We start from the raw sequence: 54,472 nt of genomic DNA, 5'->3' as shown, positions 1-54,472 counted from the left end.
CGATGGGGGCAATCGCGGGATAATCGCCGGCCAGTCCGCCAGGACCGGCGACGCCGGCGGCCTGCACCTCGGCCACCAGTTCGTGTTTCAGGCGGCCTTCGCGAAAGCCTGCGCGCAGGACGTCATGCATATGCGCCGTCAGCACGCCCGCCTTGCGCATCAGCGCCAGTTCGGCCGGGCTCTTGACCGCGCGCTGCCAGTTCACCAGCCCGGTCGCATCCGTCAGCGCATCGCGTCCGAACGCGGCGTCGAGCACCGCATGGGACCTGGCGGAATAATAGTAATTGTCCATCTCGACCCCCAGCGCCCGGGTCCAGCCACGGTCGCGCAGCAGGCTGACCAGCGAATCGACGGGATGGTGATCGGGGTGCTGGACATGCTCCTCGGGCCAATCGAAGAGATCCTCGGGGGTCAGCCATGAGGTCTGCGACGCGCCCGGCTTGTCCTGCGTGCGCCCCCACCAGAGCGGGTTGCCGGTGGCGTGCAGGATCACCATCTGCGGCACGTAGAAGCTCCAGCCGTCATAGCCGGTGAGCCAGGCCATGTTCGACGGGTCGGCGACCAGCAGGGTCTCGATACCCTGCCTGTCCATCGCGGCGCGGGTGCGTTTGAGGCGGTCGGCATATTCGTCGGTCGAGAAATCGCTGGCTGGCATGGAGAGGGTCTTTCCTACAGAGGGTCCTAGCGTCGGGTCAGGCAATGGAGAACATGATCGCCCTCCAGTCCCTTTAGCGCGGTGACGATGGCGTCGGAATAGTCGAAATCGCGCTGCGCCCCTGTCATGGTGCGGGTCGCGTCCGAGGCCAGGATCTCTCCGGCGCCGGCGGTGGCGGCGATACGGGCGGCCTTGTTGACCACGGTGCCGAAGAAATCGCCGCGGTTCTCGACCACCTCGCCGGTATGCAGACCGATGCGGAGGGCAATATCGGGGGTCAGCGCCATTGTCTCGGCACGGATGGCCAGCCCCGCACGGACCGCCCCGGTGGCGGACCGGAACGAGGACATGGTGCCATCGCCCAGCGATTTCACCAGCGTGCCGCCATGTTCCGTCACGATGGTTCCGACGCGTTCGAAATGGTCATCGACAAGGCGCGCCCATTCCAGGTCGCCCAGGGTTGCGGCAAGGGCGGAACTGTCGACGATATCGGTGAACATGATCGTGGCCAGCCCGCCGGTTCCGAACCGGTGCGACCCGGCCTCGGCGGCGGCGATCAACCGCTGAAAGGCGGTGTGTTCTATCCCGAGTTTTTCCTTGTTCGAGGTGGCCTCCGAAATGTGGTGCTGCACCATCTTCCAACCGCCGCGTTCCAGCACGAAGACAAAGGTCGCCCTGTGGGTGCCCTGGCTGCCGGTGCCGGGAAAGGTATAGCGGCACCGATAGGTGGCCCAGCCGGTCTCGCCATGCTCGAATGCCTCGATCTCGATGTCGTCCTCGATGAAATCGGGCACTTCGGCCAGGTGATCGGCAATGCCGTCGCGCACCAGCTGGCCGCGCCAGAATTCGCCATCCGCCGTGCCGATGTAGACCAGCGCGTCGGAATGCGACAGGTAATGCGGCAGGTCGGCCACCTTGTGGTTGCGGATCAGGATCGTCCAGCGTCGGACGATGGCTTCGATCTCGGGCGAGGGCCGGATCATTCGCGCCACTCCAGCCGGTGAACCAGATGTTCGCCGTCGAGCCCCTTGAGCGGCACCGAGACCGTGTCGGTGAACGCAAGGCCGGCTGTTTCGCCCAGCATCTTGCGGGTCGCATCGGAGACGCGAATTTCGCCGGGGTGCGCAAGGGTCGCGATACGCGCGGCCTTGTTGACGACAGTGCCGAAGAAATCGTTTTCGGATTGCACCACGTCGCCGGTGTGAATGCCTATGCGCAGGACGATGGCAGGGCCGTCCGATTGCCTGCTCGCGGCCATGATCCCGCGCGCGGCCTCCAGGGCGTCGCCGGGGGAGGGAAAGCTCGACATGGTGCCGTCGCCCAGAGATTTCACGAACTGTCCGCCGCCTTTCTCGATGATCCGTCGAAGGGCGGCAAAGTGCCGGGCGACCTCGGCAGACCACAGCCGGTCGCCCATGACCTCGGCCAGACGCGAGGAATTGACGATATCGGTGAACATGATCGAGGCAAAGCCGCTGCGCTGATCGAGCGAGAATCCGTTCTGCGCGGCAGCGACAAGATCGGCGATGGCGGTCTGCTCGCTGCCCACGAACTCCAAATTGGAGAATGGCAGCGACCCGTGGCGGTGGACGATCTTCCATGCCCCGTCCTCGAGCGTGAAGATCAGCGTCGAACGAATGGTGAATGACCGGTCGGGTTGGTGCGCAAGAACCAGTTCGTGACACATGCAGGCCCAACCGGTGCCGTCATTCTCATAGGCTTCGGCAAAGGTTTCTTCGTGTTTGAGCAGTTCGGGTATGGCGCCAAAGAAATCTCCGATCCCTTCACGTATGGCCGCACCTGCCCAGAGTTCGTTCTCTCCCGTACCGACAAAGCGCAGGTACGGATGTTCGGTCAACAGGTTGCGAAGCTCGTTCGGCCGCCTGTTGGGGACCGCATCGATCCAGCGGCGCGCGACCGCAAGGAGTTCAGGAGAGGGTTTGACCCCGCTCATTCCCGCCACTCCAGCCGATGGATCACATGCCGTCCCTCAAGCCCCTTGAGGGTGACCTCGACCGGTGGCGAGAACCGGAACTGGCGTCCGGCGCCGACCATGATGCGGGTGGCATCAGACAGGCAGATATCGTCCGGAGCGGCCAGCGCCGCGACCCGCGCGGCCTTGTTGACCACGGTGCCGAACATGTCGCCCTCCTGTTCGACCAGATCGCCGGTATGCAGGCCGATGCGGATTCGCAAGCGCGGTTCCACGTCGGTATCGACCATGGCCTGTTGCAGCCTGGCCGCCGCGGTCAGTGCCGCCGTGGCCGAGGGGAAGGCTGACATGGTGCCGTCCCCCAGCGTCTTGATCAGCGTGCCGCCATGCTCGGTGACAATGGCCTCGACCTGTTTCAGATGGGCGCGGACCGCGATGGACCAGCGGGCGTCGCCCAGGGTCTCGGCCAGAACCGAACTGTCGGCGATATCGGTGAACATGATCGTGGCGATGCCGGTCCGCCCCAATTGGTCAGGGGTGGCAAGCGCGGCCTCCAGAAGGTCTTCGAAGCCGCGCGATTCGTATCCCAGCGCCTCCATGTTCGAGACCGGGTTGGAATTGTGGACATGCACGATGCGCCACACAGCCTGTTCGAGATGCAGGACAAAGGTCGAGCGGAAGGTGATGACCTTGCCGTTGTCCAGCGACACCCGTTCACCGAACCACTCGACCCAGCCCAGGTCACCGCATTCGAAGCCGCGGAACTCGTCCCTGTCCCATGCGAACCGGGGGATGTCATCCATGTATCCCGCCATGCCCCGGCGCAACGTGTCGCCGCGCCAGATCTCGTCATGCGAAGAGCCGATGTACCCCAGCGAGGGATCCGCGGAAAACAGGTTGACCACGGCCGCCTTGTCCCCCGACGCGTAGGATCGGAGCCATCGGCGGATGATGGCGCCAAGTTCGGGCGAGGGGGTGATGGCGGCCACGGACTCAGACCTCGATCGGTATCATCACCTCGGCTTCGATCACATCGACGCCCGGCAGGCCGTCGACCAGCGCCCTGGCCGATTGTTCGAGAATCGGAAAGGTCTTGTAATGGCCGGGAATCACCGTCTTGAAGTCGAAATAGCGTTTGGCGGCCCAGGCCGCGGCCTTCATGTCCATGGTGAAATGGCCGCCCGCGCTGAGGATGCCGATATCGGGTTTGTAGTATTCGCCCATCCAGTCCATGTCGGCCATGATGGCGGTGTCGCCGGAATGATAGATCGTGTGCCCCTCGGCGCTGATCATGTAACCCACTTCCGAGCCGCCGGTGCGCAGCCCTTCGGGCGTGGAAAAGGTCGAACTGTGCGAGGCGGGCACCATCGACACCCGGACGCCGCTCAGGTTGACCGTGCCGCCCTTGTTGAAACCGATGGTCTCGATCCCTTCGGCCTCGCCCCAATAGCCCATCAGGTCGTACTGGCCGGCGACCGGGATCTTGAGCCTTTTCGCCAGTGGCAGCACGTCGATCACATGGTCGAAATGGGTATGGGTCAGCAGGATATGGGTGGCGCCTGCGATGGCGGCGTCGTGCTGGTCCTCGGGCAGGGCGGGATTGCCGCTGAGCCAGGGGTCGATCAGCAGCACGGCCTCGCCGCTTTCGATGCGGAAGCTGCCATGTCCCAGCCAGATGATCTTCATTGGTCTTTCTCCCTGAAATGCGTTTGGAATCACCCTAACACCCGCTAGATGAAAATCCATGGACTGGATGCGCGAAATCGACGGCTATTGCGAAAGGCTGGGACCGGGGTACTGGGCCGAGCCGGTCAACGCAGTAACCAACCTGGCCTTTGTGCTGGCCGCCGGTGCGATGTGGTCGCGCACCCGAGGCGGGCGCGACCGGGTCGAAACGGCGCTGATCGCCGTGCTGGCGGCGATCGGCCTGGGCAGTTTCCTGTTTCATACCCATGCCCAGGTCTGGGCGGCGCTGGCGGACACGGCGCCGATCGCCGCCTTTGTCCTGATCTTTATCTACGCGATCAATCGCAGCGGATGGGGGCTGCGGCGCTGGCCCGCGCTCTTGCTGACAGCCGGTTTCTTTCCCTATGCCGCCGCCACGGTGCCGCTGTTCGGGCTGGTTCCGGGGCTTGGCGGCTCGGCCGGTTATGCGCCGATACCGCTCCTGATCCTGATCTATGCCCTCCTGTTGCGCCGTCGGGCACCCGCATTGGCGCGCGGGCTGGCGGCGGGGGCGGGCATCCTTATTCTCTCGATCACCTTCCGCGCGCTGGACGTGCCGCTCTGCGACAGCTGGCCGCTGGGGACCCATTTCCTGTGGCATCTGCTGAACGCGTTGATGCTGGGCTGGATGATCGAGGTCTATCATCGTCATCGCACCAGGGTCTGAACCTGTCGTGAACGGGACAGAAGCCGCTGCGGCTTGTGCGGGACAAACGGACGAGGTCAACCGGAGGGCGGGGATGCAGGAAATATCGGCGGATGTTCTGGTGATCGGCGGCGGCACTGCCGGTTTCGGTGCAGCGGTGGCGGCGGGTCGACTGGGGCTCGATGTGGTGCTGCTCGAAGCCGGGACCAAGGTCGGCGGCGTTATGGCATTCTGCCCCGGCATGCCCTGGGGCGCGGCCTATCCGCAGGGCGAAAGCATTGGCGGGCTGATGCAGGAGCTCACCGGCCGGCTGATGGCGATGGACCCGCCGATGGCTGAAAAGCGCCCCTGCACGCTGGAAAATTTTGGCCCCGAGATCCAGTACGACCACGACGCCGCCACCACGATGATGTTCGAGATGCTGGAAGAGGCGGGCGTGCGCGTCTTCCTGGGCGCGGTGGCTTTTGCCCCGGTAATGGAAGGTGACCGCATCGCGGCCGTCGACATGTTCGACCGGCGCGGACCGCAGCGGATCGCCGCGCAGATCGTGATCGACTGTTCCGGCGATGGCGACATCTCGGCCAAGGCGGGGGTGCCGTTCACGCTGGGCGACGGGCAGGGCAACATGATGGCGGTGACACTGTCCTTTTTTATGGAAGGCGCCGACTGGGACCGGGTGTTTGCCGAGAACGATCCTTACTTCCGCCGTAATGCCGCCAAGGGCATCGCCGAGGGGCGGCTGCATCCGCATCTGGCGCAGCTCTACCTGATGAAGGGGTTTCACCTCGGCACGGTGTTCTGCAACTCGGTGGCCATTCGCGGGGTGGACGGCACCGACCCTGCCGATGTGACCCGCGCCACGCAGGAGGGACGGCGGCGCTGCCTGCAACTGGCGCAGTTCCTGCGCGTGGATGTGCCCGGTTTCGAGAAGGCGCACGTGTCCCAGCTAGGCCCGACCGTGGGCGTGCGCGAGACCCGCAAGCTGGAGGGCGTGTACCGGGTCACCGGTGCCGATCTGGCGGCGGGCACCAGGTTCGCCGACGGGATCGTCGCCTGTGACAACCCGATCGACGACGTGATGCGCAATTCGGACCAGATGACCCATGACGCCATGGTCGAACGCGGTGGCTATTACACCATCCCGTTCCGCTCGCTGCTGCCGAAAAGGGTCCGCAACCTGATGTTCGCGGGCCGCATCCTGTCGGCCGATCTGGTGGCCTTCGCCTCGGTCCGGCGTATGCCGCAATGCATGGCGATGGGACAGGCCACCGGCACGGCGGCGCATCTGTCGATCCGCGACGGTGTGCCGGTGCAGGCTGTGGATACCGCCGAGCTGGTGAGGATGCTGAGAATGCAGGGGGTGTCGCGGCTGGGTGCTTGACCTTTGGGTCCGGGAGCAGTCATCTGCCCGGATGCAGAGGGAGTGAGCGATGACGGCGGCCGAAATGACCGACAGGGCGCGGCACGCCGGGATCGCCGGGGCGATCGCCTGCACCACCATTTTTGCACTGACAGTGGGGCTCAGTTTTCCGCTGCTCTCGCTGGTCCTGGAACAGCAGGGGACCAGCGAGGCCGCCATTGGCATCAACGCCGCGATGACCCCTCTGGGGATAATGCTGGCCTCGCCCTTCTATCCCCGCCTGATCGAACGGTTCGGCACCTGGCAGGTGGCCACAGGCTCGCTGATCCTGTCGGCGCTGCTGATCCTGTCGCTGGGGCTGACCCGGTCCTTTGGCGCCTTCCTCGTGCTGCGGCTGGCGCTGGGCATGGCCGATGTCGGTATCTTCATCGTCTCCGAGACCTGGATCAACCAGCTTGCGCGCCCCGAGAGCCGGGGCCGGGTGGTGGGCATCTATGCCACTGCGCTGTCGGTGGGGTTCGGGGCCGGGCCGTTCACGCTGGCACTGATCGGGTTTCAGGGCTTTGCCCCTTTCGCCGTTGGGGCAGCGTGCTGCGCGCTGGCCATGGTCGTGGTGCTGGCGGTGCGCGCGCATGCGCCGGATGTCAGGGGCGAGACGCTGGTTTCGCCGCTGGGATTCCTGCGCCGCGCGCCGACCCTGCTGGCGGCGATCTGCATCTACGCCTTCTGGGAAGGCGCCATGCTGTCGCTGTTCCCGGTCTTTGGCCTGGCGGCTGGGCTGACGGTGGCGGTCGCGACCTCGGCCCTGTCGGTGGCGTTCCTCGGCAACACAGTGTTGCAGATCCCCATCGGATGGCTGTCGGATCGCAGCTCGCGCCGGCAGGTGATGGTGTTGTGTGCCCTGTTGACCGCAGCGGGGGCGGTGCTGCTGCCGGGCCTGCCCGACCGGCTGCCGCTGTTCCTGGCGGTCCTCTTCGTCTTTGGCGCCACGGCGGGCGGCATCTACACCATGGCGATGGCGGAACTGGGCGACCGGTTCAGCGGCAGCGACCTGGTGGCGGGCAATGCCGCCTTTGCGGTGGCCTTCGGGCTGGGCGGGCTGCTGGGCGGCCCGATTACGGGGGCCGCGATGCAACTGGCCGGAAATGGCGGCTTTGCCGGCGCGCTGGCGCTGGTTTTTGCGGCAATGGCGGCCCTGGCGAATCTGCGCAGGCATCGTGGCTGAACGCTGCCTGTCCGTTGCCCTTGCGACCGCGCCCGTGGGGCGGTAAATGCGGGCCTGACGCAGATGAGGGAAACCGATGTCGATTGACCAAAACACCGCCGCCAAGGTGGCCAAGCTGGCCCGGATCAAGGTGGAAGAAGAGGCGCTGCCGGCGCTGGCCTCGGAGTTCAACACCATCCTCGGCTTCATCGAACAACTGGCCGAGGTGGATGTCGAGGGCGTCGAGCCCATGGTCTCGGTCACGCCGATGCGGCTGAAGCGCCGCACTGACGTGGTCACCGACGGCAACATGCAGGCCAAGGTCCTGGCCAACGCGCCCGACGCGCGCGAAGGGTTTTTCGCGGTTCCCAAGGTGGTGGAGTAAGACATGAGCGAGTTGAACACGCTGACGCTGGCCCAAGCGCGCGATGCGCTGCGCAAGGGCGAAACCACCTCGGTCGCGCTGACCGAAGCCTGCCTTGCCGCCATCGAGGGGGCAGGGGCGTTGAACGCCTTTGTCCACAAGACCCCCGAGATCGCGCTGGAGCGTGCCCGCGCCGCTGATGCCCGGCTGCAATCGGGTGACGCGCCCAAGATGTGCGGCCTGCCCATCGGCATCAAGGACCTGTTCTGCACCAGGGGTGTACCGAGCCAGGCGGCCAGCCGCATCCTGGAAGGCTTCAAACCCGAATACGAATCCACCGTCAGCCAGCAGCTGGCCGATGCCGGCGCCGTCATGCTGGGCAAGCTCAACATGGACGAGTTCGCCATGGGGAGCAGCAACGAGACGTCGTGCTATGGCAACGCGGTCAACCCCTGGCGGCGCGGCAACGAGGATACGCCGCTGACGCCGGGCGGCTCGTCCGGCGGGTCCGCGGCAGCGGTGGCCGCCGACCTGTGTCTGGCCGCGACCGGCACCGATACCGGCGGTTCGATCCGCCAGCCCGCCGCCTTTACCGGCATCACCGGGATCAAGCCGACCTACGGGCGCTGTTCGCGTTGGGGCATTGTGGCCTTTGCCAGCTCGCTCGACCAGGCCGGGCCGATGACCAAGGATGTGCGCGACGCCGCCATCATGCTCGAGGCGATGTGCGGCCATGACCCCAAGGATTCGACCAGCGCCGATCTGGCTGTGCCCGATTTCGAGGCGATGCTGACCGGCGACATTCGCGGCAAGAAGATCGGTATCCCGAGGGAGTACCGGATGGACGGCATGCCCGCCGAGATCGAGAAGCTCTGGACCGATGGCGCGGCGATGCTGAAGGAAGCGGGCGCTCAGATCGTCGACATCAGCCTGCCGCACACGAAATACGCGCTGCCCACCTATTACGTGATCGCCCCGGCCGAAGCCTCGTCGAACCTCGCCCGCTATGACGGGGTCCGCTATGGCCACCGCGCTAAACTGGCCAAGGGCGACGGCATCACCGAGATGTATGAAAAGACCCGCGCCGAAGGCTTCGGACATGAAGTCCAGCGTCGTGTCATGGTCGGCACCTATGTGTTGTCGGCCGGCTTCTACGACGCCTACTACAACCGCGCCCGCAAGGTGCGAACGCTGATCAAGAAGGATTTCGAGGATGTCTTTGCCGCCGGCATCGACGCGATCCTGACGCCCGCCACCCCCTCGGCCGCTTTCGGCCTCGGCGAGATGACCGATGCCGATCCGGTGCAGATGTATCTCAACGACGTGTTCACCGTCACCGTGAACCTTGCCGGCCTGCCCGGCGTTGCGGTCCCCGCCGGGCTCGACCAGCAGGGCCTGCCGCTGGGCTTGCAGCTGATCGGCCGCCCCTGGGAGGAAGGCGATCTGCTCAACACCGCCTATGCGCTGGAACAGGCGGCCGGGTTTCTGGCCAAACCGGGCAAATGGTGGTAAAAGGCCGCGCAAAGTATAAGCAAGAGAGCAGGACAGCAGCGATGCGCGCATTCTATCTGGTTCCCGTGATAGGGGTGCTGGCAGCCTGTAATCCGGCGATCCCGGATTCGGCGGCCGGCGTCGGTTTCAACACGCCCGAGTATCAGGCTCAGCGCGATGCAATTCTGCAAGGGCAGACCATCAACGGCGACCCGCTGATCCCGCCCTCGGCGGTCTCGACCGAGGGGCTGGCGCCCGCCCAGACGGGCGGGCTGATCCAGCCCAACCCGATCGAGGATCCACTGACAGCGACCGCCACGGCCTACGCGCCGCAGCCAACCGATACCGCCGAGGACATCGCCCGCGAAACTGCGGCGGCGCTGGCGGCGGCAAATGCCAATTCGGGGGTCGCGCCGGTTGAAGCCAACCCGTCGAATCCGGCGCCGGAAATGGTGAACAATCCTTCCATCTCCGATGAACAGGATTTCCAGGCCGTCGCCAGCCGCCAGACCATCCAGAGCGACGCCGAGCGGATTGCCCAGAACCGCGCCAGCTACCAGGTGATCGCGCCCACCGCGCTGCCCGAACGCAGCAGCGACGGCACGCCCAACGTGGTGCAATACGCGCTCAGCACCAGTCATCCCAAGGGCACGCAGATGTACAGCCGCGCGGGGTTCAACCTTGCCGCCAAGGCACAGCGTAACTGCGCGGGCTATGCCTCGCCCGACCAGGCGCAGGTGGACTTCCTGGCCAGCGGCGGCCCGCAGCGCGACCGCAAGGGGCTGGATCCCGACGGCGACGGCTATGCCTGTTCCTGGGATCCGGCGCCGTTCCGCCGCGCGGTGCAGAACTAGGGCCGCGTGACGCCGCTCTGGCATCCCTCGCCAAATTTCGGCCCCCGCCGCGACGGGCTTTCCCCGTCGCTGGTGGTGCTCCACTATACCGCCATGGACGGCGCCGAGGCGGCGCTCGACCGGCTCTGCGATCCGGCGGCCGAGGTCTCGGCCCATTACCTGATCGGCGCGGATGGCAGGCTCTGGCAGATGGTGGACGAGGCCGACCGCGCCTGGCATGCCGGGGCGGGGGAGTGGCAGGGGTTGGACGACATCAACTCCCGCTCCATCGGCATCGAACTCGACAATCGCGGCGATCACCCGTTTTCGGCACCGCTGATGACCGGTCTGGAAATCCTGCTGGCAGATATACTGCGCCGCTGGGCGATTCCGCCCGCCGGTGTGATCGGCCATTCCGATATGGCGCCCGGACGCAAATGCGATCCCGGACCGCGATTCGACTGGGCGCGGCTGGCCCGTGCCGGTCTGGCCGCGGCAACCCTCTGTGATCCCGGGGCCGAAAGCCCCTCGCCGGAAGCGTTCCGCGCCCGCGCCTGTGCCGCTGGCTTCACCGCGCAGGTCGATGACGACACTCTTTTGGCCGCCGTGCGCCTGCGTCACAGGCCCTGGGCGCGCGGGCCGCTCGCGCCCGAGGATTTCGCGCCCTTCGGGCAGGTCGCGCCATGAGTCCGCGCCATGAGAGGCTTCGTCTGGCGTTCTTGAGTATTTGCGGCGGAATGAAGTGTGAGAGGCCATGTCTCTTCATTTCGCTAAAAAATACTCCGGGGTGAATTGGCCGCAGGCCAAGAGGGGCAGCGCCCCTGGCTGTCTCGCCTCTTGACGTCCCCTTCGGCACCGCCTAACTGCATGGCGCGCGGAAGGCCGGATGGCCGCGTGGGGGGCAACCCCCGCGAGGAAAGTCCGGACTCCATGAAGCAGCGGTGCCGGGTAACGCCCGGGCGGGGAAACCCGACGGAAAGCGCCACAGAGAACAGTCCGCCGCGCAGGTCGCGGCAAGGGTGAAACGGTGGGGTAAGAGCCCACCGCGCCCCTGGCAACAGGGGCGGCACGGCAAGCCCCACCGGGAGCAATGCCAAATAGGACCCCCGCGCGGGACGCGTCGGTTTCGGCCGATACCTCCGCTAGGCCGCTTCAGCCGAGAGGGGTCGGGTTGGCAGCTAGAGGCGCCTGGCAACAGGCGCCGCAGAGGAATGGTCATCCAAGGGGGCGACCCCTGGACAGAATCCGGCTTACAGGCCCTCCGCGCGCTTTGCTCCACTTATCCCGGCGGCGTGTAGGCGCCCGTCAGGGTACCGGCCTTCTTGGCGATGGCCACGAAGTCCGCCCCGGTCCAGGCCCGGACCGTCTCGACCTTCGAGACCGAGCCCGAGGCCGCCACCGCCATGCCTACCGCCACGGTATCGGCGCCGTCCGGGGCCTCGCTGACCAGCACGACATCGTTGGTCCCCGTCGTCATGTAGAGCGCGACGACACGCCCGCCGACCTTGTCCAGTAGCGCCTGTATGGCGCCGGTGCGGTCCTCGGGCTTTTTCATCAGCCCCTGGATGCCGGATTGGGAATAGGAGGCGTAGGTGATGAAAAGGGCCATGGTTTTCTCCTTTGACCTGTCTGGCTGCGGACCCATCGGCTTGGACCGGGTCCGGGGGTCCCTGTTGGTTCACCCGGCCGGGACCCGCAGTCCGGCCAGCACGAGACCGCCGGCCACGATCAGGATGACGCCGAGCGCGGGCGCAAACCAGCGGCGGCCCGGCAGGAGCTTTTCGGCGGCCACATAGGCCGCGATCCCGATGATCCAGTAGAGGTTCATGATGCCGCCGACAAAGAGCAGCGTCATCAGCGCCCAGCAGCAGCCAAGGCAATAGAGGCCGTGATGCGCCCCCAGGACGAACGCGCCCCTTTGCCCCGCCCGGTTGTGCTGCACCAGGAATCGCGCCGGGCTGGAACACTGTTTCAGGCAGGCCTGCTTGAGGTTCGAGAATTGGTAGAGACCCGCCGCGACCAGCAGCGCGCCGGACAGCCAGCCCGCGGCCAGGGCCATCATCGGCCCGTTCATCAGGCCGAAACCGTCCAGTCCCCATTGCAGCCCCGTGGCGGCCAGGCCGAACCCGGCCCAGACCAGCAGGTAGCCGGACAGGAACAGGCCGCTCAGTCGGCCGGAGATGGCGCGATCCGGGCCCATCGCCTTGATTCGCGAGAACAGCAGCACCGCGGGTGTGGCGCTGGGCGTCATCATGGCGATCATCATCACCCACCACATCAGGAACAAGAGCAAAGCGCGGCCGGGCGTCCAGTCGGCGCCCGGCCCCATCTGCATCGGCTCGCCGATCGGACGGGCCATGCGGGTCATCTCGACTGCGCTCATCGGCATGCCGATTCCCGCGACCGTGTACCAGGCCGCGAGACCGACGACGACCGCCAGGCCGGCAAGAACGATCCGGGCATCATGCCGAAAAAGGCGTTCAACCGTGGGCGCACCCGGGGGGCGGGTTTGACCTGCCATCCCTCTGGCCGCCTATGCGCCGATGACGCCGTGACCCGAGATGTTCAGATGCGCAAGATGGGCATGGGTCGCGTCGAACGCCAGGCTGATCGCCCCGCCGGTGGTCCTGGCGGTGCCGGACGCGGCTTCGGCGCTGCGATATTCGAAGCCGTTGGGCAACTGGATCATCGCGCGGTGCGGCAGCCCGGAAACGATGTTGGGGATCGGCCCGACCTCGACGTCGAAGACTCCCTTGACCCTGGCGTGACCCGTGCGCTCTTCGCGGTCCCAGTCAAGCTCGATGGGCACGAACAGCGTTTCGAACTTCTTCGGGGCCATCGCGCTGTAGACATACCACATGGTGGCCATCTCGTCGGTGTCCTCGCCCTTCATGATCGCTTCGAGTGCTGCGCGCTGTTCCGCGTCGGCCCGTTCGTCGATGATGATCTGCATCTGGCCGTTGCCCTCGTGAATCGGGCCGGGCCAGTAATAGACGCCGGCAGCACGCAGGCCATCCAGTCTGGTGTTCCCGTAGTGGCCCTTTTCGATGTCGTAAACGACAACCGCCTCGCAATTGCCGGTGGTTGGCAGAACGCTGAACTGGCACGGGCAACCGAAGTTGCAATTGCAATTGGCAAGCTCTTCGCCTTCGATCTTCCATTCTGTCATGATGCCCCCCAATGGACTGACCCGCAAACGAAACCCGCTCGGGGTCCCTTGCCGGTCTGCTGCCTCGTGCCGATATGATCCGGCTTGGCATTTCAGGGCGTTAATCACCGACAATATCACGAATCGGCGAAGCTTCCAAACGGCGGCGCGGGGCGCTTTCTTTCCGCGTGGGTTGGAATATTGAAAAATACCGCAAGGAATCCGGTTGACTTGGCCCGCCAGCCGGGTAAAAGCGCAGCCTCAAGACAGAATTCAACCGAAAGGCCCCTGCCTTTTCGGACGCAGGAGATAACCATGGCGAAGCCGACGACCATCAAGATCCGTCTGAACTCGACCGCGGGCACGGGCCACTTCTATGTGACCAAGAAGAACGCACGCACCATGACCGAAAAGATGACCGTGCGTAAATACGATCCGGTCGTCCGCAAGCATGTCGAGTACAAGGAAGGCAAGATCAAGTAATCTTGCAACTGAACACCTCGTAGAAGGGCCGTGCCGCAGGGCGCGGCCTTTTCTGTCGTGTTCCGACGATGCGGGAAAGGTCCTGCTTGCCATAGCGGCCCTTGCGGGGCTAGGTTGGGGGAACCGCCAACAACGCACCTGCAAGCTCAAGCCCGCCATGAAAAATTTTCTGCTGCCCGTCGCCGCCCTGATGTCCTTGTCCGCCTGCGCCAGCTGGTTCCAGCGTGAAGGCGTTGGCTTTACCGGCATCGACGGCGAACCCAAGTCAGTTACTGCCGAGAAAGGCTCGGCGGATTTCGTCGCCCGCCGCCTGAGCCTGCCTGCCGAACTGGCCGGCAAACCGACGCCGCGCCTGCAAAGCGACAAGGGGGATCTCGACAGTCTTGCGGGGGTCGCCATCTCCAATGGCGGGCGCAACCCGACCACCGCGGTCGAGGTGGGCGCTGGCAGCACGGATGCGTATCTCAGTACGGTAGAGGTGAACGGGGTCCTGTTTGCGGTTCTGCGCACACCCGAGGACGGTATCGACAGGCTGCCGGAAGGGGCAGGGGCCGGTTTCGCCCGGTCGGTGCCGCGCCTGACCGGCTGTCTTGCCGGCGGGCAGGTCTACCAGGCCGGAACGGCCAAACGTCCTACGGGGCTGGCGGTGCCGCTCAACTGCAGCTGAGACCTTCGGTCATGTCACAACAGAAAAGGGCGGGGAATTCCCCGCCCTTGGATTTTTTGGGCTGTCACCCGATTTATTCCCGGTTGCCCAGGAACTGCAGAAGGAACATGAACAGGTTGATGAAGTCCAGGTACAGGCTCAGCGCGCCCATGATGGCGGCTTTGCCCAGCCATTCCTGGTCGCCCGAATGGGCCATCTCCAGATAGGTGTTCTTGATGTTCTGCGTGTCATAGGCGGTGAGGCCCGAAAAGATCAGCACGCCGATCGCCGAGATCGCAAATGCCATGGCCGAGGACGCCAGGAAGATGTTGATGACCGAGGCGACGATCAGGCCGATCAGACCCATCACCAGGAAGGTGCCCATCGCGCTCAGGTCTTTCTTGGTGGTATAACCATAGAGCGACAGACCGGCAAAGGCGATGGCGGTAATCAGGAACACCTGAACGATCGACTCACCGGTGAAAACCAGGAAAATCGAGCTGATCGACAGGCCCATCACCAGGGCGAAAGTATAGAACACCAACTGTGCGGCTGATGCCGACAGGCGGTTGATCGCGGCGCTGAAACCGAAGACAAAGGCCAGCGGGGCGAACATGATCACCCATTTCAGCGGCGAGGCGTAGATCGAATAGCCGAACTGCGTCAGGTACTTGTCCGCGCTCAACTGAGCGGCTGCGGCAGCGGGATCGGTCGTCACCGCCAGGCCCGAAATAGCCCAGGCGGCGGCGAACGTGATCAGCATGCCGACGGACATGGTGCCATAGACTTTGTTCATATGGGCGCGCAGGCCTTCGTCGATCTGGACGGCGCGCGAACCGGCTGCGGACCGGATCGTGTCGAATTGAGCCATTTGGGTCTCCCTAAGAAACATTTTCCGGCCGCCGGGTTCACCCCGACGGCGGTCAGATCGAATATCGGAAAGCTCGCCCATCAATTCAAGATGTTCCACCGGATTTACCCGGTTTTTCGAGTCAAAAATTGTATTCGAAATGCATGAAAATGGCGGCCCGCCCTCAAGGCGGGCCGAGTCAGGGGAGGCGGGCGTCTCATCGCGATCGGTCAGCAACGCCAGAAATCGGGTGCATCCCAGAACGGCCGGCGCGCTTCGGCATCGGCTTGCGCGCGGCTCAGACCGATATCCTCAAGTGCGCGGTCATCGAGATTTGCCAATGCCCGGCGCTGCCGCCAGAGTGCGGCAAGACGCCTTGGATAGCCCCGCCAGGAAGCGCGGACGGGGTGGCAGGGGCGAGTGGCGGTGAAAGCGGTCATGACCTGTTCCTTTCCACATTGTGATGATTGGTCACTCGTTGATCAATTTTCTTGATGTATATGGCGAGATTTGTCATTATGAAAACGAATGTTTTTGAACCAATCCATCAAGGTTTGTCATGATTCGAAATCTCGACATCACCACCCTGCGCAGTTTCGTCGCCGTCGCCGACAGCGGCGGAGTCACCCGGGCGGCCGGTTTCCTGCACCTGACCCAATCGGCGGTCTCGATGCAGCTCAAACGGCTGGAGGACTTGCTGGGGCTTGAACTGCTGGACCGGTCCGGCCGCGGAATTGCCCTGACAGCGTCGGGGGAACAGTTGCTCGCCCATGCCCGGCGCATGGTGGCCCTGAACGACGAGGTGATCGCCCGGCTGACCGACCAGGCCTTCGAGGGCGAGGTGGTTCTGGGGGTGCCGCATGACATCGTCTATCCGGCGATCCCAAGGGTGTTGCAACAGTTCAACGCCGCCTTTCCGCGGGTCCGGGTGCAGCTTCTGTCTTCTTACACATCCCGGTTGAAGGAACTCTATGGCCGGGGAGAATGCGACGTGATCCTGACCACCGAGGCCGGCGGCGGCGACCATTGCGAAACCATTGCGGAATTGCCCCTGCGCTGGGTCGGCGCGACCGGCGGCTCGGCCTGGCGGCAACGTCCGCTGCGGCTGGCTCTGGGACGGCGGTGCCTGTTCCGCCCCAAGGTTATCGCCGCGCTGGATGCTGCCGGCATCCCCTGGGACCTTGCGGTCGAGACCGAGAACGACCGCACCATAGAGGCGACCGTATCGGCCGACCTCGCGGTTCATGCCATGCTGGACGGTACTGAAGCCAAGCATCTCGTGCAGATCGAGCCGGGCGCACTGCCGGATCTGCCGGTGCACAAGATCAATCTTTACGGCAGCGCCGATGGCAAGGGACAGATCGTCGAGGAACTGGCTGCGCTTGTCCGCGAGAATTTCAAGACCGTCGGCAGCGGGCACCTGCGCGCCGTCGGTTAACGGAACCGGCTGCGCCGGCCGCCTCCGGCGGGAGTATTTTTGACCAGAAAGAAGCCGGATCGCGGGTTCTTGCTTCTTTCTGGTTCCAATTGCTCCGGGGGCGCCATTGTTGCGCCATTGGTCCGAGCGGCAATGGCGGCCGGGCTGGCCCTCGGCCTGGATTGTTTCAGGGGGTGATCACCACCTTGCCGGTCGAGGCGCGACTGCGCAGCAATTCCATCCCCTCTTCCACGCGCTCCAGCGGCAGGACATGGCTGACATGCGGTTTCAGCCTGCCCTGTTCGTACCAATAGAACAAGGTGGCAAAGCTGTCCCGCACGACTTCGGGCCGAAACCTCAGGTACCCGCCGATATAGAAGCCGATCACCGTCAGGTTCTTGACCAGCAGGTGATTGGCCGGGATCTGCGGCACCTCGCCACCGGCAAAGCCGATCGGCAGCAGTCGGCCTTCGGGCTTGGCGGCGCGAAAAGCCGCCTTGAAGACATCGCCGCCGATTGCGTCATAGACGACATCGACGCCGCCGAGGGCGAGCAGGCGCGCCCGCAGATCCTCGCCCGCATCGATCAGGACATCGGCCCCGGCCTGCCGGGCGATCTCGAGTTTTTCGGCGCCGCGGGCATGGGCTATCACGCGGGCTCCCATCAGCTTGCCGATCTCGACGGCGGTCAGGCCGACGCCGCCTGCCGCTCCGGTGACCAGCAAGGTCTCGCCGGGCAGCAACCGGGCCCGGTGATCCAGCGCCATATGCGCGGTTCCATAGGCGATCTGGAACGCCGCCGCATGTTCGAAGCTCATGCAATCGGGAATCCTTACCGCACGGTTTGCCGGGAATACGCCCTGTTCAGCCAAGCCGCCCTGACCCGAGTAGATGGCGATTCGGTCTCCTATCCCGAAATCCGTGACGCCGGGCCCCACCGCGTTGACCACGCCGGACACTTCCAGGCCCGGAGTGAAGGGGGCAGGCGGCGTATCCTGGTAGGTACCCTTCTGCATCAGAAGATCGGCGAAATTCAGCCCGCAGGCGCGAATATCGAGCCGCAATTCGCCGGGCCCGGGCACGGGTACTGGCACCTCGGTCAGCACTGCGGGTGTCGCGTCTTTCAGAACGCGGAATGAACGCATATCCACTTCCTCATTATTTTTCAGCCATTAAGGCCAGCGGCCGCGATACTGTCAAACGGTCCTCGGGTTCGATTTCCGAGCGCATCGCTTGCCTTGGGACCTTGCCTCGGGACCATGTGCGGCCTGGCTACTCCATGGCAGTTGTGCAAATGAAAGCAGCTCACAACCACAGGTTTTTCCATGAGCAGGTAGATTCAACCAACTTGAATTCAACCGAAAATTTTGTCATATTCCAAAGTGGCGAGGTTCGGGCGACCCGATGTCGTTAGGGAAAGTCGATAAGGAAACCCTGGGCGACCATGTCGGAAGATGTCGGTCACCGCATTGCCGCAGGACTTTGCCCAGGCCGTTGTCCGTGTATCAAGGGAGAAAATCAATGACACATCCTGTTGACGTCCACGTGGGCAAGCGCGTGCGGCATCGCCGATGGCTGATTGGAATGACCCAGCAGCAACTGGCCGAACAGGTCGGCATCAAGTTCCAGCAGATACAGAAGTACGAAACCGGCGCCAACCGGATCAGCGCCTCGCGCCTTTGGGATATCGCGGAAGCTCTGGATGTGCCGGTCAGCTTCTTTTTCGAAGGGCTCGACGAGTCCCAGAAAAACAGCCCCGAAAAGCCTGGCGTGCCCGCCGATCTGATGGGCGACAAGGAAGCGCTGGATCTGGTCCGCTCCTATTACGCGATTCCGGAGAACCAGCGCCGCCGCCTGTTCGAACTTGCCCGTGTTCTAAGCGACGTCGCCTGACGCTAAAGGCAGGTTGCTTTTCCCCGCACGGGATGGCAATTCAGCGGCATGAAGCCCGCCGACATGACTGATATCCAGGTCGCCGAATTGCTCGCCGATGCGGCGAGAAAGGTTATTCTGCCTTTTTTTCGCCGTACGGATCTTGATGCGGAAAACAAGTTCGCCTCCGGGTTCGATCCGGTGACCGAGGCGGATCGCGCCGCGGAATTGGCAATGCGCGCGATTCTGGCCGATCTGCGCCCCAGGGACGGCATACATGGGGAAGAATTCGATGCGGTACAGGGCCGGTCCGGCCGGACCTGGGTTCTCGACCCCATCGACGGAACCCGCGGGTTCATTTCGGGCACCCCGACCTGGGGGGTGCTGATTGCGCTGTCGGATGAAAACGGCCCTTTCCTCGGCATCGTCGACCAGCCCTATATCGGCGAACGTTTCATCGGCACGCCCGACGGCGCGTACATGGTCGGGCCGATGGGGCAGCGCGAGCTGGCCACTCGGCGCGACGCCGCGCTGGGCGATGCGATACTGTTCACCACCTTTCCGGAACTGGGCCACCCTGACGAGGCAGCGGCCTTTCGCGCGGTTTCGCAACGGGTGAAACTCACCCGGTATGGCATGGATTGCTACGCCTATGCGCTGCTGGCAGCCGGGCTTGTCGACCTGGTGATCGAGGCGGGGCTCAAGGAGGTCGACATTCACGCGCCCATCGCCCTGATCCGCGCCGCAGGCGGCATCGTCACCGATTGGCGGGGCGGTCCCGCGCATGGCGGCGGCCGTGCCCTGGCGGCTGCAAACCCGCAGGTGCATGCCGCGGCGCTGGACATACTGGGCAGGATCTGAACCGGTTGAACCCGGCAACCCGTCGGGGTACTGTCCCACTGTCGGTTCTTGCCCCCGTTTTCCGCCGACGCATCACACACCTCCCTGAAACGGGTGAACCAGGAGAAGTGTGAAACCATGTCCGAAATCCTCATCCGTAATGCCGATTGCATCCTGACCATGGATGCCGGGCGCCGCGAATTGTCGGGCGCCGATATCCTGCTCCGCGACGGGGTCGTGGCCGGTATCGGCCGCAACCTGTCCACCGCCGGCGAGGTGCATGACGCGCGCGGCTGTGTTGTCACCCCGGGGCTGGTGAACACGCATCACCATCTCTACCAGAGCCTGACCCGCGCTGTACCGGGTGGGCAGGATGCGCTGCTCTTCGGCTGGCTCAAGACGCTCTATCCGATCTGGGCGCGCTTCGGGCCCGAGGAGATGTTTGTCTCGGCCCAGATCGGCCTGGCGGAACTGGCGCTGTCTGGCTGCACTCTCAGTTCCGACCAACTCTACCTCTATCCCAACGGGGCGCGGCTCGACGACACCATCGCCGCCGCCGCCGAATTGGGCCTGCGGTTCCACCCCACCCGCGGCGCCATGAGCATCGGCGAAAGCGCGGGCGGACTGCCGCCCGATGCCCTGGTCGAAGGTGAGGCCGCCATCCTGGACGACATGATCCGCGTAGTCGATGCCTTCCACGACACGGGCGAAGGCAGCATGTGTCGGGTGGGTCTCGCCCCCTGTTCGCCCTTTTCGGTCAGCCGCGAACTGATGCGCGACGCGGCGCTGCTGGCGCGCGACAAGGGCGTGATGCTGCACACCCATCTGGCCGAGAATGACGAGGATATCGCCTACAGCCTGGCGCAGTTCGGTTGCCGCCCCGGCCAATATGCCGAGGATCTGGGCTGGACCGGCCCGGATGTCTGGCATGCCCATTGCGTCAAGCTCGACGGGCCCGAGATCGACCTCTTTTCCCGCTCGCGCACCGGCGTGGCCCATTGCCCCTGTTCCAACTGCCGGCTCGGCAGCGGTATCGCCCCGGTCCGCGCGATGCGCGACGCGGGCGTGCCGGTGGGCCTGGGCGTCGACGGCTCGGCCAGCAACGACAGCGGCAACCTGATGGCCGAGGCGCGTCAGGCGATGCTGCTGCAACGGGTGGCGCGCGGCGCCGACGCCATGTCCGCCCGCGAGGCGCTGGAGATCGCCACGCGTGGCGGCGCCGATGTGCTTGGCCGTCCCGATTGCGGCCGGCTGGAGCTGGGCAAACGCGCCGATGTCGCGGTCTGGGATGTCTCGGGCATCGACAGCGCCGGCAGTTGGGATCCGGCCGCGCTGCTGCTGGCCGGACCGACCCGGGTCAAACATCTCTTTGTCGAAGGCCGCCAGATCGTGCGCAACGGCCAGATCACCACCATCGACCTGCCGCGCATGGTCGAACGGCAAAACAGCTTGGCCCGTGCCCTGATGGGCTGAGCCCCTTCATTTCGCTGAAAATACTCCCGCCGGAGGCAAAGATTTTTCGTCGAAAAATCTTTCGCCCGCTCGCGGACGATCAGACCCGCCTGCCGCCGATCCATACCTCGGCAATGGCGCGGTCGTCGCCCATCATGATGGTCGGGAACAGGGCCTCCCACAGGTCTTCGGCCATGGCGCTGCGCTGCGCGATGGCCGGGGTCGAGGCGAGGTCGAGCACCACCAGGTCCGCTTCCATCCCCGCCGCGATATTGCCGATCAGATGATCCATCCGCAGCGCCCGGGCCGAGCCCTGGGTGGCCAGCCAGATGAGCTGCGCCGCGTGCAGCGGCACGCCGCGCAACTGGCCGATCTCATAGGCCGCCGCCATGGTGCGCAGCATCGAGAAACTCGACCCGCCGCCGGTGTCGGTGGCCAGCCCGATCCGCTGCCCTTCGGCCATCAGCCCCGCCATATCAAACAGGCCCGATCCGATGAACGTGTTCGAGGTCGGGCAATGGATCAGCCCCGCCCCGTGTTCGCGCAGCCGGTCGCGCTCGCGCTCCTCCAGGTGGATGGCATGGCCATAAAGCCCGCGCCCGCCCAACAGCCCGTGCTGCTCGTAGGTGTCCAGATAATCCCGCGCCTCGGGGAAGAGGCCCTTTACCCATGCGATCTCGTCGGTCTGTTCGCTTAGATGGGTCTGCATCAGGCAGTCGGGATGCTCGGCCCAGAGCGCGCCCATCGCCTCCAGCTGTTCCGGCGTCGAGGTGGGCGAGAACCGCGGCGTGATCGCATAGGAGATCCGGCCCACCCCGTGCCATTTTTCCAAGAGCGCCCTGGACTGGTCATAGGCGCTCTGCGCCGTGTCGCGCAGGAACTCGGGCGCGTTGCGGTCCATACAGGTCTTGCCCGCGACCACCCGCTGCCCGCGCGCCTGCGCTTGCGTGAAAAACGCCTCCACGCTCTCGGGATGGATGGTGCAGAAACTGCACATGGTGGTGGTGCCATGCGCCGCCGTCAGGTCCAGATACCGCGAAGCGATTTCGGCGGCATAGGCCGGATCGGCAAACTTGCGCTCCTCGGGAAAGGTATAGGTGTTCAGCCAGTCGATCAGCCGCTTGCCCCAGCTCGCGATCATCGCGGTCTGCGGATAATGCACATGCGCATCGACGAATCCAGCCAGGATGACATGCGCTCCATGGTCGATCTCGACCGCGCCCGGAACTGCCGCGCGCAACTCGGCCAGCGGTCCGACCGCGGCGATATGCGAACCGTCGATCAACACCGCCTCGTCAATCCGTGCCGCGTCCTCTGGCGCGCCATCGAACGGGGTACGGACAAAGGACAGCACCTGTCCCCTGAGGATTGTCTTGCCGGTCATCGTCCGGTTCTCCTTCGCGCATTTCAAAACGGACGCTACCCTAGAACATCCGCGGCACGGCGGTAAATTCCGCCATTGCCATTGTTTTCTGATAGCTGCTTCTTCTATTTTGCGGCCAATTCGCATAGGGGGCTACCATGGATACAGGTACCGACACACCCGATCAGGAAAAGCCCCGCGACGAGGACGCCTACGAGCTGGACCGGCGCCAGGTCGCCGCGATTCTCGAGGCGGTCGAGATCGCGGACCAGCAGAAGCTGGTCGAACTCATGGAGCCGCTGCACGCGGCGGATATCGCGGACCTTCTGGAGCAGATCGACAGCGAGGATCGTTCCCGCCTGATCCATCTCTATGGGCGCGAGTTCGACGGCGAAATCCTGTCAGAGCTCGACGAGGGCATCCGCGAGGAGGTCATTCGTCAACTCAATCCCGAGGTTCTGGCCGAGGCGGTGCGCGAACTTGACAGCGACGATGTGGTCGATCTGATCGAGTACCTGGAGGAGACCGAGCAGGAAGCGATCCTTGAGGCGCTCGACGATGCCGATCGGGTGGCGGTCGAACAGTCGCTGACCTATCCCGAAGGCTCCGCCGGCCGCCTGATGCAGCGCGAGGTGGTGATGGCCCCCGAGCACTGGACGGTGGGCGAGGTGATCGACTTCATGCGCAACTCGGACGAGTTGCCTGACCAGTTCTATCACGTGGTTCTGGTCGACCCGCGCCTGCATCCGGTCGGCAACGTGACCCTTGGCCGGATCATGGCGGCGCGGCGCGACGTCCGGCTCGCCGATCTGGCCGAGGACACCTTTCAGGTCATCCCCGCCGATCAGGACGAAGAGGACGTGGCCTATGCCTTCAACCAGTATCACCTGATCTCGGCCCCCGTGGTCGATGCCGAAGGGCGGCTGGTCGGCGTGATCACCATCGACGATGCGATGATCGTGCTGGACGAGGGGCATGAAGAGGACATCCTGCGCCTCGCCGGCGTGGGCGAGGAAAGCAGCCTGTCGGACACGGTTGCCGAGACGACGCGCCAGCGCCTGCCCTGGCTGGCGGTCAATCTGGCGACCGCGATCCTGGCCTCGCTGGTGATCTCGATCTTCGAGGACACCATCGCCAGCGTCGTGGCGCTGGCGGTCTTGATGCCGATCGTCGCCTCGATGGGCGGCAACGCAGGCACCCAGAGCCTGACGGTGGCGGTGCGGGCGCTGGCCACCCGCGACCTGACTGGCTCGAACCTCGGCCGGGTGATCCGTCGCGAGGTGGTCGTGGGCCTGGCCAACGGGCTGGTCTTTGCCGTGGTGATGGGGCTGGTGGGGTATGTCTGGTTCGGGCTGCCGATGCTGGGTCTGGTGATCGCTGCCGCAATGGTGGTCAATCTGGTCGTGGCCGGGCTGGCAGGAACCGGGATTCCGGTGCTTCTTGAAAAGGCCGGGGTCGACCCGGCGCTGGCCTCGGGCACCTTCGTCACAACGGTCACCGACGTGGTGGGGTTCTTCGCTTTCCTTGGGCTGGCTTCCGTCTTTCTGTTGTGAAAGGTGCCGCATGGACGACCTGACCGAGATCAAGGCTGCCGCCCGCAAGGCCGCCTTTGCCCGCCGCAAGGCGGCTTTCGACACGCGGCCCGCCGGCGCGGCGGGGCGGTTGTCGGAAATCCTGGCCGGATATCGCGGGGTGCCGCTGTCGGGCTACATGTCGATCCGTACCGAGATCGACCCGCTGCCCGCCATGGCCGAAGCGGCGGCGCATGGCCCTGTCGGTGTGCCGGTGATCCAGGGCGCGGGCCTTCCGCTGCGGTTCTCGCGCTGGGATCCCGATGGTCCGCTGCGCGAAGGGCCGTTCGGGGCGATGGTGCCGGAAATCGACGACTGGATGGAGCCCGAGATCCTGATCGTGCCACTGGTGGCCTTCGACGCACGCGGCGGCCGGCTGGGTTATGGGGGCGGCTTCTACGATCGCACGCTGGAACTGCTGCGGGCAAAACGCGCCACGCTCGCCATCGGCTTTGCCTTCGACGCGCAAGAGGCCGAGGTGCTGCCGCTCGAACCCACCGATCAACCGCTTGACATGGTGGTCACCGAAAGCCGGGTGCTGAGTTTTTGAGCATTTTGCGAGGCTCTGCCTCGAGCTCCGGAGTATTTTTCACCAGAAAGAAGCCCAATTCCGCTTCTGCTTCTTTCTGGTTGAAAATACTCCGGGGGAGGCGCCGAAGGCGACGGGGGCAGCGCCCCCTGCATTTCCCGCTTGCCCGAAGGCGCGCCGCCGCCTAGGACCGGGACCATGAAGATACTGTTTCTTGGCGATGTGATGGGCCGCGCCGGGCGCGCGGCCGTGGTTGAGCACCTGCCGCGGCTGCGGGCGGAGTGGAAGCTCGATTTTGTGGTGGTCAATGGCGAGAATGCCTCGAACGGCATGGGCCTGTCGGGCGAGCATGCCAAGGTGCTGCTCGATGCCGGGGCCGATTGCCTGACGCTGGGCGATCATGCCTTCGACCAGAAGGACATGCTGCAATACATCGAAGGCGAGAGCCGCATCGTCCGGCCGATCAACTTTGCCAAGGGCGCGCCGGGGCGGGGGCATCGGCTGTTCAACGCGCCGGGCGGGCGCAAGGTGCTGGTGGCGCAGGTGCTGGGACAGGTTTTCATGAAACGTCCCTATGACGATCCGTTCTCGGCGATCGAGCCGGTGCTCAAGACGCATCCGCGCGGCAGGCTGGCCAATGCGGTGATCGTCGACATGCATTGCGAGGCGACATCGGAGAAGATGGCGATGGGTCATTTCTGCGACGGGCGCGCCAGCTTGGTGGTGGGCACCCATACCCATGTGCCCACGGCGGATGCCATGGTGATGCCGGGCGGCACCGGGTACCTGAGCGATGCCGGCATGTGCGGCGATTACCACTCGGTCATCGGGATGGACAAGGCCGAGCCGATGCGCCGCTTCATCACCGGCATGGCCAGGACCCGCTTTACCCCGGCGCTGGGCGCTGCGACCGTCTCGGGCGTCTATATCGAGACTGATGACCGCACCGGTGCGGCGACCCGCATCGCGATGGTGCGCGTGGGTGGCCGGCTGGAGCAGGCCGGTCCATGACCCGACAGGCGCTGGCCCTGAATGTCGGTCTCTTGCTGCTCTTCGGGGCGGGCTGGGGGCTGACCCAGCCGCTGACCAAGATCGCGGTCAGCACCGGGCATCAGCCGCTGGGCCTGATCTTCTGGCAACTGGTGATCGGGGCGGGCGTCATGGCTGGCGTGTCCGTCATGCGCGGGCGCGGCCTGCCTGTGACCCGGCGGACCCTGGCGGTTTGCCTGATCATCGCGCTGGTGGGCACGCTGGTGCCGAACGCGGCCTCTTACCGGGCCATTACGCACCTGCCCGCCGGGTTGATGTCGATCCTGATGTCGCTCATCCCGATGATGGCCTTTCCCATCGCCCTGGGCCTGGGGTTGGAGCCGTTCAGTTCGCGCCGTTTCGGCGGCCTGGCTGCCGGGCTGGCCGGCGTCCTGCTGCTGGTGCTGCCCGAAGCGAGCCTGCCCGACCGGTCGATGCTGGCCTGGCTGCCGCTGGCGCTGGTGGCGCCGCTCTGCTACGCGGTCGAGGGCAATTATGTCGCGCGCTGGGGCACGGCGGGGCTAGACGCGATCCAGGTGCTGTTCGGCGCCTCACTCGTGGGCGCTGCGATTGCCCTGCCGTTGGCGCTGACCTCGGGCCAGTTCATCTCGCCGCTGGCGCCCTGGGGCGCGCCCGAATGGGCGCTGATCGCCTCGTCGTTGATCCATGTCTTTGCCTATGCGGGCTATGTCTGGCTGGTGGGGCAGGCCGGCGCCGTCTTTGCGGTTCAGGTCAGCTATGTCGTCACCGCGACCGGGGTGCTCTGGGCGATGGCGCTGCTGGGCGAGAGCTATTCGCCTTATATCTGGGCGGCCATGGGCCTGATTCTGCTGGGCGTGTTCCTGGTACAGCCACGGCCCAAGGATGGGCTTGCCCAGACGGGAACGATACGGGAAACTTGACGCCGGCACTGATGCCAGGCCCGATTGGATCATAACAGTTCGAAATGCAATTCCTGACATTGAGTGAAACCGGCAGCGCCATCCTGACCCTGGGGATTGTGGTGGCCATGTTCGTGCTGTTCCTGCGCGAGGTGTTCCCGACCGAGGTGGTGGCCATTCTGGGCGTCTCGGTAATGCTGGTGACCGGGGTTCTGCCCTATGACGCAGCGCTGCCGGTGCTGTCGAACCCGGCGCCCTGGACCATCGCGGCCATGTTCATCATCATGGGGGCGCTTGTGCGCACCGGCGCGCTCGATGCCTTCACCTCGATCGCACAGCGGCAGGCACAGACCAATGCCCGCTTTGCCATCGGTCTGTTGATGGCCTTTGTCGTGGTCGCCTCGGCCTTCGTCTCGAACACGCCGGTCGTGGTGGTGATGATCCCGGTCTTCGTGCAGATCGCCCGCACGCTGGATGTCGCCGCCTCCAAGCTGCTGATCCCGCTCAGCTATGGCGCGATCATGGGCGGCACGCTGACGCTGATCGGAACCTCGACCAACCTGCTGGTCGATGGCGTGGCGCGGGTGCAGGGGTTGGAGGCGTTCTCGATCTTCGAGGTCACGCCGCTGGGCATCGCGGTGGTGGCCTGGGGCATGATCTATCTGCGCTTCGTTGCCCCCCGCCTGTTGCCCGTGCGCGACAGCATGGCCATGCTGCTCTCGGACAAGTCCAAGATGAAATTCTTCACCGAGGCGGTGATCCCCCCCGAAAGCAACCTGATCGGGCGCGAGGTGACGGGTGTACAGCTGTTCAAGCGCCCCGGCGTCCGGCTGATCGACGTGATCCGGGGCGATCTGTCGCTCAGGCGCAATCTCAAGGGGGTCGAGTTGCAGGTGGGCGACCGGGTCGTGCTGCGCACCCAGATGACCGAGCTGCTGAGCCTGCAACGCAACAAGGAACTGAAGCGTGTCGATCAGGTCTCGGCGGTCGAGACGACGACGGTCGAGGTGCTGATCACCCCAGGCTGCCGCATGGTGGGTCGCTCGCTGGGCGAGATGCGCCTGCGTCGGCGTTACGGCGTCTATGTGCTGGCGGTACACCGCCGCAACCAGAACATCGGCCGCCAGCTGGAACAGCTGATCGTCAAGGTGGGCGATACGCTCCTGCTCGAAGGCGCACCCGCCGATATCCAGCGGCTGGCGGCGGACATGGAGATGGTCGATGTCTCGCATCCCTCGGCGCGCGCCTATCGGCGCGGTCATGCGCCGATAGCGGTGGCCTCGCTGGTGGGGATCGTGGCGCTGGCGGGGCTGGGGGTTGCGCCGATCCTGATGCTGTCCATCGTGGCCGTGGCGCTGGTTCTGGCCACCCGCTGCATCGACGCGGACGAGGCGTTCTCCTTTGTCGACGGGCGGCTGCTGGCGCTGATCTTTTCCATGCTGGCCATCGGCGCGGCGCTGGAAAGCTCGGGTGCGGTTCGGTTGATCGTCGAGGCCATCGCGCCGGGGCTGAGCAACCTGCCGCCCTTCTTGATAATCTGGGCGATTTACTTGCTCACATCGGTGTTGACAGAGTTGGTTTCGAACAACGCGGTGGCCGTCGTCGTGACCCCGATTGCCATCGGTCTGGCACAGGCGACCGGGCTCGATCCGCGCCCGTTGGTGGTGGCGGTCATGATCGCGGCCTCAGCCTCTTTCGCCACGCCGATCGGGTATCAGACAAACATGCTGGTCTACGGGCCGGGCGGCTATCGCTTTACCGATTTCATGAAGGTCGGAATTCCGCTGAACCTGACCATGGGCCTGTTGGTCTCGGCGCTGATCCCGTTCATCTGGCCGCTGTAGGACTGTGAACGCAGCGTTTTGTAGCGCTTGACTTGAATGTGCGATCTTTGCTCCGATCTGTCTGACACGATCGCATTCATTTTCGAAAGGTCTTGGCATGATGAAACGGTTTGCTGGGTGGGTGGCGCTTTGCATGGCCGCCACAATTGGAGGCAGCGCAATGGCTGGAACCGTGACCGGAACCGCCGGGTATCGCGAACGGATCGCCCTGCCGCCCGAGGCGGTGCTTGAGGTCCAGTTGCTCGACGTCTCGCGGATGGATGTGGCCGCCACCGTCCTGTCGGCGCGCCGCTTCGCGATGACCGGCGTGCCGCAGGCGTTCGAACTGGCCTATGACGATGCGCTGATCGAACCGGCGATGAGCTATTCGGTCTCGGCCCGGATCCTGCTGGGCGACAAGCTGCTTTTCATCACCGACACGAAGAATGCGGTGCTGACCCGCGGCGCGGGCGATCGCGTGGACCTGATGCTGGTCCGGGTCCCGCAGGCGGACCCGAATTCTCTTGAAAACACCAGCTGGCGCGTGTCGCATCTCGACGGCGCTGCGGTCGAGGCGGAACGGATGCCCGAAATCGCCTTTGCCGCCGGTGGCGGTTTTGGCCTGCGCGGGGCCTGCAACAGTTTCCGGGGCACGGCCGAGGTTGCCGGCGACAAGCTGACGCTGCCTGCCAACATGGCCGGCACCCTTATGGCCTGTTCCGAACAGGCCGAGACGCTGGACCGGGCGCTTCTTGCGGCCTTCCCGCGTGTTGCGGGCTTCACCATCGACGGTGAAACACTGGTCATGAACGACGCGCAAGGCGGCGAGGTCCTGCGTCTGACGCGGCTGCCGTAACCCCTTGGCCGCAGGCCCGGCTTGTGCCTATGCTGCCGCAAACGCAGGAGGGCAGGCATGACCAGACAGGACATCCGCGTGGCGCTGACCATCGCCGGCGTGGTGCTGTTTCTGGGCTGGGCCATCGGTTATGGCGTTGGATTGCTGACCCGGCCCGTCTCGGTGGTGCCGCTCAATCCCCCCGCCGAAGCCGTGAAGATCGAAGACGAAAAGTCACCGCGTACCGTCACCGGGACGGATGGGCTTGCCTATCCCGGCTATGAAGATGTCTATGTAAACGACTATGCCGACCTGCTCGATGACGCGGCCGAAGACCGCATTCGCGCCACGCTGATCGACCTTTACGATTTCTCCGGCATCGAGATGACCGTGCTGACCATCGACAGCATGGGGCAGTACGGCCACCAAGGCGAGATCGAGCCCTTCGCCACCGGCCTTTTCAACGCATGGGGCATTGGCAACGCGACCCGCAACGACGGGTTGCTGGTGCTGATCGCCCGCTTTGACCGGCGGATGCGGATCGAGATCGGCGCCGGTTACGACAGCAGCTGGGACGCCCGGATGCAGCGGGTGATCGACGTGGGCTTCCTGCCGTATTTCCGCCGCGACGCATACCAGCAGGGGATCGAGGCCGGGGTGGACGAAACCGTGCGTGAACTGACCGGCAGCTATCCCGGAGACTGGGACATGGGCACAGCACAGCGCGGCTGGTCCTGGATCGCGCGCGCGGTCGACCGGATCGGCGAATGGGTGCTGGCGCTGGTGCTGGTGCCGCTGGGCGGGTTGGCCCTGTGGGTGCGCCGTTATCTGCGCAACCGCCCGCGCCCTTGCCCGCAATGCCGCGCGATGATGGTCCGGGCCGGGGAAGAGGCCGATGACGAGCATCTCGACGGCGGCCAGCGGCTGGAAGAGTTCCTCAAATCCGTCGACTACGACGTCTGGCACTGCCCCGGTTGCGGCCATATCGACATTCACCGCTATAAAAGCTGGATGTCCGGCTATGGCGCCTGCCCTCAGTGCAACTATCGCACGCTTTCAACCACTTCGACCGTGCTGACCTCGGCCACCAAGTCCCGTGAGGGACGCAAACGAGTGGACTACGATTGCAGGCACTGCGCCTATCATGACAGCGAAATACGCACGATCCCCAAGGTCAGCGACAGCAGCAGCGGTGGCTCTGGCAGGTCATCCTTTGGCGGTGGCTCCTCCTCGGGCGGCGGCGCCTCGGGCAGCTGGTAGGAGCGGCGCCGCCCCTCTGCGGCTGCGCCGCATTCACCCCGGAGTATTTCGGAAAAGATGAAGCCCGGAGCCTGTTCGGCAAGGTGGGATCGTGCGCGTTCCCGAACGCGGAGCGGCCGTGATTGCCGATGGGTGCGATTTCGGGGATGTGGCGCGCGGCGTTTCCCGATAGGGAGTGCAAGGTGGAGGACGTGATCGTCAGTCGATGCGGCGAATGGGCGACCATCGAATTCCCCAGCAGCGGAACTCATACAAGTGTTCTGCGGTTGCGCTTTGGCGATGCGGGGTATTCCCTGAAGGTCAGGCAATCGCCCGCGAGCGTCCGGCATTGCGGCCCGAGAAGATGCAGCCGCCCAGGAAGGTACCTTCGAGCGCGTTGTAGCCATGATAGCCGCCGCCGCCGAATCCCGAGACCTCGCCCGCAGCAAAAAGGCCCGGCACCACCTGGCCGCCCGTGCCCAGCATCTGGCCATCGAGATTGGTGTGCAGCCCGCCCAGCGTCTTGCGCGTCAGCACATGCAGCCTGACCGCGATCAGCGGGCCGTTGGCCGGGTCAAGGAACTTGTGCGGCTTGGCGGTGCGGATCAGCCGGTCGCCGCGATAGTTGCGCGCGGCATGGATCGCCATGATCTGCGCATCCTTGGTAAAGGGGTTGTCCATCTGCGCATCGCGCGCCTCGATCTGGGCGCGCAGATGGGCCTCGTCGATCGGCACCTCGCCCAGCTGGTTCATGCCGCGCACCAGTTCGCTCAGGCTGTGGGCGACGACAAAATCCTCGCCATGCTGTTTGAAGGCCTCGACCGGGGCGGTGGCGGATTTGCCCGACAGGATGCGCTGGCGGATCACCTCGGACCATTTGGCCGAGGTGAAATCGGGGTTCTGCTCGGATCCCGACAGCGCGAATTCCTTCTTGATCACCGTCTGGGTCAGCACGAACCAGCTGTATTCAAATCCGGTCTTCAGGATCTCGCGCAGGGTCGACAGCGTGTCGAACCCCGGCAGGCAGGGCGGCGGCAACCGGTTGCCGCGCGCGTCGAACCACATCGACGATGGGCCGGGCAGGATGCGGATGCCATGGTCGGGCCAGATCGGATCCCAGTTGCGCACGCCTTCGGTGTAATGCCACATCCGGTCGCCGTTGATGACATGGCCGCCCGCCCGTTCCGAGATCCCGATCATCCGGCCGTCCACGTGAAAGGGCACGCCCGCCACCATATGCTGCGGCGGCTCACCCAGCCGGTCGCGCGGCCAGGCCTTGCGCACCAGGTCGAAATTGCCGCCGATCCCGCCCGAGGTGACCAGGATCGAGGGTGCATAGACCTCGAACTCGCCCACCTCGTCGCGGTTGGTCTTTTGCCCGCGTTGGGCGGTGTCGGCGGCCAGAACCTCGCCCGACACCCCGGTCGCGGCACCGTGCTGCATGATGATATGGCTGACCTGGTGGCGAAACCGCATCTCGATCCGGCCCGCCGTCACATGCTCCTGCACCCGGCGCAGGAACTGCGCCAGCACCCCCGGCCCGGTGCCCCAGGTGATGTGAAAGCGAGGCACCGAATTGCCGTGCCCGTCGGCATAGGACCCGCCGCGCTCGGCCCAGCCCACCACCGGGAACCACCTGAGGCCCATAGCATGCAGCCAGGGCCGCATCTCGCCAGCGGCGAATTCCACATAGGCCTCGGCCCATTTGCGCGGCCAGGCATCCTCGGGCCGGTCGAACCGGGCGCTGCCCAGCCAGTCGCGCAGGGCCAGGTCGGCGCTGTCGCGGATGCCCATGCGGCGCTGTTCAGGGGTGTCGACCATGAAGAGCCCGCCCAGCGACCAGAACGCCTGACCGCCCAGGAAACTCTCGGGCTCCTGGTCCAGCAGGATCACCCGCTTGCCCCGGTCGCCCAGTTCGGCGGCGGCGACCAGCCCGGCCAGCCCGCTGCCCACGATGATCGCATCGGCAGTATTCGCGCCCATATCCATCCTCCCTTGTCCCGGCGTCAGCCTAGGACGGGGGCAGGGCAACAGGCAACGGCGCCGTTGGGTCAGCCGTAGCGCCGGGCGAACCGGCGCAGGATCTCGCCGGGAGCCGTGACCTCCGCCGAATGGCAGAGGGCGATCAATCGCTCGGCATCCTCGGGCGGAAAATAGCCGTGATCCTTGTAGATATGGATGCGCTGCTCGAAGTCATGCGCATCCGCCTCCGGGTGGAACTGGGTGGCATAGACATTGTCGCCCCAGCGGATCATCTGATAGGGGCAAGCCCCGGAGGCGACCAGATGGGTGCAGCCCGGCGGCAGATCCTGCACTGCCTCCTTATGGCCCACATAGGCGTCAAAGACAGGCGGCAGGTCGGCGGTCAGCGGATCGGCGCGCCCGGCCTCGGTCAGCGTGCAGGTGCTGGGGCCGACCGGCTCGCCATAGCGCGCCTTGCTGACCGCGCCGCCCAGATGCGCCGCCAGCACGCCCAGCCCATAGCAACAGCCCATGAAGGGATGATCGGCACCGGTGATCTGCGGCATCAGGCCCAGGATCGCCGCCTCGACCCGCGCCTCGGCGGCGGGCTTGGTGGCGGGATCGTCGCTGACACAGCCGGGGCCGCCACCGACGATGACGCCCGCGTAATCGGTGACAGTCAGCCCCTCGGGCAGGTCTTCGCAATCCAGCCGGATTCTGTGTGCCCGCTCCGACCCGATTCCGCATTTGTCGAGGATCGAGGCGAACTCGGCGTCAGCAGCGTCGGTTTCGGGCCGCAGTTGCAGGATCAGAAAGCGTTTCATGGCGCTTCGTCTAACGTGCCGCGCCCGACCGGGCAAGCGCGCCTGCCGCAAGCGGCGAAGCGAGGCTCTGCCAAGCACTCCGGAGTATTTTCGACGAAAGGGAGAGAGCAGGCCCTCCTGCTTCTTTCTGGTCCAAAATACTCCGGGGGAGTCGCCCGGAACGGGCGGCGGGGGCAGCGCCCCCAGCCGCGGCCGGGCTCAGAGCGCCGCCATCACCTCGTCGGAGGCTTCGAAATTGGTGGTCACGCGCTGCACGTCGTCGTCGTCCTCCAGCGCATCGACCAGCTTCATCAGCTTCTGCATCGACTCGAGGTTTAGCTCGGTCGTCGTGGTGGGTTTCCACACCAGCTTGGTCGAGTCGGATTCGCCCAGTTCCGCTTCCAGCGCCGTCGACACCTCGTTCAGGTCGGTATCGGCACACCAGATCACGTGGCCGTCCTCGGAGCTTTCGACGTCCTCAGCGCCGGCCTCGATCGCGGCCATCATCACCGTGTCCGCATCGCCCACCGAGGCGGGATAGATCACCTCGCCCTTGCGTTCGAACATGAAGCCCACAGACCCGGTCTCGCCCAGGTTGCCGCCATGCTTGGTAAAGGTCGAGCGCACGTTCGACGCGGTGCGGTTGCGGTTGTCGGTCATCGCCTCGACGATCACTGCCACGCCGTTGGGGCCATAGCCCTCGTAGCGGATTTCCTCATAGGCGTCGCCATCGCCGCCGATCGCCTTCTTGATCGCGCGCTCGATATTGTCCTTGGGCATCGACTGCGACTTGGCTTCCTTGATCGCCAGGCGCAGGCGCGGGTTCTTGTCCGGGTCCGGGTCGCCCATCTTGGCTGCAACCGTGATCTCCTTGGAGAACTTCGAGAACAGCTTCGACCGCGCGGCGTCCTGACGGCCCTTGCGGTGCTGGATGTTTGCCCATTTGGAATGGCCGGCCATGTGGAACTCCCGACGTGTTTGGCTTGACCGCGCTTCTATAAACGAAGGGTCGGGGGGGCTTCAATCCCCGTTGCGCACCCCGCTGCGGTCGGGAAAATTTGTGGGCTTGTTAAGTAATCCATGCTTTACTCGGGGCAGAGCCTACGACGATGCGACGCGGGCGCTCCCGTGGACGCAGGCCATGTTCAGGGAGGAACAGAACCATGACATTGCGCAGGACACTCGCCGCAATCGCGGCTGCGGCCGGTCTATTCGTGGCCGGGGTCGCCCAGGCCGAATGGGCGCCCAAGGGCAACCTGACACTTCAGATCGGGTTCGGTGCCGGTGGCTCGACCGACACCATCGGCCGGGTCGTGGCCAAGGTGATGAAGGAACAGACCGGTTGGAACGTGATTGCCGAGAACAAGCCGGGCGGCGGCGGCGTCGCCATGTTCGCCGGTATCGCCAACCGCCCCGCCGATGGCTCGGTGGTTGGGCTTGGGGTCAACATGCCGATCCTGGTCAACCTGGTGAACAAGCCCGGCGATCTGGGCTTCGATCTGGACAGTTTCGACTATCTCGGCACCGCGGCGCGGGCGCAGCTGGGCCTCTTTGCCCGGGCCGACGCGCCGTTTGACGACGTGGCGGGGCTGATCGAATATGCCAAGACCAGTGGCGCAGCACCGCTCGCCTTCGACGCCAAGCCGCAGGAACTGGCGATGCGCCAGGTGATGGCGAAATCGGGGGCCGAGTTCCAGTTCCTTTCCACCAAGGGCGGGGCCGAGAACCTGAAACTGGTGCTGGGCGGCCAGGCCATCGCCGGGTTCGAGGCGGGCGAGCACCTGCCGTTCCTGGAAAGCGGCGAGATCAAGATGATCGCCAGCATGAACAACACCCGCCACAACTATGCCCCCGACACGCCGACACTGCCGGAACAGGGTTATGACATCTATGTCGATCCGGTGTTCTTCTTTGCCGCCGCCAAGGGCACGCCCGAGGATGCCCGCATGGCGATCACCGAGGCGCTGGCCACAGCGCTCGACAGCGAAGAGGTCAAGACGGTGGTGATGAATTCGCTGAAATCCCCGATCGAGAACATGGGCCCCGAGGGCACCGAAAAGATGCTGCGCGACGGGCTTGTGAACGTGGGCGCGCTGTTCGGCAAGTGATGCGCTGGTGATGTCCGCCAAGACAAGCGACCGGCTGCTGGGCCTGTTCCTGATCCTGCTGGGGGTGGCGTTTTTCGCCGCCATCATCCCCTGGCAGGCGCAGGCGGCCGATTATGGCTGGCTCAAGCCCCGGACCTTGCCCCGCATTCTGGCGGTGATGCTGGGCCTGTGTGGCCTGGCGCTGCTCATCCGCCCACCGGGCGATGTGCGCCCGGGGCGGTTTCACTGGGCACGGGCCATGCTCTTTGCCGGGGTTCTGGTCCTGGGGCTGGCGGCGATGTCGTGGCTGGGCTTTGCCCTGATCGCGCCGCCCATGGCGCTGGTGCTGATGTGGCTTGCGCATGAACGGCGGCCGCTCTGGCTGGTGCTGGGGGCCGCCGGAATGCCCGCCGTGATCTGGTTCACGGTGGCGGTGCTGCTCGACCGCCCGCTGCCGTAACCCCTCCCTCATGACGAAAGGCCAAAGATGCCCGAACTGAGCGTCATCCTCGCCGGGTTCGGCGATGCCCTTGCTCCGATCAACCTGCTCTTCATCCTGTTCGGCGTGGCGCTGGGGCAGTTCGTCGGCGCGGTGCCGGGGATCGGGCCGGTGATGGCGACAGCCATCGCTATCCCCTTTACCTTTGGCATGGACCCGCTGACCGGCATCGCCTTTTTGGTGGGCGTGAACAAGGGCGGGCTGGTGGGCGGTGCGATCCCGGCGGTTCTGCTTAATACCCCCGGTACGCCCGACGCGGCGGCAACCGCGCTTGACGGCTATCCGCTGGCCAAGCAGGGCAAGCCGCTCAAGGCGACCAAGATGGCGCTCTTCGCCTCGATCACCGGCGACACGTTCAGCGACATCGTGCTGATCACCGTCTCGGCGCCGATGGCGATCCTGGCGCTGCGCATGGGCCCGGCCGAGGTTCTGGGTCTGATGCTGCTCGCCTTTGCCGTCATCGCCGGGCTGATGGGCCAATCGTTGGTCAAGGGCCTGGTGGCGATTGCGTTGGGCCTGATGGCGGCGATGGTGGGCACCGATCCCGAACATGGCTCGCCCCGGCTGATCTTTGGCAATTACGAGCTTTACGACGGCCTGCCGCTGGCCTCGGTCGCCATCGGCATGCTGGCGATCTCGGAACTCCTCAAACGGCTGAGCGAGACCCGGGGCACCGTGCGCGCGGCAATCATCCTGCCACGCCACCAGCCGCGCGCCGACCGAAGCGTCAGTTGGATCGAATACTGGGGCTGCCGCTTCACCATGCTGCGCGGAGCGGTGATTGGCACCATACTGGGCGCGCTTCCCGGCATCGGCTCGACGGCGGCGGCCTTCATGTCCTATGCCTCGGCCCGGCAGGCGTCCAAGGAGCCCGAGAGCTTCGGCAAGGGAAGCCTGCACGGCATCGCCGCCTCGGAATCGGCCAATTCCTCGGTCATGGGCGCCAACATGATCCCGATGCTGACGCTCGGCATCCCCGGCAGCGTCAGCGCCGCGCTGATCATCAGCGCCTTCATGATCCACGGCATCCAGCCCGGCCCCTTCCTGTTCTCGCAGCAGGGACAGCTGGTCTATGGCTTGTTCGGCGCGATGATCATCGCCAACCTGATCAACCTCTGGGTCGGGCAGCTTGGCTTGCGGTTCTGGGTGCGGGTGGTCTCGGCGCCCGAGCCCTTCATCTTCGCCTCGGCGCTCCTGATGTGCTTCGTGGGCGTGGCGCTGGCCTCGGGCGGGCTTTTCGGCATTGGCGTCATGCTGGTCTTCGCGCTGCTGGCCTATGTGATGTCGGCCTTCGGCATCTCGGTCGTGGTGTTCATCATTGCCTTCTTCCTCGGCCCCCGGCTCGAGGTCTCTTTGTCTCAGACGCTGGCGCTGCTGAACGGCCAGCCGCAAAAGCTGTTCGACTATCCGTTCGCGCTGGCCCTGATGGCGCTGGCGGCGGTCACCGCAGTGGCGCTGGCACGACGCCGCGACACCGAAAGCGAAACGCGCTGAGCCTGTGGCCCTTCTCTCCGGCGCGGGTTAAGCTGCTTTGAATGCCGGAGTTTTCGCCCATGACCCTCGACCAGATCCTGCTCTTTGCCCTCTTCGTGGCGGTCTTTGCCCTGCTGCTCTGGGGGCGTTTCCGCTACGATCTGGTGGCCTTCTCGGCGCTGATGCTGGGCATTGTGCTGGGCCTGGTTCCGGTCAAGGACGCGTTCTCCGGTTTCGGCCATCCCGCCACCATCGTGGTGGCGCTGGTGCTGGTGGTGTCGGCCGGGCTGGTGCGCTCGGGCGCGGTGTTCCTGATCACCCGCACGCTGGTCGATGCCTCACGCGGACTGGGCGCGCATATCGCGCTGATGGGCGGCATTGGCGCGGTGCTCTCGGCCTTCATGAACAACGTGGCGGCGCTGGCCCTGCTCATGCCGGTCGATATCCAGACCGCGCGCAAGGCGGGGCGGGCGGCGGCGCTGACGCTGATGCCGCTGTCCTTTGCCACCATCCTCGGCGGCATGGCCACCCTGATCGGCACGCCGCCCAACATCATCATCGCCTCGATCCGGGCCGAGGCGCTGGGCGAGCCCTATCACATGTTCGATTTCGCCCCCGTGGGGGGCGCGGCGGCGCTGGCGGGGCTGGTGTTCGTGGCGCTGATCGGCTGGCGGCTGATCCCGGCGCGCGGCGGCGGCGCCGCCGAGGCGGCCGAGGCGCTGGCCGAATATATCGCCGAACTGACCATACCCGAAGAGTCCCCCCATATCGGCAAGCGCCTGGCCGAACTGGATGCCGACGCGGAAAAGGCCGACGTCGCGCTCCTGGGCCTGATCCGCGACGGCAAACGCCGCTATGGCCGTGCCGCGAATAGCATTCTTGCGGCCGGCGATACGCTGGTGATCGAGGCCACGCCCGAGGCCCTGGACGAGTTCCGCGCCGCGCTCAATCTCAATTTCTCGGACAAGGATCGCCAGCAGTCGCTGACCGCCGCCGGCGAAGGATTCGACGTGATCGAGGTGGTGGCAACCGAAGGCGCCCGCATTGCCGGGCGCACCGCGCAGGGGCTGGGGCTCAGCTGGCGGCAGAACACGGTGCTGATGGGCATCTCGCGCCAGGGCAAGCGGATCACCGAGCAAGTGCGCCGGACCGTGGTGCAGCCGGGCGATATCCTGCTCCTGCTCTGCCCGCGCGACCGGGGGCCGGACGTGACAGACTGGCTGGGTTGCCTGCCGCTGGCCACGCGCGGCTTGAGCGTGACCGCCAATGACAAGACCTGGCTGGCCATCGGCCTTTTTGGCGCGGCGGTGCTGGCGGCTTCGGTGGGGCTTCTCTACCTGCCGGTCGCCTTGGGGCTGGTGGTGGTGGCCTATGTGCTGACCGGCATCCTGCCGATCGCCGAGCTTTACGACCATATCGAGTGGCCGGTGGTGGTGCTCCTGGGCTCGATGATCCCGCTGGGCGCGGCGCTCGAGGCGTCGGGCGGCACCCAGCTGATCGCGGGCGGATTGGTCACGCTGACTGAAGGCTGGCCCGCCTGGGCCATCCTGACGGTGCTGATGGTGGTGACGATGACGCTGTCGGACGTGCTCAACAACACCGCGACCACCATCGTCGCCGCTCCGGTCGGCATCCAGATGGCCACCACGCTGGGCGTCTCTCCCGACCCGTTCCTGATGGCGGTGGCTGTGGCGGCCTCGGCGGCGTTCCTCACCCCCATCGGGCACAAGAACAACACGCTGATTCTCGGCCCGGGCGGCTATCAATTCGGTGACTACTGGCGCATGGGCCTGCCGCTCGAGGTGCTGATCGTCGCCGTCACCATCCCCGCGATCCTGCTGTTCTGGCCGATGTAACGGTCAATCGGCGAAACTCGCGATCTCACTCAGCGGCTTCTTGATCTTGGCCACCTCCGGCACGGTGGCATCCGCCGCCGGATGCCCCGCCGCGATGATCATCGTGGGCTTTTCCGAGGCAGGACGCCCCAGCGCATCGTTCAAGAACCGCATCGGGTTGGGCGTATGGGTCAGCGCGCACAGCCCCGCGTGATGCAGCGCCGCCAGCAGGAACCCGGTGGCGATATTGACGCTCTCGGGCACGTAATAGTTCTTGTAGCGGGTGCCGTCGTCGAACTGGCCCCAGCGCTGGGCAAAGACCACGATCAGCCAGGGTGCAACGGTCAGATGCTCTTTCACCGCATTGGTGCCGATGGGTTCCAGCGCCTTGATCCACTCGTCGCCCGCGCCACCGGCATAGAACCGCCGCTCCTCCTCCTCGGCCTCCTGCCGGATCCGCGCCTTCAGCGCCGGATCGGCCACCGCCACAAAATGCCAGGGCTGGTGATTGGCGCCCGAGGGCGCAGTGCCCGCCGTGCCGATGCACGCCTCGATGACCGCGCGCGGCACCGGGCGCTCCGAGTAGTCACGCACCGTGTGGCGTCGGCGCATGGTTTCGTGGAACGCCTCTGCCGCTGCCAGCATCTCGGCATCGGTCATCTCGGCCCGGTCGGGCAGGGGCAGGGCGGTATAGCTCAGTGTGTCGCGGGCGAACATGGCGGATCCTCCAAGGCTATACCGATCTTATCCGGCAGTCTCACAGCGGGTTCAAGCCCAGCACAGCGGCCTGCTTCACGGCGCGCGTCAGCGGGGTCAGCGCCGGGGTCAGCACCCGGCTCACCTGCCAGGTCAGCGGCACGTCCAGCGGCCGGTGCGGGATCAACGGCACCAGCTCGCCCCGGTCGAACTGCCCGCTTACCAGGGCGCGCGGGTTCATGCCCCAACCGATCCCGGCCAGCGCGGCATCGACAAACCCCTGCGAGGACGGCAGGTAATGGCAGGGCGGGGTCAGCCGCGCGCCGGTCTGCGCCTCGATCCAGCGCTGTTGCAGCCGATCCTTGGCGTTGAAGGTCAGGCAGGGCGCGCGCGCCAGTGCCTCGGCCGTGACTCCCTCGGCAAACCAGCGTTGCATAAAGGCGGGGCTGGCGGTCGCGATATAGCGCAGCGCGCCCAGTGAATGCGCGTCACAGCCCGGCACCGGCTTGTCATGGGCGGTGATGGCGGCCGCCACCTCGCCACGCCGCAGCCAGTCGGCGGAATGATCCTGATCGTCGATCACCAGATCGAACAGCACATCCTCTGCCCCGGTCATTGCCTCCAGAAACCAGGTGGCCAGACTGTCGGCATTGACCGCGATCCGCACCCGCACCGGTCCAGGCCCCTGGTCCAGCGCAAGATCCCGGCTCACCTGCGCCTCCAAGAGGCCCACGTCCTCGGCATGCCGGGCCAGCCGCAACCCGGCGGCGGTGCCGGTGCAGGGCGTACCGCGATGGATCAGCGGCAGGCCCGTGCGCTCCTCCAGCGCGCGGATCCGTTGCGAAATGGCCGAAGGCGTCACCGACAGGGCGCTCGCGGCGGCCTCGAAACTGCCAAGCCGCAGGATGGTGGTCAGCGCTGCCAGATGCTGGGGATCGAACTGCATTAGAAAAACTGAACCATCCTTAAAACCTTTAACTGGATTAAGGTGCGGGGGCCGTCTAGTCAAATCCCGACACAATCAAGGATCGCCACTAATGTCGCCTGCTTTCTTCGCCGGATACGCGCTCAGCCTTGGGCTGATCCTCGCCATCGGTGCGCAGAACGCCTTTGTCCTGCGGCAGGGGATCCGGCGCGAGCATGTGTTTGTCGTCTGCCTGACTTGCGCCCTCTCCGATGCGCTGCTGATCACACTGGGCGTGGCAGGCTTCGGCAGCCTGACACAGGCGGCGGACTGGTTCGAGCCGCTGATGCGCTATGGCGGCGCGGCGTTCCTGATCTGGTACGGCGCGCGCAGCCTGCATGCGGCCTTCACCAAGGTCGAGGCGCTGGACGCAGGCCCCGCAAACGGCAAAAGCATGCCGCTGCGCCCGGTCCTGCTGACCGTGCTGGCCTTTACCTGGCTCAACCCGCATGTCTATCTCGACACCGTGGTGCTGATCGGCTCGATCTCGGCACAATATCCCGATCGGCTGGGGTTTGGCATCGGCGCGGCGCTGGCCAGCCTGACCTTCTTCTTCGCGTTGGGCTATGGCGCGCGGCTCTTGGCACCGCTCTTTGCCCGGCCTCGCGCCTGGCAGGCGCTCGACACTTTGGTGGGTCTGACCATGTGGACCATCGCCGCGAAACTGCTGTTGATGTAACCCGCGCCGGAACTTGTTGCGATGTGAAGGGTTGCCCCCGCCCGTGATTGGGTGTTCAACCTCTGGCATGACCCCGGATCTGACACTCGACTCCCGCCCTGTTGCCGGCATCCTCTGGATGCTTGCGGCGGGGCTCTGCTTCGTGGTGATGACCGCGCTGGTCAAGTCGATGGGGCAGGGCATGCACCCGATCCAGTCGGCCTTTCTGCGCTATCTCTTCGGCATCGTCTTCCTGCTGCCGGCGCTGCGCCAGATCCTCTCGGCCCGGCTGACCCGCCGCCACTGGACCATCTTCGGCGTGCGCGGCGCCATCCATTCGGTGGGCGTGATGCTGTGGTTCTTCGCCATGACCCAGATCCCGCTGGCCGAGGTCACCGCGATGAACTACCTCACCCCGGTCTATGTCAGCCTGGGCGCCGCCTTGTTTCTGGGCGAGAAGCTGGCCGCGCGCCGGATCACCGCCATCTTTGTGGCGCTGGTGGGCGCCGCCATCATCCTGCGCCCCGGCTTTCGCGAGGTCTCGCCCGGCCATCTGGCGATGCTCGGCACAACGCTGACGCTGGGTGGCTCCTACCTGCTGGCCAAGGTCGCGGTCGACGATCTCAGCCCGGCGGTGGTCGTCGCGCATCTGTCGGTCTGGGTCACGGTGGCGATGATCCCCTTTGCCGTGGCGGTCTGGCAGACGCCCACCTGGCATCAGGTGGCGGTGCTGTTCACCATCGCCTGTTTCGCCACAGCCGGGCACTACTTCATGACCCTCGCCCTCAAGGCCGCGCCGGTGGCGGTAACCCAGCCGGTGACCTTCCTGCAACTGATCTGGGCCACATTGCTGGGCGCGCTGGTCTTTGGCGAGGGGATCGATCCCTGGGTGATCGCGGGCGGCACGCTGATCCTCGCTTCGGTCAGTTTCATCACCTGGCGCGAGGCGGTGCTCAAGCGCCGCCAGATCACCCCGCCCAGCATCGCGCCAAAGCTCTGAGCGCTTGCCAGCGGCCCATCGCGAGACTTAGATTTGCGAGATGAGAACGAGACGCATTTTTTCGCGACTTGCCCTTTCGATCCTGCTGGCAGGCGCCCCCGTCGCGGCGCTGGCCGGGCTTGAGATCTGCAATGACACCGCGGCCACGCAATCGGTGGCGCTGGGCTACAAGAAGGATGGCCAATGGGTCAGCGAGGGCTGGTACGTCTTCGACCCGGGCCAATGCCTCACGGTGCTCAGCGGCGACCTGAAGAACCGCTACTACTATGTCAACGCCATCGCCGACGGCTGGGAGTTCGATCACCAAGACATTGCGTTCTGTGTCGCGCCAGAGGCATTTGACATTGCCGGCGACAAGAATTGCCAGGCGCGCGGCTATGTCACCCACCTGTTCCGCAAGATCGACACCGGCGAGACCGCCAGGGAGTTCCGCTATCACCTCGGCGCTTACACCCGGCCCATCGCGCCTTTGGACTGATGCCGACGCTCCGCACGGTGACGACCGGATCAGACTGCTTTGGCTGACGCGCGTCAGGTCGTAATGCCCTGCTGCGCGCGGAACTCCTTGCTGCTGTTGGTGTTCGGATAGGGCTCTTCCGGCGCCGGCACACCCAGGAAAGCACAGAGCGGCTCCCAGCCGCTGCCGGTCTCGTAAACCAGCAGCCGGTCGGCGGGAATGGTGTCGCGCACCTCGTCCACATGCGACGCGAAAACGCCGGTCGCATGGGCGCGATCGTCCAGCCGGTTGTCGAAGATGTCGCGCGCGATGAAATCGGCGCACATCTCGGATATCGCGTTCATGTGATCATTTGGGTGCTTGCCGCGCATCACCGTCATGAACGGACCGACCGTCGCCTGCACGCTGTCGAACCATGCGTCGGGATCGCGTACGCTCAGGATCACCTTAGCTTCGGGGTAATGCGCCGCCAGTTGCCGCCAATAGGCCGCGCCGGGCCAGTCGACCTGTGACCGGTAGCCCTGAAACATCGCGTCCCAGTCGACGTTTTCGCCTCGCGCGGCGGCTTCCCACGCCGGCAGTTGTTCGGGATTGTCCCGCACCTCGAACATGTGGTGACAGGGGCCAAAGCCCAGTTTCTCCAGCGCCAGCCGCAACGAATTGGTCCCCGTGCGGCCGAACCCGGCCCCGATGATTTCCAGCGTCATATATCTTCCCCCTCGAGACATGCAGACAACGGATAAGCGAGGGTACCGCAAAATCGCGTTCCTGTCGCGTGTTGTCCGGCAGGGCGCGCCGGGCGGGGCTCAGCCCTTGGGCCTGACGATCTCCTGCCAGGGTTTCGCGCTGCGGCCCCGGTATTTCACCGTCAGTTCCGGGGCGGTGTCGTTCTCGTCATAGACGCCGAGGACAATACCGCGCCGTCCGGACTTGCCGCGCATCCCGATCAGCTGCGCCTCGGAGCGCGTGGTGCGCTGCGACGGCCGCCGCGCCCATTGGAACAGCTTGTCGTACATCTGCGCGATCACCTCCGCGTGCGCGGCGCTCTCGCCCAGGTCCACCAATTCCTGCGGATCGTTCTCCAGGTCGAACAGCAGCGGCCGGAACCCGCCTTCGCAATGGATCAGTTTCCAGCGCTTGTCGGCGATCATGAACATCACCGCGTCGCGGACCGAGACATTCAGCAGCTTCGCCAGCGGCGAGGCGGAATAGTCGTATTCGCAGATCACATAGTCGCGCCGCGTTTCCGCCCGCTCGCCGCGCAGGATCGGCATCAGGCTTTCGCCCTCCAGGATGTGGTCCGCCACCGCGCCGCCGGCGATCTCGACAAAGGTTGGCGCCAGGTCGATCGATTCTACCAGCGCGTCACAGACCGTGCCGCGCGTCGCGTCCGCCTCCGGGCTGGGGTCGTAGATGATCAGCGGCACCCGGGTCGAGGTGTCGTGAAAGAACGTCTTTTCCCCCATCCAGTGATCGCCCAGAAAATCGCCGTGGTCGCTGGTCAGCACGATCACCGTATCCTTGTCGCGCCCGGTCTCCTCAAGCCACGCAAACAGCCGCCCCATCTGGTCGTCGGCCTGCTTGATCAGCCCCATATAGGCCGGGATCACCGCCTCGCGCACATCCTGCCGCGAGAAGGTCTGGCCGATCTTCGTGTCCATGAACCCCTTCAGCACCGGATGCGCGTTCTGCCGTTCCGCGTCCGAGCGCACCACCGGCAGCACATGCTCCGGCCCGTACATGCTGGCATAGGGTTCGGGCACGATATAGGGCCAGTGCGGCTTGATATAGCTCAGATGACAGCACCATGGCCCTTCGGCCTGCTGCATGAACTCGATGCCGCGCCCGGTCAGATAGGGGGTCTCGCTGTCCTCTTCGGCGATATTGGCCGCCTCGGGAGAGTTCTTCAGGAACCAGCCCGACAGCACGTTGCCCTCGGCATCCAGCCCCGAGTTGGCAAAATCGTGCCAGGGGTTGTCGGTGTCATAGCCCTTGTCGCGCAGCCATTCGTTATAGGTCTTGGCGCCGTCCGGGTCATAGGCGCCATCCGGCCCCTCGGGAAACATGCCGTCGTCGCGCTCGAACACGTCGAACCCGCATTCCGCCACGCGTGCCCCGATCAGGCTGTCGGGTTCCAGCCCCAGCCGGGCCATGCCCTCGGCATCGGCGCGCATATGTGTCTTGCCCACCAGCCAGCAGCCCATGCCGGCCTTGCGCAGGTGATCGCCCAGGGTGATCTCGCCCACCTTCAGCGGGATGCCGTTCCCGGTGGCCCCGTGGGAATGCACGTAGCGCCCCGTATAGGTCGACATCCGGGACGAGCCGCAGATCGGCGACTGGATATAGGCGCGGTCAAACCGCACCCCGCGCGCCGCCAGCCGGTCGATATGAGGCGTGTGCAGATGCGGGTGTCCATAACAGCTCAGGTAATCCCACCTCAGCTGGTCGAACATGATGAAAAGGATGTTCCGGGTCATCTGCCTGCTCCTGTCCGTGCCGGTCTGCGTGGAATGTACTTTAACATGTTAATATATTCCACCAAAAGACGCATCGGCACCGATCGATCGCCGAACCGGAAAGCCAGGGATCATGCTACAGTTCCTGCGAGATCGTATAAGGAGAGCGCCAATGTCCTTCAAACGTCAACTCATCTCGAATGGTAACCCGATGGAAGAGATCGTTGGCTTCAGCCGCGCGGTCAGGGTGGGGCCCTATATCTCGGTCGGAGGCACGGCGCCTGTAGGGCCGGACGGCAAGACCGTCGGCATAGGCGATGTCTACGCCCAGACGCGGCAGTGTTTCGAAATCATCAAGGCCGCGCTGGAACAGGCCGGATCCGGCCTGCACGACATCGTCAGGACGCGCGTCATCCTGACCGATATCGACAACTGGAAACAGGCAATCGAGGCGCGCAAGGAATATTGCCGAGACACCCGTCCGGTGGACACGATCATGGCGATAAACCGGTTCGTGAACCCCGAATGGTTGGTCGAGATCGAGGTCGATGCGGTGGTCGCCGATTGACCTCGATTGACCGGTGGGTGGGGGCGGGTCGCCTCAGATCTGTTCGACCTTGACCGTGTCCCCGACCACGAAAGCCAGATAGCCCTTGATCCGCTCCATTGCCGGCAGCGGATCCTCATAGCTCCAGGCCGCGTCCCTGGTCACCGACGAGCGGTTGACGATCGAGTAATAGCTCGCGTCGCCCTTGTGCGGGCAACGGGTGGTCTTGTCCGAGCGGTCGAGGAACGCCATGGCGATATCCTCGCGCGGGAAATAGATCACCGGATCGTAATCGCCTTCACTCAGCTCCAGCGCATTGGCGCTTTCTCCCAGCACCGCGCCGCCCGAGCGTACGCTCCATTTGCCCGGCGCCTTGCGGATGGTGATATGGTCGCTCATCTTCGGTTCCTTCCTGTCCATCTTTCGTGCGGGGTTCTGTTGCCCCCGTGGTGTAACATCTTTGTGTCGGTCAAATCGGTGCGGTTGCGGCATCCAGCCACTTGCGTGCGTCCCCACCCACTCGGGGTCCGATCCTGGCCGCAACCTCGGCATGATAGGCGTTCAGCCAGCGGCGTTCCTCTGCCGTCAGCATCTCCGCGACGATCAGCCGCCGGTCGATCGGGGCATAGGTCAGTGTGCGCCAGCACAACATGGCGCGTTCGCCGTCGCCGCCGGGCAGGGTGGGGGCCTCTTCCACCACAACCAGGTTCTCTATGCGGATGCCGAATGCACCCTCGCGGTAATAGCCCGGCTCGTTCGACAGGATCATCCCCGGCTCCAGCGGCACATGGCTGACGCGAGCCAGCCGCTGCGGCCCTTCATGCACGCTCAGATAGGCACCGACTCCGTGGCCGACCCCGTGGTTGAAATCCTGCCCCGCAGCCCAGAGCGGCAGGCGCGCAACGCATTCAATGTCGCGCCCGGCCAGCCCCACCGGCCAGCGCAGCATGGACATGGCGATCATGCCCTTCAGCACCCGGGTGAAACAGGACCGCTCCTCCTGCCCCACGGTGCCGATGGCGATGGTGCGGGTAATGTCGGTGGTCCCGTCCAGGTATTGCCCACCACTGTCGAGCACCAGGAGATGCCCATCCTCCAGCCGGCTGTCGGTCTCCTCGGTGACCCGGTAATGCATGATCGCCCCGTTCGGCCCGGTGCCCGCGATGGTCTCGAAACTGATGTCCTGCAGCGCGTTGTCGCGGCGGCGGCATTCCTCCAGCCGGGTCACCACCTGCGTCTCGGTCAGGCTGCCGGGCGTCTGCGCGTCGAGCCAGGCCAGAAGTTCCACCATCGCCGCCCCGTCGCGCAGATGCGCCTCGGCCGCACCCGCGATCTCGGCCGCGTTCTTGCGCGCCTTGGGCAGGGCGCAGGGATCGCCCCCCTCGGCCAGCCGGTCGCCCAGCCGGTCGGCCACGATCTGCGGCACGGTGTTCAGGTCGACCCGCACCGGGCCGCTGAGCGCCGCCACAGCATCAAGGAACCCGTCCGGCTCATGCTGCGCCACCATTGGGCCCAGATGGTCACCAAGGCCCGAGAGCTTGGCCGCCGCCATGAAAAGATCGACCCGTCCGTCGTCATGCAGGATGGCAAAGCCATGCGCCACCGGGTTGCGCGGAATGTCCGCGCCCCGGATGTTCAAGAGCCACATGATCGAATCGGGCAGGGTGATCACCGCCGCCTTCTGTCCCGCCTTGCGCAGTTCCCCGGCCAGCCGCGCCGCCTTGTCGGCGGCACTTTCGCCCGCGAACTCCAGCGGATGCGCCTTGACCGGCTCCATCGGCGGCGGCGGCTGATCCTGCCAGATCCGGTCCACCAGGTTGTCGCAACGTATCAGTTCGACGCCGCTGCCCTGCAACTCGGCTTCTGCCGAACGGATCTGGCCCGCCGCATGCAGCCAGGGATCGAAACCCACGCGCCCGCCCTGGGGTAGCTTCTCCTTCAGCCAGGCGGTCAGGGTCACATCGGGCCAGGGCACAGGCGTATAGACATCGGCCACCTGCGCCTTGACCTGGGTGCGATAGCGCCCGTCGATGAACACCCCCGCCACATCCGTCAGCGCGGCGCAGAACCCGGCCGAGCCGGTGAACCCGGTCAGCCAGGCCAGCCGCTCGTCATGGGCGGCGACATATTCGCCCTGATGCGCATCCGCCCGCGGCACCAGGAACCCGCTCAGCCCCTCGGCCTGCATCTCGGCGCGCAACCGCGCCAGCCGCGGCGGACCCTGATCCGGGCGGGCAGTCACCTCGAAGCTCTGGTACATGCGGCGGACTCCTTCTGTGTTCGTGGCGAAAGGTGCGGCGCGGCGGCGGAAATGTCCAGCGCCTGCGAGACTGCACTTGTCGCGCGCTCCCCATCGCCTATCATGCCCCCATGATCCGTTACGCCGCATCCCTGTTGCTCGTCTGCCTCGCCCTGCCGCTTGCCGCGCAGGAAGAGGAGCGCCCGACCGCAGAAACAGCCCGGCGCAGCGCCGCCGAGGCGATCGGCAAACACCTCGCCGACCCGACAAACCCCGGACAGGCGCGGATATCGCCGATGGCCCGCGAAGGCGAGACGATAAAATTCTGCGCCACCTCCGACGCCCGCAATTCCAGCGGTACCTATATCGGCCGTGACTATTGGGAGGTCACGCTCAGCGCCGACGGCAAGACCGTGCTGGAGACCCGCAATGTGACGGGCCTCCTGTCGCCCTGCTACGGGGCGGCCTACAAACCCTTCAAGGAAATGCTGGGCGAGTAGCGGGCCTCAGGACGATGCAGCCTCGTCGCCCAGGAAATCCAGCAGGAGTCGTTGGTATTCGCCCCAGACCGCGTTGCCCGGAATGGGGATGTGATTGGCGGTTTCCAGCACCATCAGCTCGGCCCCGGGAATGCCCGCCGCCAGTTTCTGCGCCTCGGACAGCGGGTGCACGTTGTCATGCCGGGCATGGATGATCAGCGTCGGGCATTGCACCCGGGGCAACAACGGCACAAGCGACACATCGTGGATCGCCGCCCGCACTTTCAGCATGTTCTCGCGCGACGACGCGTTGATCATGTTGCGCGCCATGTCGTGGATCGCTTCCAGCGGGCCTTCGGGGAAATAGCTCAGCATCATCGCCGAGACGAAACTGATCTCCTGCGCGGTCCAGCCCTCGCTCACCAGCGACTGCATGACATCGGCCTTCAGCTCGGGATTGCGCCGCCCGCGCCCCTCGGCATAGCCGCCGACAATGGCCAGACGGCTGACCCGCTCGGGGTATTTCACCGCAAAGCGCAGCGCTGACAGCACGCCGCCGGATTCGCTGTAGAGCGCGAACCGCTCGAACCCGGCCGCGTCCGCCGCCAGCTTCAGGTTCTCGGCCAGGGTATCGAACGAGAACTCCTCCAGCGCCCGATCCGACCGCCCGAAGCCGATCGGATCGAAGCGCAACAGGCTGTGGCGCGCGGCGATGGCGTCGAACATCACCCGTTCCGAGGGCGTGTTCCACTCCGCCTCCAGATCGGTCGTGTTGTACCCGCCGCGCACCACCGGCGGGCCGGAGCCGGTCACCGCATAGGCAAGCGATTTCCCCTCCGCGGTCCGCGTGTACCGGATGCGCTGGGCGATGGGGGCGGGCCGGGACGAGGCAGGCGGCCTGTCCGTCGCCACCTCGGCCACGAATTTCAGCCCCCGCCGGGTCACCGTCTGAATGATCCGCTGCGCCTTGCCGTCGTCGCCCACCGCCTTGCGCGCCGCCGCGATGCGGGCGCCGATCGCGCTTTCCGACACGATCCGCCCGTTCCAGACCTCGGCCAGGATCTCGTCGCGGCTGACCAGCCGCCCCGGGTTGCGCACCAGCAGGTGCAGCAGGTCGAACACCTGCGGTTCGACGGCGACAGGCTGCCCGGCCCGCACCAGCGTCAGGTCTTCGCTATCCAGAAGGCAATTGGCGAAAACATACCGCATGGAGACCTACTGCGCCTCCGCTGCAAGGAACCGGGTCAGCGTTTCCAGGTAGGTGTCATAGGCCGCATTGCCCTGCCAGGGAACGTGATTGGCGCATTCCAGCACCACCATCTCGGCGCCCGCGATGCCGGCGGCCAGCTTGCGGGCCTCCGAAAGCGGATGCACCGCATCGTGGCGGGAATGCAGGATCAGCGTCGGGCATGTGATCCGCGGCAGGAATTGCAGACTGGAATGATGATTGATCACGTCGCGGTGGCGCAGGTCATGCTCCCTGGACGCCGCGTCCAGCATCATCCGGGCATAGGCCCGGACGGAGTCGAGCGGTCCCTCCGGCTGATACGCCAGCAGGAAGGCTTCGAAAAAGGTACTGTCCGGACGCGACCGCGCGGTTTGCAGCATGGCGCGCAGGGGTTCGGCCTCCTTGCCCTGCGCGCCGTCGCGCACCGCGCGGCCCTCGGCATAGGCGCCCATCATTGCCAGGCGGGTCACGCGCTCCGGGTATTGCGCTGCAATGCAAAGGGCCTGGGCACAACCACCGGACTGGGAATAGAGCGCGAACCGGTCCAGCCCCAGCGCGTCGGCAAGGCGAAGGGTGTCGTCGGCCTGTTCACTGATTGCCGAACGATCGGGTCGGGGATCCGATTGTCCCGCTCCGATGGTGTCGAACCGGATCAGCGTGTTCCGGCGCGACAAGGCTTCGAACCGGTGGCGTTCGAAAGGCAGGCGCCACTCGGCCGCAATATCCGAGCGGGTCTGGCCGATCAGGATCACCGGGGCTCCGGCACCCGACACCGAATAGGCCCTGGAATGTCCCGTGGGCAGAGTGAGGTACCGAATGCGCGGCGCGTCGGTGCTTTCCGCAGGTGCCGAGAGGGGGGCGCCGTCCGGTTGTACTGCGACCTCGGTCACAATCTGCAACCCGCGCCGGGCGACGGTGCGGATAATCGCTTGGCGTTTGCCATCGTCGCCCACCGCCTTGCGCGCCGCCGCGATGCGGGCGCCGATCGCGCTTTCCGACACGATCCGCCCGTTCCAGACCTCGGCCAGGATTTCGTCGCGGCTGACCAGCCGCCCCGGGTTGCGCACCAGCAGGTGCAGCAGGTCGAACACCTGCGGCTCAGTCGCAACCGGCGCGCCGCCCCGCATCAGAACGTGCCGCCCGGCATCCAGAACGCAATCGGAAAACGCGTAACGCATGCTGAATTAACACCCCGCTTTCCGCCTCTCGGCAAGCCCCGAGTGGAAAATAGGGCGTTTCCCAAGGGTTTCTCAACACCGTCTGAAAGCGCGGCGCGCCCGGCCCTGCCATGCTGGGGACACATCAAGGAGGCCCGACATGATCCTGCATACCGATACCGCGCTGCTGAACCATCGCCCCGCCCATCTGCGGCCCCAATCGAAGGAAGAACGGATCGCAGCCCGGCTGCCCGCGCGGCAGTGCGCCCCGAAATCTCGATTAGCAGACCGCGTCGCCCGCCTGTTCGCCTTCCGGCCTTGGGCAAGGGTTTCCTGAGGTGAAAGTCGAAGGGCGCCCCTCATCACCATCGTCTCGCGGGTCAAATGGTTCCGCCATGAGTATTTGTGACCAGAAAGAAGCAGAAACCCTCGCGCTTCTTTCTGGTCACAAATACTCCCGCCGGAGGCGTCCGAACCCGCGGCCGGCGCCATCGCCCGAGGTCAGCTCGCGCGCCTGATCCCCATCACCCGGGCGCGGGCGCGCGGGTCGCTGTCGAACAGCGCCGCCAGCTGTTCGGTCATGGCGCCCGCCAGCTGCTCGACATCGGTGATCGTCACCGCGCGCTGGTAATAGCGGGTCACGTCATGGCCGATGCCGATGGCCAGCAACTCGACCTGCTTGCGCTTCTCCACCATGGCGATCACGTCGCGCAGGTGTTTTTCCAGGTAATTGGCCGGGTTCACGCTGAGGGTGGAATCGTCCACCGGCGCCCCGTCCGAGATCACCATCAGGATCTTGCGCTGCTCGCGCCGCGCGCACATCCGCCGGTGCGCCCATTCCAGCGCCTCGCCGTCGATGTTTTCCTTCAGCAGCCCCTCCTTCATCATCAGGCCCAGGTTCTGCCTCGTGCGCCGCATCGGCGCGTCGGCGGCCTTGTAGATGATGTGGCGCAGGTCGTTCAGGCGGCCGGGCTGCTGCGGCCGGCCCTCGTTCAGCCAGGCCTCGCGCGCCTGCCCGCCCTTCCAGGCGCGGGTGGTGAAGCCCAGGATCTCGACCTTGACGTTGCAGCGTTCCAGCGTGCGCGCCAGCACGTCGGCGCAGATCGCCGCGATCGAGATCGGGCGGCCCCGCATCGAGCCGGAATTGTCCAGCAGCAGCGTCACCACCGTGTCGCGGAACTCGGTATCCTTTTCCACCTTGAAGCTCAGCGGCGTGGTCGGGTTGGCCACAACCCGCGCCAGCCGACCAGCATCCAGGATGCCTTCCTCGCGGTCGAACTCCCAGCTGCGGTTCTGCTGTGCCTGCAACCGGCGTTGCAGCTTGTTGGCCAGCCGGCTGACCGCGCCCTTCAGCGGTTCCAGTTGCTGGTCGAGATAGGCGCGCAGCCGCTCCAGCTCGGCCGGTTCGGCCAGTTCCTCGGCAGCAATCTCCTCGTCATAGGTGTCGAGATAGACCTTGTAATTCGGATCGGCCTCCGAGGCGGGCGGCGGCGGCGGCGGCTCCAGCGGCGCCTCGCCATCGGGCATCTCGGTTTCTTCGGCCAGTTCCTCGTCTGCCAGCTCGTCCATCGAGACCTGGGCCTGGCTTTCGTCCTGCTGCTGTTCCTGGCTCTGCTCTGGATCGGCGTCGGCGTCCTGCTCGTCCTGGTCGTCCTGGCCGGTGCTGTCGGGATCGGGCTGCTCGTCGGCATCGTCCTCGGCCTGATCCTCCTGATCCTCGTCCATTTCGTCCGGGTCATCGCCCAGCTGGTCGCCGTATCCAAGGTCCTTGATCACCTGGCGGGCGAATTTGGCGAATTCGGTCTGGTTGGACAGGATATCGTTCAGGTTCTCCAGCGTGCCGCCAGCCTGTTCCTCGATAAATCCGCGCCACAGGTTCATCACATTGGCCGCCGCCGCGGGCAGGTCGCGCCCGGTCGCCAGGTGCCGCACCAGATAGCCCGCCGCCACCGCAAGCGGCGCTTCCGAGGGCTGCTTGCACTGGTCGTAACCGCGCCGCAGCGCTTCATGGGTGATCTTGACGTTGATGTTCGATGCGGTGCCGGGCATGTCGCGGGCGCCCATCGCCTCGCAGCGGGCGGTCTCCATCGCCTCGTAAAGATCGCGTGCCATGTCGCCCGGCGGCGCATAGCGGCTGTGGGTCGCGTCGTCGTGATAGCGGCGATACAGCGCCAGCGCATCCGCCGTGCCGCGCGCCAGCAGCACCTCGTCGCGGGTCAGCCGGCGGCTGACCTGCGGCAGGCGCATGGTGTCGCCCGAAACGCCCGAGGGATCGACCGAATAGCTGACCGTCAGCTCCGGGTCATGCGCCATGACCTTGGTCGCCTCGGCCAACGCCTTCTTGAACGGATCGGCGGGGTTGTCGGTGGGTTTGCTCATGGCGCCCTGCATCTCTTCGGTTCCGAGGTGGCAACCTAGAACCAAACCTCGGGCTTGGCCATAGGGCGCGGGGGATTTTCCGGGACCGCCCCGCCGGTCAGAGCAGGACCTTGCGGCAATCCGATATCTGGAGGGTCATGTCGTGCCAGGCCCAGGCAGCCTTGGTCCGGTCGGGGTTGTAATCCGCCGTGGCCATCAGATATGCGACCTCGCGCCAGCCACGGTGGCGCCAGCTCCGCGCCTGCACCTCGACCACTCCGGCCTCTTGAGCCATCGGCATCACCGCGTCCAGCAGCATCTCGAATTCGGCCCGCAGGCGGTCGCTGTCCCCGGCATCCGGTTCCAACCGCGCCCGCTGCCGGGTGGCCAGCGCATCCAGCCGGCCGGAACAGGTTGCAAACAGCTCGGCCCGTTCATCGGGGCGGTCGGGCAGGGCAAGGGCGGCCGCGCTCATGGCGAACAGAACCGCGCCGCATACCGAAAGGGGGCCTGATCCAGTCATGTAACGATTCTATGACGGAATCGCCTTTCGAAATAGTGTATATACAAATGATAGCAATTTGCTGTCACCAGAAGGTCACGGTTCCCGTCCCGCGCCCCGGAAAATCAAAAGGGCGCCGGATGGCGCCCCTTTCACATTGTGATGCAGGACTTAGCCGAGGCTGGCGCTCGCCGCGCTTTCGGGCAGTTCCTCGTCGAAACAGCGCTGGTAGAACTCGGCCACCGTCTGGCGCTCCAGTTCGTCGCACTTGTTCAGGAACGACAGCCGGAAGGCATAGCCCACGTTGCGGAAGATCTCGGCATTCTGCGCCCAGTTGATCACGGTCCGGGGCGACATCACGGTCGAGAGATCCCCGTTCATGAACGCGGTCCGGGTCAGGTCGGCCACGGTCACCATCTGGCTGATGGTCTTGCGGCCCTTCTCGGTGTTGTAATGCGGCGCCTTCGACAGCACGATCGCGGTTTCCGCGTCGTGGGACAGGTAGTTCAGCGTCGCCACCAGCGACCAGCGGTCCATCTGTGCCTGGTTGATCTGCTGGGTGCCATGATAAAGACCGGTGGTATCGCCCAGACCCACGGTGTTCGAGGTGGCGAACAGGCGGAAATACTTGTTCGGCGTGATGATCTCGTTCTGGTCCAGCAGGGTCAGCTTGCCGTCATGCTCCAGCACCCGCTGGATCACGAACATAACATCGGCGCGGCCAGCGTCGTATTCGTCGAACACGATGGCCACCGGGTTGCGCAGCGCCCAGGGCAGGATGCCCTCGTGGAACTCGGTCACCTGCTTGCCGTCGCGCAGCTTGATAGCGTCCTTGCCGATCAGGTCGATCCGGCTGATGTGGCTGTCGAGGTTGACGCGCACAC

56 protein-coding genes and 1 other RNA gene (2 of these 57 only partly in view) are annotated in these 54,472 nt (G+C 65.4%); 31 read left to right on the top strand and 26 right to left on the bottom strand.

All coding sequences use genetic code 11. The annotated features are described in order from the left end of the window. The 5 genes in view from BLT75_RS18330 to BLT75_RS18310 are tightly spaced (at most 26 nt apart) and all read right to left on the bottom strand, a layout consistent with a single transcriptional unit that may run on beyond the window. Window positions 1–655: the 5' portion of a M24 family metallopeptidase gene (locus tag BLT75_RS18330; protein WP_093035244.1), read on the bottom strand. Its footprint begins 518 nt before the window's first position; only the first 655 of its 1,173 coding nucleotides appear in the window; its start codon is at window positions 653–655; its stop codon lies off the left edge, out of view. A gap of 26 nt (window positions 656–681) precedes the next feature. Then, on the bottom strand, window positions 682–1,638 hold the full coding sequence (locus BLT75_RS18325) for a nuclear transport factor 2 family protein (protein WP_093035241.1): 957 nt from the start codon (window positions 1,636–1,638) through the stop codon (window positions 682–684). Then, window positions 1,635–2,609 carry an adenylate/guanylate cyclase domain-containing protein gene (locus BLT75_RS18320; RefSeq protein WP_093035238.1) on the bottom strand — a complete coding sequence of 325 codons (975 nt, stop codon included), beginning with the start codon at window positions 2,607–2,609 and terminating at the stop codon, window positions 1,635–1,637. The genes BLT75_RS18325 and BLT75_RS18320 overlap by 4 nt, the downstream gene beginning before the upstream one ends. Then, window positions 2,606–3,577: a nuclear transport factor 2 family protein gene (locus tag BLT75_RS18315; protein WP_093035235.1), complete on the bottom strand. Its 972-nt coding sequence runs from the start codon at window positions 3,575–3,577 to the stop codon at window positions 2,606–2,608. The genes BLT75_RS18320 and BLT75_RS18315 overlap by 4 nt, the downstream gene beginning before the upstream one ends. A gap of 4 nt (window positions 3,578–3,581) precedes the next feature. Beyond that, window positions 3,582–4,274, bottom strand: coding sequence for a metal-dependent hydrolase (locus BLT75_RS18310; protein ID WP_093035232.1), 693 nt, complete (start codon window positions 4,272–4,274; stop codon window positions 3,582–3,584). Window positions 4,275–4,332: 58 nt separating this feature from the next. Here BLT75_RS18310 and BLT75_RS18305 point away from each other — a divergent pair, with 58 nt between their 5' ends. The 8 genes from BLT75_RS18305 (at window position 4,333) to rnpB (ending at window position 11,480) form a co-directional block, all read left to right on the top strand. Beyond that, on the top strand, window positions 4,333–4,980 hold the full coding sequence (locus BLT75_RS18305) for a ceramidase domain-containing protein (protein ID WP_093035229.1): 648 nt from the start codon (window positions 4,333–4,335) through the stop codon (window positions 4,978–4,980). Window positions 4,981–5,053: 73 nt separating this feature from the next. Further along, entirely contained in the window at window positions 5,054–6,340 is a 1,287-nt protein-coding gene (locus BLT75_RS18300; protein ID WP_093035226.1) for an FAD-dependent oxidoreductase, read from the top strand. A gap of 49 nt (window positions 6,341–6,389) precedes the next feature. Continuing rightward, window positions 6,390–7,544: an MFS transporter gene (locus BLT75_RS18295; RefSeq protein WP_093035223.1), complete on the top strand. Its 1,155-nt coding sequence runs from the start codon at window positions 6,390–6,392 to the stop codon at window positions 7,542–7,544. Between the two features lie 76 nt (window positions 7,545–7,620). Continuing rightward, a complete protein-coding gene (gene gatC / locus BLT75_RS18290; RefSeq protein WP_093035220.1) occupies window positions 7,621–7,908 on the top strand; it encodes an Asp-tRNA(Asn)/Glu-tRNA(Gln) amidotransferase subunit GatC in 288 nt (95 codons plus the stop codon). Between the two features lie 3 nt (window positions 7,909–7,911). After that, window positions 7,912–9,399, top strand: coding sequence for an Asp-tRNA(Asn)/Glu-tRNA(Gln) amidotransferase subunit GatA (gene gatA, locus BLT75_RS18285; RefSeq protein WP_093035217.1), 1,488 nt, complete (start codon window positions 7,912–7,914; stop codon window positions 9,397–9,399). 41 nt (window positions 9,400–9,440) lie between these two features. Then, the gene (locus BLT75_RS18280; RefSeq protein WP_093035215.1) at window positions 9,441–10,232 is read left to right on the top strand and encodes a hypothetical protein; all 792 of its coding nucleotides are present in this window, start codon (window positions 9,441–9,443) and stop codon (window positions 10,230–10,232) included. A 6-nt stretch (window positions 10,233–10,238) separates the two neighbouring features. After that, entirely contained in the window at window positions 10,239–10,898 is a 660-nt protein-coding gene (locus BLT75_RS18275) for an N-acetylmuramoyl-L-alanine amidase (RefSeq protein ID WP_093035212.1), read from the top strand. Window positions 10,899–11,085: 187 nt separating this feature from the next. Continuing rightward, window positions 11,086–11,480: RNase P RNA component class A (gene rnpB, locus BLT75_RS18270), an RNA gene on the top strand. A 10-nt stretch (window positions 11,481–11,490) separates the two neighbouring features. Here rnpB and BLT75_RS18265 read toward each other — a convergent pair. From BLT75_RS18265 to BLT75_RS18255, 3 genes are all read right to left on the bottom strand, one after another. After that, window positions 11,491–11,820 carry a GYD domain-containing protein gene (locus tag BLT75_RS18265; RefSeq protein ID WP_093035320.1) on the bottom strand — a complete coding sequence of 110 codons (330 nt, stop codon included), beginning with the start codon at window positions 11,818–11,820 and terminating at the stop codon, window positions 11,491–11,493. 69 nt (window positions 11,821–11,889) lie between these two features. Next, window positions 11,890–12,732: a DUF2182 domain-containing protein gene (locus BLT75_RS18260; RefSeq protein ID WP_093035208.1), complete on the bottom strand. Its 843-nt coding sequence runs from the start codon at window positions 12,730–12,732 to the stop codon at window positions 11,890–11,892. Between the two features lie 12 nt (window positions 12,733–12,744). Beyond that, window positions 12,745–13,380 (bottom strand): DUF1326 domain-containing protein, encoded by a 636-nt coding sequence (locus BLT75_RS18255; protein WP_093035206.1) that lies wholly within the window; start codon window positions 13,378–13,380, stop codon window positions 12,745–12,747. Between the two features lie 294 nt (window positions 13,381–13,674). Here BLT75_RS18255 and rpmG point away from each other — a divergent pair, with 294 nt between their 5' ends. Together rpmG and BLT75_RS18245 are read left to right on the top strand one after the other, a co-directional pair. Next, the gene (gene rpmG / locus BLT75_RS18250; protein WP_007799108.1) at window positions 13,675–13,842 is read left to right on the top strand and encodes a 50S ribosomal protein L33; all 168 of its coding nucleotides are present in this window, start codon (window positions 13,675–13,677) and stop codon (window positions 13,840–13,842) included. A gap of 157 nt (window positions 13,843–13,999) precedes the next feature. Further along, a complete protein-coding gene (locus BLT75_RS18245; RefSeq protein ID WP_093035203.1) occupies window positions 14,000–14,509 on the top strand; it encodes a hypothetical protein in 510 nt (169 codons plus the stop codon). Between the two features lie 73 nt (window positions 14,510–14,582). Here BLT75_RS18245 and BLT75_RS18240 read toward each other — a convergent pair whose 3' ends face one another. Beyond that, window positions 14,583–15,359 carry a Bax inhibitor-1/YccA family protein gene (locus BLT75_RS18240; protein WP_093035200.1) on the bottom strand — a complete coding sequence of 259 codons (777 nt, stop codon included), beginning with the start codon at window positions 15,357–15,359 and terminating at the stop codon, window positions 14,583–14,585. Between the two features lie 209 nt (window positions 15,360–15,568). Next, a complete protein-coding gene (locus BLT75_RS18235; protein ID WP_093035197.1) occupies window positions 15,569–15,778 on the bottom strand; it encodes a DUF1127 domain-containing protein in 210 nt (69 codons plus the stop codon). Window positions 15,779–15,897: 119 nt separating this feature from the next. Here BLT75_RS18235 and BLT75_RS18230 point away from each other — a divergent pair, with 119 nt between their 5' ends. Beyond that, entirely contained in the window at window positions 15,898–16,776 is an 879-nt protein-coding gene (locus BLT75_RS18230) for a LysR family transcriptional regulator (RefSeq protein ID WP_176828112.1), read from the top strand. 166 nt (window positions 16,777–16,942) lie between these two features. Here the strand turns inward: BLT75_RS18230 and BLT75_RS18225 are convergent, their stop codons facing one another. After that, entirely contained in the window at window positions 16,943–17,899 is a 957-nt protein-coding gene (locus tag BLT75_RS18225) for an NADPH:quinone oxidoreductase family protein (RefSeq protein ID WP_093035194.1), read from the bottom strand. Between the two features lie 376 nt (window positions 17,900–18,275). On the opposite strand from BLT75_RS18225, the gene BLT75_RS18220 reads away from it, so the two are divergent. The 3 genes from BLT75_RS18220 (at window position 18,276) to BLT75_RS18210 (ending at window position 20,939) form a co-directional block, all read left to right on the top strand. Next, a complete protein-coding gene (locus BLT75_RS18220) occupies window positions 18,276–18,647 on the top strand; it encodes a helix-turn-helix domain-containing protein (RefSeq protein WP_093035191.1) in 372 nt (123 codons plus the stop codon). 63 nt (window positions 18,648–18,710) lie between these two features. After that, window positions 18,711–19,487 (top strand): inositol monophosphatase family protein, encoded by a 777-nt coding sequence (locus BLT75_RS18215; protein WP_425441148.1) that lies wholly within the window; start codon window positions 18,711–18,713, stop codon window positions 19,485–19,487. Between the two features lie 117 nt (window positions 19,488–19,604). Then, window positions 19,605–20,939: an 8-oxoguanine deaminase gene (locus tag BLT75_RS18210; protein WP_093035315.1), complete on the top strand. Its 1,335-nt coding sequence runs from the start codon at window positions 19,605–19,607 to the stop codon at window positions 20,937–20,939. Window positions 20,940–21,018: 79 nt separating this feature from the next. On the opposite strand, the gene guaD is transcribed toward BLT75_RS18210, so the two are convergent. Next, window positions 21,019–22,302 carry a guanine deaminase gene (guaD, locus tag BLT75_RS18205; protein WP_093035185.1) on the bottom strand — a complete coding sequence of 428 codons (1,284 nt, stop codon included), beginning with the start codon at window positions 22,300–22,302 and terminating at the stop codon, window positions 21,019–21,021. A 137-nt stretch (window positions 22,303–22,439) separates the two neighbouring features. Between guaD and mgtE the strand changes: the two genes are divergently transcribed. From mgtE to BLT75_RS18170, 7 genes are all read left to right on the top strand, one after another. Next, window positions 22,440–23,834: a magnesium transporter gene (gene mgtE / locus BLT75_RS18200; RefSeq protein WP_093035181.1), complete on the top strand. Its 1,395-nt coding sequence runs from the start codon at window positions 22,440–22,442 to the stop codon at window positions 23,832–23,834. A gap of 10 nt (window positions 23,835–23,844) precedes the next feature. Beyond that, a complete protein-coding gene (locus tag BLT75_RS18195) occupies window positions 23,845–24,402 on the top strand; it encodes a 5-formyltetrahydrofolate cyclo-ligase (protein ID WP_093035178.1) in 558 nt (185 codons plus the stop codon). Between the two features lie 177 nt (window positions 24,403–24,579). Further along, a complete protein-coding gene (locus tag BLT75_RS18190) occupies window positions 24,580–25,392 on the top strand; it encodes a TIGR00282 family metallophosphoesterase (protein ID WP_093035175.1) in 813 nt (270 codons plus the stop codon). After that, on the top strand, window positions 25,389–26,312 hold the full coding sequence (locus BLT75_RS18185) for a DMT family transporter (RefSeq protein WP_093035173.1): 924 nt from the start codon (window positions 25,389–25,391) through the stop codon (window positions 26,310–26,312). The genes BLT75_RS18190 and BLT75_RS18185 overlap by 4 nt, the downstream gene beginning before the upstream one ends. 44 nt (window positions 26,313–26,356) lie before the next feature. Next, entirely contained in the window at window positions 26,357–28,135 is a 1,779-nt protein-coding gene (locus BLT75_RS18180; protein ID WP_093035170.1) for an SLC13 family permease, read from the top strand. Window positions 28,136–28,295: 160 nt separating this feature from the next. Beyond that, complete coding sequence (locus BLT75_RS18175; RefSeq protein ID WP_176828110.1) at window positions 28,296–28,970, top strand: YbaY family lipoprotein; 675 nt, start codon at window positions 28,296–28,298, stop codon at window positions 28,968–28,970. A gap of 57 nt (window positions 28,971–29,027) precedes the next feature. Beyond that, on the top strand, window positions 29,028–30,209 hold the full coding sequence (locus BLT75_RS18170) for a TPM domain-containing protein (protein ID WP_093035164.1): 1,182 nt from the start codon (window positions 29,028–29,030) through the stop codon (window positions 30,207–30,209). Between the two features lie 300 nt (window positions 30,210–30,509). Here the strand turns inward: BLT75_RS18170 and BLT75_RS18165 are convergent, their stop codons facing one another. From BLT75_RS18165 to BLT75_RS18155, 3 genes are all read right to left on the bottom strand, one after another. Then, complete coding sequence (locus BLT75_RS18165) at window positions 30,510–32,171, bottom strand: FAD-binding dehydrogenase (protein ID WP_093035312.1); 1,662 nt, start codon at window positions 32,169–32,171, stop codon at window positions 30,510–30,512. Between the two features lie 68 nt (window positions 32,172–32,239). After that, entirely contained in the window at window positions 32,240–32,974 is a 735-nt protein-coding gene (locus BLT75_RS18160; RefSeq protein WP_093035161.1) for a glutamine amidotransferase, read from the bottom strand. 198 nt (window positions 32,975–33,172) lie between these two features. Further along, window positions 33,173–33,913 carry a YebC/PmpR family DNA-binding transcriptional regulator gene (locus BLT75_RS18155; protein WP_093035158.1) on the bottom strand — a complete coding sequence of 247 codons (741 nt, stop codon included), beginning with the start codon at window positions 33,911–33,913 and terminating at the stop codon, window positions 33,173–33,175. A 203-nt stretch (window positions 33,914–34,116) separates the two neighbouring features. On the opposite strand from BLT75_RS18155, the gene BLT75_RS18150 reads away from it, so the two are divergent. Genes BLT75_RS18150 through BLT75_RS18135 form a run of 4 tightly spaced genes read left to right on the top strand, consistent with a single transcriptional unit; the run spans window position 34,117 to window position 38,868 of the window. Next, a complete protein-coding gene (locus tag BLT75_RS18150) occupies window positions 34,117–35,061 on the top strand; it encodes a tripartite tricarboxylate transporter substrate binding protein (protein ID WP_176828108.1) in 945 nt (314 codons plus the stop codon). Between the two features lie 10 nt (window positions 35,062–35,071). Then, the gene (locus tag BLT75_RS18145; protein ID WP_093035152.1) at window positions 35,072–35,500 is read left to right on the top strand and encodes a tripartite tricarboxylate transporter TctB family protein; all 429 of its coding nucleotides are present in this window, start codon (window positions 35,072–35,074) and stop codon (window positions 35,498–35,500) included. Between the two features lie 27 nt (window positions 35,501–35,527). Then, window positions 35,528–37,033, top strand: a complete 1,506-nt coding sequence (locus tag BLT75_RS18140) for a tripartite tricarboxylate transporter permease (protein WP_093035149.1) — start codon at window positions 35,528–35,530, stop codon at window positions 37,031–37,033. A gap of 59 nt (window positions 37,034–37,092) precedes the next feature. Continuing rightward, window positions 37,093–38,868: an SLC13 family permease gene (locus BLT75_RS18135; RefSeq protein WP_093035309.1), complete on the top strand. Its 1,776-nt coding sequence runs from the start codon at window positions 37,093–37,095 to the stop codon at window positions 38,866–38,868. Window positions 38,869–38,871: 3 nt separating this feature from the next. Here BLT75_RS18135 and BLT75_RS18130 read toward each other — a convergent pair whose 3' ends face one another. Both BLT75_RS18130 and BLT75_RS18125 read right to left on the bottom strand, forming a co-directional pair. Continuing rightward, the gene (locus BLT75_RS18130) at window positions 38,872–39,564 is read right to left on the bottom strand and encodes a nitroreductase family protein (protein WP_093035146.1); all 693 of its coding nucleotides are present in this window, start codon (window positions 39,562–39,564) and stop codon (window positions 38,872–38,874) included. Window positions 39,565–39,604: 40 nt separating this feature from the next. Continuing rightward, window positions 39,605–40,489, bottom strand: coding sequence for a LysR family transcriptional regulator ArgP (locus BLT75_RS18125; protein ID WP_093035143.1), 885 nt, complete (start codon window positions 40,487–40,489; stop codon window positions 39,605–39,607). Between the two features lie 91 nt (window positions 40,490–40,580). Here BLT75_RS18125 and BLT75_RS18120 point away from each other — a divergent pair, with 91 nt between their 5' ends. From BLT75_RS18120 to BLT75_RS18110, 3 genes are all read left to right on the top strand, one after another. Further along, window positions 40,581–41,186, top strand: coding sequence for a LysE/ArgO family amino acid transporter (locus tag BLT75_RS18120; protein ID WP_093035140.1), 606 nt, complete (start codon window positions 40,581–40,583; stop codon window positions 41,184–41,186). A 67-nt stretch (window positions 41,187–41,253) separates the two neighbouring features. After that, entirely contained in the window at window positions 41,254–42,165 is a 912-nt protein-coding gene (locus tag BLT75_RS18115) for a DMT family transporter (protein WP_093035137.1), read from the top strand. 40 nt (window positions 42,166–42,205) lie between these two features. Continuing rightward, on the top strand, window positions 42,206–42,643 hold the full coding sequence (locus BLT75_RS18110; protein ID WP_093035134.1) for a DUF1036 domain-containing protein: 438 nt from the start codon (window positions 42,206–42,208) through the stop codon (window positions 42,641–42,643). Window positions 42,644–42,696: 53 nt separating this feature from the next. Here the strand turns inward: BLT75_RS18110 and BLT75_RS18105 are convergent, their stop codons facing one another. Then, window positions 42,697–43,329 (bottom strand): sulfotransferase family protein, encoded by a 633-nt coding sequence (locus BLT75_RS18105; protein WP_093035131.1) that lies wholly within the window; start codon window positions 43,327–43,329, stop codon window positions 42,697–42,699. A gap of 99 nt (window positions 43,330–43,428) precedes the next feature. Further along, window positions 43,429–45,099 (bottom strand): sulfatase-like hydrolase/transferase, encoded by a 1,671-nt coding sequence (locus tag BLT75_RS18100; protein WP_093035128.1) that lies wholly within the window; start codon window positions 45,097–45,099, stop codon window positions 43,429–43,431. A 151-nt stretch (window positions 45,100–45,250) separates the two neighbouring features. Here BLT75_RS18100 and BLT75_RS18095 point away from each other — a divergent pair, with 151 nt between their 5' ends. Then, window positions 45,251–45,646: a RidA family protein gene (locus BLT75_RS18095; protein ID WP_176828106.1), complete on the top strand. Its 396-nt coding sequence runs from the start codon at window positions 45,251–45,253 to the stop codon at window positions 45,644–45,646. A 33-nt stretch (window positions 45,647–45,679) separates the two neighbouring features. On the opposite strand, the gene BLT75_RS18090 is transcribed toward BLT75_RS18095, so the two are convergent. Both BLT75_RS18090 and BLT75_RS18085 read right to left on the bottom strand, forming a co-directional pair. Beyond that, a complete protein-coding gene (locus tag BLT75_RS18090; RefSeq protein WP_093035306.1) occupies window positions 45,680–46,024 on the bottom strand; it encodes a DUF427 domain-containing protein in 345 nt (114 codons plus the stop codon). A gap of 70 nt (window positions 46,025–46,094) precedes the next feature. Then, window positions 46,095–47,885 carry an aminopeptidase P family protein gene (locus BLT75_RS18085; RefSeq protein WP_093035122.1) on the bottom strand — a complete coding sequence of 597 codons (1,791 nt, stop codon included), beginning with the start codon at window positions 47,883–47,885 and terminating at the stop codon, window positions 46,095–46,097. A 110-nt stretch (window positions 47,886–47,995) separates the two neighbouring features. Between BLT75_RS18085 and BLT75_RS18080 the strand changes: the two genes are divergently transcribed. Further along, window positions 47,996–48,364, top strand: coding sequence for a hypothetical protein (locus BLT75_RS18080; protein WP_093035119.1), 369 nt, complete (start codon window positions 47,996–47,998; stop codon window positions 48,362–48,364). A gap of 6 nt (window positions 48,365–48,370) precedes the next feature. Here BLT75_RS18080 and BLT75_RS18075 read toward each other — a convergent pair whose 3' ends face one another. Then, window positions 48,371–49,552: an alpha/beta hydrolase gene (locus tag BLT75_RS18075; RefSeq protein WP_093035116.1), complete on the bottom strand. Its 1,182-nt coding sequence runs from the start codon at window positions 49,550–49,552 to the stop codon at window positions 48,371–48,373. Window positions 49,553–49,558: 6 nt separating this feature from the next. Then, the gene (locus BLT75_RS18070) at window positions 49,559–50,749 is read right to left on the bottom strand and encodes an alpha/beta hydrolase (protein WP_093035113.1); all 1,191 of its coding nucleotides are present in this window, start codon (window positions 50,747–50,749) and stop codon (window positions 49,559–49,561) included. Window positions 50,750–50,888: 139 nt separating this feature from the next. On the opposite strand from BLT75_RS18070, the gene BLT75_RS24435 reads away from it, so the two are divergent. Beyond that, a complete protein-coding gene (locus BLT75_RS24435; protein ID WP_176828104.1) occupies window positions 50,889–51,065 on the top strand; it encodes a hypothetical protein in 177 nt (58 codons plus the stop codon). A gap of 164 nt (window positions 51,066–51,229) precedes the next feature. On the opposite strand, the gene cobT is transcribed toward BLT75_RS24435, so the two are convergent. The 3 genes from cobT to cobS form a co-directional block, all read right to left on the bottom strand. Continuing rightward, on the bottom strand, window positions 51,230–53,107 hold the full coding sequence (gene cobT / locus BLT75_RS18065; RefSeq protein ID WP_093035303.1) for a cobaltochelatase subunit CobT: 1,878 nt from the start codon (window positions 53,105–53,107) through the stop codon (window positions 51,230–51,232). A 97-nt stretch (window positions 53,108–53,204) separates the two neighbouring features. Next, window positions 53,205–53,609 (bottom strand): hypothetical protein, encoded by a 405-nt coding sequence (locus BLT75_RS18060; RefSeq protein ID WP_143028597.1) that lies wholly within the window; start codon window positions 53,607–53,609, stop codon window positions 53,205–53,207. A 150-nt stretch (window positions 53,610–53,759) separates the two neighbouring features. After that, window positions 53,760–54,472 carry the 3' portion of a cobaltochelatase subunit CobS gene (cobS, locus tag BLT75_RS18055; RefSeq protein ID WP_093035108.1) on the bottom strand. It continues 274 nt past the right edge of the window, so the window shows 713 of its 987 coding nt (coding positions 275–987); its start codon lies beyond the right edge, outside the window; it ends in the stop codon at window positions 53,760–53,762.

Source organism: Ruegeria marina, assembly GCF_900101475.1.
GTDB classification, from domain to species: Bacteria; Pseudomonadota; Alphaproteobacteria; order Rhodobacterales; family Rhodobacteraceae; genus Ruegeria_B; species Ruegeria_B marina.
The sequence above is the reverse complement of the archived record's forward strand: the minus strand, read 5'-3'. Positions and strand labels throughout refer to the sequence as shown.

Coding starts and splice junctions, on each gene's coding strand:
- BLT75_RS18325 (WP_093035241.1), bottom strand. CDS start 1,638: ATGATCCGGCCCTCGCCCGAGATCGAAGCCATCGTCCGACGCTGGACG.
- BLT75_RS18320 (WP_093035238.1), bottom strand. CDS start 2,609: ATGAGCGGGGTCAAACCCTCTCCTGAACTCCTTGCGGTCGCGCGCCGC.
- BLT75_RS18310 (WP_093035232.1), bottom strand. CDS start 4,274: ATGAAGATCATCTGGCTGGGACATGGCAGCTTCCGCATCGAAAGCGGC.
- BLT75_RS18305 (WP_093035229.1), top strand. CDS start 4,333: ATGGACTGGATGCGCGAAATCGACGGCTATTGCGAAAGGCTGGGACCG.
- BLT75_RS18300 (WP_093035226.1), top strand. CDS start 5,054: ATGCAGGAAATATCGGCGGATGTTCTGGTGATCGGCGGCGGCACTGCC.
- BLT75_RS18295 (WP_093035223.1), top strand. CDS start 6,390: ATGACGGCGGCCGAAATGACCGACAGGGCGCGGCACGCCGGGATCGCC.
- gatC (WP_093035220.1), top strand. CDS start 7,621: ATGTCGATTGACCAAAACACCGCCGCCAAGGTGGCCAAGCTGGCCCGG.
- gatA (WP_093035217.1), top strand. CDS start 7,912: ATGAGCGAGTTGAACACGCTGACGCTGGCCCAAGCGCGCGATGCGCTG.
- BLT75_RS18280 (WP_093035215.1), top strand. CDS start 9,441: ATGCGCGCATTCTATCTGGTTCCCGTGATAGGGGTGCTGGCAGCCTGT.
- BLT75_RS18265 (WP_093035320.1), bottom strand. CDS start 11,820: ATGGCCCTTTTCATCACCTACGCCTCCTATTCCCAATCCGGCATCCAG.
- BLT75_RS18260 (WP_093035208.1), bottom strand. CDS start 12,732: ATGGCAGGTCAAACCCGCCCCCCGGGTGCGCCCACGGTTGAACGCCTT.
- BLT75_RS18255 (WP_093035206.1), bottom strand. CDS start 13,380: ATGACAGAATGGAAGATCGAAGGCGAAGAGCTTGCCAATTGCAATTGC.
- rpmG (WP_007799108.1), top strand. CDS start 13,675: ATGGCGAAGCCGACGACCATCAAGATCCGTCTGAACTCGACCGCGGGC.
- BLT75_RS18245 (WP_093035203.1), top strand. CDS start 14,000: ATGAAAAATTTTCTGCTGCCCGTCGCCGCCCTGATGTCCTTGTCCGCC.
- BLT75_RS18240 (WP_093035200.1), bottom strand. CDS start 15,359: ATGGCTCAATTCGACACGATCCGGTCCGCAGCCGGTTCGCGCGCCGTC.
- BLT75_RS18235 (WP_093035197.1), bottom strand. CDS start 15,778: ATGACCGCTTTCACCGCCACTCGCCCCTGCCACCCCGTCCGCGCTTCC.
- BLT75_RS18230 (WP_176828112.1), top strand. CDS start 15,898: ATGATTCGAAATCTCGACATCACCACCCTGCGCAGTTTCGTCGCCGTC.
- BLT75_RS18225 (WP_093035194.1), bottom strand. CDS start 17,899: ATGCGTTCATTCCGCGTTCTGAAAGACGCGACACCCGCAGTGCTGACC.
- BLT75_RS18220 (WP_093035191.1), top strand. CDS start 18,276: ATGACACATCCTGTTGACGTCCACGTGGGCAAGCGCGTGCGGCATCGC.
- BLT75_RS18215 (WP_425441148.1), top strand. CDS start 18,711: ATGACTGATATCCAGGTCGCCGAATTGCTCGCCGATGCGGCGAGAAAG.
- BLT75_RS18210 (WP_093035315.1), top strand. CDS start 19,605: ATGTCCGAAATCCTCATCCGTAATGCCGATTGCATCCTGACCATGGAT.
- guaD (WP_093035185.1), bottom strand. CDS start 22,302: ATGACCGGCAAGACAATCCTCAGGGGACAGGTGCTGTCCTTTGTCCGT.
- mgtE (WP_093035181.1), top strand. CDS start 22,440: ATGGATACAGGTACCGACACACCCGATCAGGAAAAGCCCCGCGACGAG.
- BLT75_RS18195 (WP_093035178.1), top strand. CDS start 23,845: ATGGACGACCTGACCGAGATCAAGGCTGCCGCCCGCAAGGCCGCCTTT.
- BLT75_RS18190 (WP_093035175.1), top strand. CDS start 24,580: ATGAAGATACTGTTTCTTGGCGATGTGATGGGCCGCGCCGGGCGCGCG.
- BLT75_RS18185 (WP_093035173.1), top strand. CDS start 25,389: ATGACCCGACAGGCGCTGGCCCTGAATGTCGGTCTCTTGCTGCTCTTC.
- BLT75_RS18180 (WP_093035170.1), top strand. CDS start 26,357: ATGCAATTCCTGACATTGAGTGAAACCGGCAGCGCCATCCTGACCCTG.
- BLT75_RS18175 (WP_176828110.1), top strand. CDS start 28,296: ATGGCTGGAACCGTGACCGGAACCGCCGGGTATCGCGAACGGATCGCC.
- BLT75_RS18170 (WP_093035164.1), top strand. CDS start 29,028: ATGACCAGACAGGACATCCGCGTGGCGCTGACCATCGCCGGCGTGGTG.
- BLT75_RS18165 (WP_093035312.1), bottom strand. CDS start 32,171: ATGGGCGCGAATACTGCCGATGCGATCATCGTGGGCAGCGGGCTGGCC.
- BLT75_RS18160 (WP_093035161.1), bottom strand. CDS start 32,974: ATGAAACGCTTTCTGATCCTGCAACTGCGGCCCGAAACCGACGCTGCT.
- BLT75_RS18155 (WP_093035158.1), bottom strand. CDS start 33,913: ATGGCCGGCCATTCCAAATGGGCAAACATCCAGCACCGCAAGGGCCGT.
- BLT75_RS18150 (WP_176828108.1), top strand. CDS start 34,117: ATGACATTGCGCAGGACACTCGCCGCAATCGCGGCTGCGGCCGGTCTA.
- BLT75_RS18145 (WP_093035152.1), top strand. CDS start 35,072: ATGTCCGCCAAGACAAGCGACCGGCTGCTGGGCCTGTTCCTGATCCTG.
- BLT75_RS18140 (WP_093035149.1), top strand. CDS start 35,528: ATGCCCGAACTGAGCGTCATCCTCGCCGGGTTCGGCGATGCCCTTGCT.
- BLT75_RS18135 (WP_093035309.1), top strand. CDS start 37,093: ATGACCCTCGACCAGATCCTGCTCTTTGCCCTCTTCGTGGCGGTCTTT.
- BLT75_RS18130 (WP_093035146.1), bottom strand. CDS start 39,564: ATGTTCGCCCGCGACACACTGAGCTATACCGCCCTGCCCCTGCCCGAC.
- BLT75_RS18125 (WP_093035143.1), bottom strand. CDS start 40,489: ATGCAGTTCGATCCCCAGCATCTGGCAGCGCTGACCACCATCCTGCGG.
- BLT75_RS18120 (WP_093035140.1), top strand. CDS start 40,581: ATGTCGCCTGCTTTCTTCGCCGGATACGCGCTCAGCCTTGGGCTGATC.
- BLT75_RS18115 (WP_093035137.1), top strand. CDS start 41,254: ATGACCCCGGATCTGACACTCGACTCCCGCCCTGTTGCCGGCATCCTC.
- BLT75_RS18110 (WP_093035134.1), top strand. CDS start 42,206: ATGAGAACGAGACGCATTTTTTCGCGACTTGCCCTTTCGATCCTGCTG.
- BLT75_RS18105 (WP_093035131.1), bottom strand. CDS start 43,329: ATGACGCTGGAAATCATCGGGGCCGGGTTCGGCCGCACGGGGACCAAT.
- BLT75_RS18100 (WP_093035128.1), bottom strand. CDS start 45,099: ATGACCCGGAACATCCTTTTCATCATGTTCGACCAGCTGAGGTGGGAT.
- BLT75_RS18095 (WP_176828106.1), top strand. CDS start 45,251: ATGTCCTTCAAACGTCAACTCATCTCGAATGGTAACCCGATGGAAGAG.
- BLT75_RS18090 (WP_093035306.1), bottom strand. CDS start 46,024: ATGAGCGACCATATCACCATCCGCAAGGCGCCGGGCAAATGGAGCGTA.
- BLT75_RS18085 (WP_093035122.1), bottom strand. CDS start 47,885: ATGTACCAGAGCTTCGAGGTGACTGCCCGCCCGGATCAGGGTCCGCCG.
- BLT75_RS18080 (WP_093035119.1), top strand. CDS start 47,996: ATGATCCGTTACGCCGCATCCCTGTTGCTCGTCTGCCTCGCCCTGCCG.
- BLT75_RS18075 (WP_093035116.1), bottom strand. CDS start 49,552: ATGCGGTATGTTTTCGCCAATTGCCTTCTGGATAGCGAAGACCTGACG.
- BLT75_RS18070 (WP_093035113.1), bottom strand. CDS start 50,749: ATGCGTTACGCGTTTTCCGATTGCGTTCTGGATGCCGGGCGGCACGTT.
- BLT75_RS24435 (WP_176828104.1), top strand. CDS start 50,889: ATGATCCTGCATACCGATACCGCGCTGCTGAACCATCGCCCCGCCCAT.
- cobT (WP_093035303.1), bottom strand. CDS start 53,107: ATGAGCAAACCCACCGACAACCCCGCCGATCCGTTCAAGAAGGCGTTG.
- BLT75_RS18060 (WP_143028597.1), bottom strand. CDS start 53,609: ATGACTGGATCAGGCCCCCTTTCGGTATGCGGCGCGGTTCTGTTCGCC.